Source organism: Pseudoalteromonas sp. SR43-2 (assembly GCF_014163885.1).
In the GTDB taxonomy this organism is placed as follows: domain Bacteria; phylum Pseudomonadota; class Gammaproteobacteria; order Enterobacterales; family Alteromonadaceae; genus Pseudoalteromonas; species Pseudoalteromonas distincta.
Map to the genome: position 1 here is coordinate 57,672 of NZ_JACJED010000016.1, position 57,671 is coordinate 115,342.

Sequence of the window (57,671 nt, forward strand, 5' to 3'; positions counted from 1 at the left end):
AACCGACAATAAACCCGCCTATATAAATTTCACCCTAGAGACGCTATCAAAGGGCTATCCAACACTATTGGGCAAAGATACTGTAGTTGTAGAAATCCTTGAAACTGTGCAACCTGGGAAGCGATTATTAGCCATAGTGAAAGATCTAAAAGATAAAGGTTACACTATTGCTCTTGATGACTATATTCATCAGCCTGTTTGGCGCCACTTTTATCCATTTATTGATATTATTAAAATAGACTTTTTAGCATCTGATATAGATACAATAAAAACGGTTCTTAATGATTTAAAACTGCACTCGCATATTAAGTTACTTGCCGAAAAAGTAGAAACCTATGAAATTTACCAACAAGCTCTAGAGCTTGGTTTTGATTATTTCCAAGGATTTTTCTTCTCAAAACCTGAAATGGTACAAAGTAAGGCTCTACCGCCTTCAGAAATGGCATTAGCTGAATTACTTTACGAAACATCAAGCGTTGATATGGATCTTAAAAAAATCACTGATGTGTTTGAGCGTGATGTAAACCTATCTTACAAATTACTTAGGTATTCAAATTCTGCTGCCTTTGCAAGGCGTGCTGAAATAAGTACCATTAAGCAAGCCCTTATAGTGCTTGGTGCTAACGAAATTAAAAAACTATTATCATTATTATTTGCAGCGCAAGTATCAGCAGATAAACCTGTAGAGCTAATTAGGCTATCGCTTACGCGCGCTCGTTTTGGTGAGTTACTCGCTATATCCCATGGACAATTTAAAGATACCGGCATGGCATTTTTAACCGGTATGATGTCTCTTATGGATGCTATTTTAGATGAGAGTATGCAAAGCGTTATGAAAAAGCTTCCACTTTCGAATGACATAAAAGCAGCCTTATTAAACGATGAAGGCTTGCTGGCAAAATATTTAAACTTAGTTAAGTATTATGAACAAGCTAACTGGTCAGCCGCAAACGAATTAACGAAAGAGCTAAACCTAGGTGAAAAAGTTCCTGATGCCTATCATGAAGCACTCACTTGGGTTAATGAGCAAATGCAGTTAATAGTTAACGAAAAATAAGTAACCCGAACTCTGGTTAAGGTATTTACTAATATATTGAATCATAATGATACTTAAGTTTATTTTTCTCTAGCCAAAGTTCAGATTATATATAAACAGTCAATAAAAACGCCAGCATTTAGCTGGCGTTTTTATCATTGGCTTCAATTATAAACTTTCTAAAAAGTCTTCATCAAAATCAGCTGGCTCTTCTTTTATAGGTGGGTTGCCATCGTACAGCTCATAAATTTGACGCTGGAAGTAAATATCTTTTACAAATAAGTACGGATCAAGTGAATCATTTAATAGCCCTTCTTGTGGGATTAATGATGCACGCGCCTCAACTGCTTTTAAAACAAATACTAAAATAGTTTGTGGAGTCGTTAGCGCAACTTCAGGTAATACAAAGTTATCGACTACATCACCGGTCAGGTTACGTGCTGTTTTTGGCCCCATACCTGGTAGCATTAAATAGGCGCCATCACCTACGCCCCATACACCCAACGTTTGTCCAAAGTCTTCATCGACTATTTCAAGACCTAGTGAGCTTGCAACGTCAAAGATACCAAACAGACCGACAGTAGAGTTAACTAAAAAGCGTGCTAAGCTCACACTTGCATTACCCGGTTTACCTTGCAAACCCGCATTGATCATATCTACAGGTGCGGTGATATTACCTGTAAAATTAACAATACCGTTTCTTACCGGTACAGGCGTTACTTCAACATAACCTACAGCAACTGGGCGCAATAAATAAGCATCCAGTACATCCATATTAAAGTCATATAATGGACGATTAATACTTTGCAGCGGATCTCTGTCATCTACTTTGCTTTGAGGTACTTGAGCACAGCCGGCTAGTATCAATAAACATAAAAAAGTAAAACTGTGTTTTAACATCTAACGTCCTTAAGGTATTAATGTATCAATTTGAAGTTGGTAGTCACTTACACTTTCACGCTTTAACGCCTGTGAATGACCTTCTAGCTCACCAGAGCTTGGCATAACAGAGTCATCGATAGAAATACGTGCCGAAATAATAATATTTTCTGCACTAGATAAGTTAAGCCCTGCAACCATTGCACTACTATCACTCAACTCAACTGTAATTGGAAATGAATATTTAGTCAGCTTAACAGCAGCCAATGGCATAGGTGAGCCAGTTGCAGCTTTTGCAAATATAAACAAAATACCGTCTTTTGGCTGTTTATCAATAAGCTCTTTTGCAATGTCGACTGTAACTGCAATAGCACCCGTTGTAGTAGTAACTGGCATAACTGAGCCTTCACTTTGCATTTGCTGCTCAATATCAGCAATACGTTCTGAGATCATGTTATAACGTGAATCATTTTTTTCCATGCTCGCCAATAAAACTTCAAATGCAGTTTTAGCTTGCGGCCAATCTTTACGCTCATACGCTATCAGCGCTAGTAACGAAATAGCATCTAAATTAGTAGGCTCAACGTTTAGCACTTTTGAAAGCATACCTGCCGCGCGAGTCATATTAGCTTCGCTACCTTCAAGTAATAAAACCTGACTGTAACTAATAAGAACCTGCATATTATCAGGGTTCATACGTAGTGCTTTATCAAATGACTGCTGCGCCATGTCAAATTCATTAAGCGACATAGCCACTCGACCAAGTAGCATCCAAGCAACTTCATCATCGCCAGAGCGGCTAAGTTTAGTACGAAGCGCCAATGCAAAAGCCTGCAGCTCATTTTGACTAAGCGGCTCACCTTTTTGCATTACAGCACGCTCGCCATAATCAGCTAAATTATCCATTGCGTCATGCCAAGCCGAAATTTGCTGCTGACTGCCTGTAAAACTATAAAAAATCCCTGTAAGTGCAAGAACAAATGCACCGCCTGTTAAAGCAAAAATACGGTTATTACCTTTGCTGTTAAGTGATTTCTCTGGTGATAGCTCGTTCAATAAGCGACGTTTTAATTCAACAATTGATTCTGCGTGATTTACGCTATCAATGCGTTGATTATCTAAATCAGTTTGCAAATCGACTAAACGCTGCTCATAAATACTAATTAATTCAGCATTGGCGTTATGAGTAATCGTTTGAACACGCTCTTTTTTTAAAAAAGGTATCATAACAAAGCTAAGAGCAACCAGTGTGAGTAAGGCAAAACACGCCCACATTAAAATCATTTAGCTTTGCTCCTGACGTTTATTTTCATCAATTAGCTTCGCTAGCAGCATTTCATCGTCGCTGCTCCATGTTTGTTTTACTGATGCTTTTCGTTGGCGAATAACAATAAAACCAAAGCCAACAATTACAATTAATACCGGTAGTACCCACAGCACTAAAGTCGCTAGTGTAACAGGTGGGTCGTAATGAACAAAATAACCAAAGCGGTCAATCATATAATCAATCACTTCGTCTTTGCTTTTACCTTCTTTAACCAATACGAGCACTTTATCGCGCAAGTCTTTAGCAACAACAGCGTCGGAGTCCGCAATGTTTTGATTTTGACACTTAGGGCAACGTAGTTCTTTGGTTAACTCTTCAAACAATATTGCTTGTTTGTTGTTATCAAATTGATAGCGATCTTGCTGTGCAAACGCACCCATGCTTACAAAAAGGCTAAGCGTAAGTAGTAACCACTTCATTATTTAAGCTCCTGCATAATTGGCGCAAATTTAGCTCGCCATACTCGCGGATTTATATCACCGGTGTGATGCAACAAAATAGTGCCTTTTTTATCGACTAAAAAAGTTTCTGGCGCACCCGACACGCCTAAATCCAACGACAAAGTACGGTGTAAATCTAAAATATTAAATTGGTAAGGGTCACCTGCACGTTGCAGCATATCAGTGACTTCGCTGCGAAGTGATTGCATATCAAACGGGCCATCAAAATCAGCGTCGTAACCTTGTACGTAATATAGTCCAATAATTTTAACGCCTTGCTCACGTAACTTAGTTAAATAACCAAGTTCGACTAAACATGTTGGGCACCACGTACCCCATACATTTAATAAGTAAACTTCACCTTTTAACGACTCGTTAGTCCACTGCTTATTGTCTTGCATTAAATCAGGTAAATTAAATGCTGGCATTTCTTGACCTAACCGCCCTGTTTGAATTTCACGAGGGTTGGCAAAAAGACCTTGGTATAAAAATACACACACAAAAGCAAACACTAAAAGCGGCGCAATAGCTAAAATTTTACGGTTCATAAAACACTCTCCGGAACATCTTTACGGGCTGTTTTAGCTGATGTACGGTAACGTTTATCAAACAAAATCATGAAACCTGCTAATGACATAAGCACGCCACCAATCCATATCCAGCGTACAAATGGTTTATGATAAATGCGAAGTGACCATGCATCACCACTTAATTGCTCACCTAATGCTAGGTATAAATCACGTTTAAAACCGGCATCTATTGCCGCCTCAGTCATAAACTGCATACCAATGTCATATTTACGTTTTTCGGCGTGTAAACGTGTTACTAGCTCATTATTTTTAAGCACAGATACAACGCCCGCATGACCGCTGTAGTTTGGCCCACGAATAGTTTTAACGCCATCAAAGCGATATTCATACTCATTAAGCTGTGCTATCTCACCCGGTTTCATCGATACATCACGCTCTACTGAATAAGCCGAGGTAAGTGTTACGCCCGCAATAATAAATGCAATACCAATATGCCCAAGTACCATAGCCCAGTAACTTACAGTAAAGCGTTTTAAGCCTTCTTTTAAGCTCCCGTGCACAGCTGCTTTGGTGTAAATATCAATCCCTGTTGATATTGCAATCCAAACCGCCAGTGTTGTCGCTAATAACGTAAGTGGTTTTACTAAATCGTAACTCGAGAATAACCAAGCGCAGGTAATCACAACACTTGCTAATACGCCCATTAATATTTTGTTTTGCAAAAAAGCCCACTTGTTTTGCTTCCAACGTAAAAGTGGTCCGATCCCCATCAAAATAGCAAACGGTACTAAAATTATTGCAAACATCTTATTAAAAAACGGTTCGCCAATAGAAATGCTACCTAAGCCCATTTCTTTATGAACCATTGGCAACAATGTACCTAACATAACAATTAATGTAGCAACAACTAAAAATATATTATTGAGCCATAAGGCCACTTCGCGCGATACCAGCTTGTATCGTCCTTCACTGTGAACTTGTGACACACGCATTGCATATAACGCCAAGCCACCACCGACAACGATGCCTAAAAAGGCGAGTATAAATAAGCCTCTATCGGGGTCTGTAGCAAACGCATGTACCGATACAATAATACCCGAGCGTACAATAAACGTACCTAGCAAACTTAAAGAGAATGCTGCAATTGCGAGTAATACGGTCCATGATTTAAATATACCGCGCTTTTCTGTCACACTTAATGAATGCAGTAATGCGGTTGCAACAAGCCAAGGCATAAGCGCTGCGTTTTCTACTGGATCCCAAAACCACCAGCCGCCCCAGCCTAGTTCTGAATACGCCCACCAGCTACCAATAGTAAGACCTAAACCTAAGAACCCCCATGCTGTCATCGTCCACGGGCGTGACCACTTAGCCCATGTGTTATCAAGTTTACCTGTTAACAATGCAGCTATAGCAAAAGAGAAAGCAACCGACAGCCCCACATAACCCATGTACAGTAATGGTGGATGAATAATCATACCTGGATCTTGAAGCAGCGGATTCAAATCACGCCCTTCTACCGGAAAATAAGGAAGCAGACGCTCAAACGGGCTTGAAAGCAGTAAGGTGTACATCATAAAACCTACACCTAAAAAACCAAGTACACCCAGTACGCGAGCACGTAATACCCAAGGTAATGATTTAGAACGCGCTGCTACAGCAGCAGTCCAACCCGCTTGCATTACTAACCATAATAAAATAGCACCTTCATGACCGCCCCACGTAGAGGTGATTTTATAGTACCAAGGCAGCGTACTACTTGAATGATACGCTACGTAAGATACGGTAAAGTCGTCTGTTAAACTTGCATAAATAAGTGCAGCAAAAGAGATTAGTACAAAAGCAAACTGGCCTATTGCTAAAGATGGAGCCGCACGCATTAATCGAAGATTACCAGTATGCGCGCCCCAAAGAGGAAAAATACACAGTAAAACGCTTAGCACCATGGCAAGCGTTAAAGAAAAATAACCAATTTCTGGGATCATAGCTAATTACCACTATCTAAGTTGTATTTTGGTTTTTCGTGCTTAATACCTTTAACTGCCTCTGCAACTTCTGCTGGCATATATTCTTCGTCATGCTTTGCTAGCACTTCAAATGCTTCAATAACATTAGGCTCGACTAATACGCCCTGCGCTACAATGCCTTGCCCCTCACGAAACAAGTCTGGCAATATGCCTTGATAACGCACAGTCACTAATGGACCTGTATCTATTAGCTTAAAGCTTACTTGTAAGCTTTGTTCATTACGCTCAACCGTGCCTGGCACAACCATACCGCCAATACGTAACTTTTGACCTATATGTGGTTTTTCTTTGTTAGGGCCTTTGCCATCAATTAATTCGCTTGGCGTATAAAAAAGATTAATATTTTCTTGCAGTGCATAAAGCACTAAACCAATTGACCCACCAATACCAAACAGTACGGCAATGATTACCAATAGGCGCTTTTTACGTCTTGGATTCATGAGATTTGTTCCTGCTTAGCTTTTTTAATTCGCGCTTCACGTATTATTTGTTGCTCCACTGAAGCCATAATACGTTTGGTGTCTCTCAAAGAGTTCACTAAAATACCGAGTAAAATAAGTGCGCATGTACCAAAAGAAAGCCAGACATAAAATCCATAACCTCCCATTGCAATAAAATCAGAAAAAGAGTCAAACTGCATAATTACCCCTTATTTAACAACGAGCGCACCCACGGTCGATGCTTTTCACGTTGCAAAATTTCATTTTTAAGACGAATTAAAGTCACTGTTCCAACAAAAGCAGCAAAGGCTAAAATATTAACCATAAGAGGCCAAAACATACTTGGATCTATTGCTTTTGTGTCTAGCTTTGTAATGCTTGCACCTTGATGTAACGTATTCCACCACTCAACAGAGTAATGAATAATAGGTAAATTAATTACGCCAACAATTGCTAAAATAGAAGCCGCACGCCCTGCTGACTTCTTATCTTCAAATGCATGGTAAAGCGAAAGCACGCCAAGATATAAAAATAATAAAATAAGCTCAGACGTTAAACGTGCATCCCATACCCACCAAGCACCCCACATAGGTTTACCCCATGCAGCGCCAGTAATAAGCGCTATAGCAGTAATACATGCACCAACAGGCGCAATAGCAATAACAGCAAGCTCGGCATTTCGTAGTTGCCATACAAGTGCAACAACAGCTGCAATAGCCATTGATGAGTAAGCGCCCATAGATAAAATGGCAGAAGGCACATGAATAAAAATGATACGGTAGCTATCTTTTTGTTGGTAATCGGCAGGTGCAATACCAAGCCCCCATACCCATCCAACAATCATACTAACTACGGTAACTACGGCAAAATATGGCAGTAACGTATTGCATAACTGGTATGCACGCTCTGCTTTAGCATAGGGATGTAACCACTTCCACATTAACTTACACTCACTTTTAAAGCTGACGATATGGCAATTGGTGCGCTAATAATAGCAATAAGTAACATTGCACCAAGGATGGCAAGCTGCCCACTATAATCCAGTGACATTGTACTGGTATCGATAGCCGACGTTGCAAAAATCAAAACAGGAATATACAAAGGCAGTACGAGTAAACTCATCAAAATACCCCCTTTCTGTAATCCTACAGTAAGCCCTGCGCCTATTGCGCCAATAAAGCTCAATAGTGGAGTGCCTAATAATAATGTTAAAACAGTCGCTGTTAACGCCGTACTTTCTAGGTTTAACAACAATGCAAATAGCGGGGTCATTAATGCAAGCGGTAAACCTGTTACCACCCAATGAGCAGCCACTTTAGCAAGTACGGTTAGCGATAATGGATAAGAGGATGCAATTAACTGCTCCAACGAGCCATCGTTAAAATCATCCCTAAACAACTTATCTAAGCCCAACATGGTAGAGAGTAATGCGGCAACCCAAATAATACCTGGCGCCATTCTCGCAAGTAGACCGGGCTCAGGCCCTATTGCTAACGGAAATAATGAAATTACAATTAAGAAGAATAAAATAGGATTTACAATTTCGGCGCGCTGGCGAAACGCAAGTTTTACATCTTTGGTAAATACCGCACTAAATAGCAACCAATAAGAGTGTTGACGAGTCATTAGTGGCGATACTCCAGTGTAACCGTTTGTAAGTTACTAAAGTGGGTCGTTAAGTCTTGGTGAGTCGTTAATAAAATAGCACCACCGCTTTGTAAGTGTTCAGTAAATCGCTGCTGTAAAAAGGCGACCCCGCTTTTATCAAGCGCGGTAAACGGCTCATCAAGTACCCATAATTTAGCATCACTTAACCAAAGCCTAACAAGCGCTACACGTCTTTGTTGTCCAGCAGATAACATTCTAACGGGTACGTCTTCAAGTCCAACAAGGCCAAGTTGCGCTAAAATAGGATATAAATCAGGCTCATTTATGTAGCCATTAATTTGTAACCAGTGGCGAACATTTTCAACTGCACTAAGCTGAGTACTTACACCTGTTTTATGCCCTATAAAAAGCAGCTCTCTGGCATACTCTTCATAGTACTTAGATATAGGTTGATCTTGGAACAAAACAGACCCTTCATCAGGCACAGAAAAGCCAGCAATAATACGCAATAGCGATGTTTTACCAGCCCCATTAGGACCCGCTAATTGCATGATTTGACCGCTATTAAGGCTAAAATTAAGATCCGCAAACAAACAACGATCTTGCTTGATGCAGGTGACGGACTTAATGTGTAACAAGATGACGATTCTCTCTGCCAAAAATTAGGCGTTAGTCTACCATAATGATAGGGTAATACGAATATTGCTTTATAATCGATTAACAAAAACTTGATTTAAAATAATGAATACACCAACGCAAATAACATTATCTAACTCATTGGTTATCAATCAATCTGCTCACAGCCAGACCAATGAGTTACCACAGTTACCTAGTGAGGTACTTGCGGCTAAAAACATCCAATTTTCGAAAGACTCGATTACGCTTGATGTATTTATTGATAAGCATTGGCAAACATTAAGGCTTGGCACTTCAAGCGCACCACAAAACCTGCAAAAAATAGTCAGTGCTAACATACAAATCAGCCCTGATGGTAAGCAGCTCAACATCTCGCCAAACAGTACAACCCTTACTTTAAATCAGCCAGTACAATTACAGCGCTTGTTAAATTATGTAAGCACGGGCACTGAGGTACAAAGCCAACCAATGGATGTACAAGTTGCTGTATCCCCTTCTCCCAAGTTAGTTATTGATAAACTCAACGCAAATATTGCCATAAATAAAGACGTAGCCCAGTTACTTACAACTGAACAGCCTTTAAAAGTAGTTGTTAGTACGACTAATAAAGGCGCACAGATTAATGTTATTAACCGCTTTGCTGATACGGTTCACTCGCAACCACTTAGCCAAACTAAACTTACTAATTTACTCGCGGCCTTATTACCCAGTGCGCAGCTTCAAGTAACACCAAAACTGGCTATTTTAACTCATCCTCAAAAGTCAGGTTCATTTACAACACCTATTACTAATCAACAACTTGCCGAGCTACCTAATACACCTATTAAAGTAAATTTAGTGAACCAGGCAGATAAGTTATTTATTAAAACCGATACAAACAATATAAAAGTAACGCTTAACAACTCATTCTCAAAACCATTTAACGAGTTACTTTTGGCGCAAAAAAGCAATGCACCTGAAGTAGCCGTTTCTGCGAGTAATATTAAAGTAAATCCATTATTGACCCTAAATAGCCCAATAAAATCGTGGCTACAAAATAGTTTTAGTGATTTAAAAACGCGAATTAATGATGCGGTTAAATATTTTGAAAATAAACCTTTTGCTACAACAAGTAAATCTGAGCTAACGCAGCTATCAACTTCGCCCACGCAACAAAAAACGCCTTTAGCTATACAGCTGAGTGAATCACCGCTAAATAGAGTTAACATTACTCAAAGTGTAAGTAATGCGTTAAATAACAATACGAGCAATATTTTGCCAGAGCACTTTTCAAGGCTCCCGCCGATTGTACAATTAACGCAACTAATAAAAGGAAGTGTTAGTATTTGGCAAACACCTGCAAACACATCAACAACCTACACGCCAATAACAAATAATACTACCCCAGGTGAAGTGGCGAGCGCTAAGCCAAGTGATTTAAAAGCAAGCCAACCAAAACCCCTTATTACTAGTGAAAGCAGTAAATCAAACACCTTGCTTAACCCTACCAATGAAGTAGCCACTAAGGGACTTACCACCTCCTCAGCACAGCTTGCAATAAACGATAATAATCAAAACAACACTAGCACAGTGAACACTAAAAGCATTACCTTGTTAACTGAGCCGTTATCTAATGCGCCCTCTCGTAGTCAAATGCTACAACCAATAGAAGCAAAACTATTAAGTACATTATTAAAGCTTCCTGATGCCACAACCCCTACAGATAGGCTGGCTTACAATAAACAACTTTTAAGCAGTCAAATTACTGATATTACAGATAAGGCAATAAAAGACACCCCTGATTTAACTCGCTTAATTAATCAGGCATTTAACCGTATGGTTTCAAGTAATAACATAAACCCTGCAACCATACAGCGTGAGATACTTGCAACTTTACAGCCCACTCAACTAGCGGGTGATATGCTGCAAAGTAGTTTCACTAAAGGGCTTGAACAGGTGGCTGTGAGTATTTTAGCTGCGCCTCTGATTAGCCAATCAGTAACGCCTATCAGTTTTAATAATCAAACTGGCTTAGATGCTCTCTTACAAGTACTTATACCTACTTTTAAAATGGGTAACACGGGAGCAAAAATGCTTGAACAGCTTCAACAAGCTCAAGTACAAACTTTGGCCAGCGAAATCGTACACGTTAAAAACACACTTACCCAAGTAAGTGTCTCGACGCCAAATCAACAGCCAGACACAAACCCGCTTGCACAATTTTTATTACCGATGAGATTACCTCCAGAAGCAGCCCAAACAGAAATAACACTTGGACAGTATAAAAAGCCAAGCGCCGGTAAATTAGAAGATAAAAATGTATGGTTTGTCAGATTAAACTTTGATTATGCCCAACTTGGGCAGCTACAAATTACTGCAGAGTTAATGGATAAAGCACTCGATTGCCAGCTATTAGCCTCGAGCCAAGAAGTAAGTGCAATTGCTCACCCTCACTTAGATAATTTAAGATCAAAACTAGCTAAACATGGCTTACAAGTTGGCGAGCTCAATTTAAGGCGAGGCGATGCCAACAATCAGGCATTCTATAAATCTCACGCAATTATTAATATTAAGGTTTAGCTATGAGTGAAACACCGATTAATAAGTCAGCCATTGGGCTTTTGTACGAAGCTGGTAACACACCCACTGTAAGTGTTAAGGGGTTTGGTGAATTAGCTGATGAAATAATAGCAGCGGCTAAACTAAAAGGAATTATGATCCACGAAGATGCAGCACTTGCTAAAACGTTGTCGCATTTAAGCTTAGGGGAAGAAATTCCTAAAGAGCTTTATTATGTTATTGCAGAGCTTATTGCGTTTTCGTATGTATTAAGGGGTCAATTTCCGCCAGGTTGGCAGGATTTTCAAGGTAAATTAAATATTAAGGCTTGAGCCAATTTATTCGCACATAAACTAAAGGCGCTAAGCACCTTTTTGTTTATGTAGTGAAAATAGTAATTCGGCTTCTGCTCGCGGTAATTCGCACTCGCGTATTACTTCATCAAGGTCTGCACCTAACTCAACCATTTTTACAGCACGAGAGTAAATTTTAGCATCAGGGTCATCGTATTTTTGCGCCGCTTGCTGTTGCATTAAATCTTGGTTTTGTTGTTCAACTTCAAGCACTCGCTTACCAATACTTAAGAGCCCGGTTCTAATCTCCGAAATTTCACTGCGCAAAATATGAGTCTGCTCAGAGCTATCTTTAAGCTGCTGCGATACAGCATTAATTTCATTCGCGTGTTTATTTTTTAATGCAATAATTAACGCCAGCGATATAAGTCCTACCGCTAACGCTGATATAGCTATACTAAGTAACACCATAATTTATTTGGTAAAGCTTATATATCGCTTAACTCATCCCATTCGTCATCACTGAGTAACTTATTTAAATCAACCAAAATCAGTAATTCATTATCGCGGTTACAAACACCTTGAATAAACTTAGCGCTTTCTTCAGTACCAACATTTGGCGCACTGTCGATTTCAGAGCTGCGCAAGTAAACCACTTCCGATACGCTGTCGGCTAAAATACCAATAACTTGCTCTTCTGCTTCAATAATTAAGATGCGAGAGTTGTCAGTTGCATCAGCAGCTAGCAAACCAAAACGTGCACGAGTATCAATAACGGTAACAACGTTGCCGCGTAAGTTAATAATACCAATCACATATGAAGGTGCACCTGGTACAGGAGCTATCTCTGTATAACGAAGTATTTCTTGTACTTGCATTACATTTACGCCGTAGGTTTCTTCCTCTAGCTTAAACGTAACCCACTGTAAAATTTCATCGTTATTATCTGCGTTTTTATTTGCTGACAGTAATTTATCTTGATTCATGCTATTACCCCGTAATGGTCATTACTACTGACGGCTATCTAAGCCTTTCTCTAATAATATATTTAAATTATCTACGTCTATCAAAGCACACATTTTTTCTTTTATAACGCCAGCAAGCCATGGGCGCTTGCTTTTATTTGTACGCCATTTTACATCTTCTTTACTCAATGTAATGTTATTTATCAACTTTTCAGCTAATAAACCCCACTGGCTATCACCTAGTGTAATCAAATATTGATAATCTAAAGATGCCTCTAATTTATCATCATATTTTTCTGGCATAACCCAACGCGCAGTATCAACAACATTGAGCTTTTCTTCTCTGTTGAGCATAACGCCTTTAAACCATTTCGGCTTACCAAACAAATGATTTACTTCACCTAATTGATGTATTCCACCAAGTGCTTTTAATGGCACAGCCAAGGTCAAGCCAGCAACTTCAAAAAACAGTGCCTGAAATTCACCATCAAAATAGTCTGATTGGCTAGTAGTTACAATCTCCAGCTCTGGCTTTTCTATAGTAGCAATTGCAGGTGCTATTACTTCCTCGTCAACCACTTCATTAACTTTTTCAGTTTCAAACGCTGGCTCAGCTATTGGCTCAATTTCAACATTGAGCAAGTCATTATCAAATGTACTCTCTGCTGCTTTTAATTGTTCTTTAGGTTTTGAATGAATATGCTGTTGTGAATCATCTGGGATTTGCTCAAGTAATTTTGCAACTGGCTCAAGGTTATCTACAGGCTCATCTTCACATAACAAAGCCCCGAGGTATTGTTTCATTACTTTTTCATTAGCAAACAATTGCTTACTCATTCATTAACCTTGTTCAATTAAATATTCTAGCAATGCTTTATATGCGTATACACCGCGCGAGCGAGGACAATACTCTACAGGTACTTTTTGTGCAAAGCTTGCATCTCTAAATTTGGTATCCACCGGTATCACACCTGGCCAAACTTTATCACCATATGTACTTTGCAATGTTTTGTATGCTTCTAACGATGCTTTGGTACGTTTGTCGTACATGGTAGGAATTATAGTATATTGATAATCTTTTGCTTGAGAGGATTGCATCAAATCCATAGTACGCATCATTCTATCAAGCCCTTTGAGTGCTAAAAACTCCGTTTGCACTGGCACTAAAATTCGCTCACTTGCTGCAAGCGCATTGACCATTAACACCCCTAAAACTGGAGGGCAATCTAAAATGGCATAATCGTAATGTTCGCTAATTTTTGCAAGCGCTTTTTTTAGTATTAACCCCATCCCTGTTTTATTACCCATACTTCGATCAAGTGTAGCTATTGCCATAGTCGCAGGTAAAATATCCAGGTTTTGAAGTGTTGATGGACACAAAGCTTGGAGTATCTCTTCACTTTGCATACTTGTACCACGGGCAAAAATATCGTACACACTGACTTCTAAATCCTCTGAGTCAATGCCAAAGTAATAAGTGAGTGACGCATGAGGGTCTGTATCTATAAGCAACACACGTTTACCTTGTAATGCCAAAATACCGGCAAGGCTCACAGCGGTTGTTGTTTTACCAACCCCTCCTTTTTGATTAGCGACAGTCCAAATCTTCACATTACATCCTAATTACTGTTCATTGCGCGTTGTTATGCGAATACCACCATGAGGCAAACGAATTATTTTTATTGTATCGTCATCTGAAGGAAGTTCAATTTCAGGTTCAATCACTGCAGGCTCATCAGCTTGCCCGTCACTTTTAACCTCTTGTTTTGGCGGTAATCCATACTTAGAAAGTGCGATAACAACTTTACGATTTTCTGCGCGCCCTTGTTCTGTATCGTTACTTGCAAAAGGTGAATATTGGCCATAACCTTCTATCGCCATTCTAGCTGAATTAATGCCTAATGCTTCCAGCTCTACTAAAATTGACGTGGCTCTAGCTACCGACAGTTCCCAATTTGAGCGAAATATTTCATTGCGAATACTTTCATCATCAGTATAACCTCGTACTCTTACATAGTTGTCTACTGGTGCAATAATATCTTTAACAATCTTGACGACCTGTTTTGCTCGAGAGTGTGCAACTGAACTACCACTTGAAAATAACATACCTGAGCTTAGCTCTATAATCAGCCAATCTTGGTTAAGCTCTAAACTGGCTTCTCCATCACGGATTTCATCAATAAGCGCTGACTGTAATTTAATTAATAAACTATCAAGAGGTTTGCCTAAATACTTTTGCTGGATGTTGCTTGTATCACTTTGGCCGTCGAGTAGCTCAGGACCTTGCTCTTCTTTTAATATACTTTCGCCATAAAGAACTTCTTGTTCAGGTGTCACTCTATCTGTCAATATTCCATTACCGTTGACACCTTCACCTTGCTGGGAGTATTGGCGAGCTGACTTATCAAAAACCTGTTCAAGGGAATCTGACAATATTTGGAATTGTTCTTCTTTATTAATCGCTATCGCATACAGAACCACAAAAAAAGCAAACATAATAGTCATGTAATCGGCATACGATACAAGCCAACGTTCGGTATGTTGACTTTTAGCAGCAGAGTGACGAAGTCGTCGGCGTAACATGTTATTCGTCCACTAAATTAGGGCGCTCTACACGATAGGCTTCAAGCTTTAATTCTATATTTACTGGGCTTTCACCTATGCTTATTGCAATAACGCCTTCAGCAAGCATTTCATGGTAAAGCATTTTTTGCTCTACACGCTGTTTTAACTTATTTGCCATAGGTAAAAACAATAAATTAGCTAAACCAACACCATAAATGGTCGCAATAAATGCCGTTGCAACGCCGGCGCCAAGCATTTGTGGATCGGTAATAAACGACATTGCCTGTATTAAGCCAAGCACCGCACCTAAAATACCAATGGTAGGGCTGTAACCCCCCATTGCTTCATAAACACGCGCGGCTTCAAGCAAACGATCGCGCTCTAGCAGTAAATCAATTTCAAGCGTGTCACGTAGTTTTTGCTCTGAGCAGCCATCGACAAGTAAGCTTAAACCTTTTGCTGCATACGCATCTGGGTGAGCTAAGGCTTCATTCTCAAGCGCTAAGTAACCTTCTTGACGTGCTTTATGAGACCATCGTTTAACTTGCTCTATTGCGTCTTCAATATCGTATTGTGGTGCAAAAAAAACCCACGAGCTCATATTTAGCATCTTTTTGAATGTGCTAGCAGAGGTTTGCAACATAACAGCGCCAAGCGTGCCACCTAGTACAATAATAAGCGCAGGGCCATTAAATAAAGCTGAAACAACACCGCCTTCTAAAGAATAACCTAGACCTATTGCACTAAGTGCTACCAATAGTCCAAATATTGAGAGTTTATCCACAACCTACCTCTCTCATTATACGCGCTGCAACATCGCTCAATGCTAAGCTTTCACTTGAAAGCCCCGCATTAGCAATTGCTTGAGGCATTCCATAAACGACACAGCTTTTCTCATCCTGTGCCCAAATAGTTGCCCCCGTTTGTTTTAACATTCTTGCACCATCACGACCATCAGCGCCCATACCTGTTAAAACAATAGCAAGTACATCACCTTGGTACGTTTTAGCTGCACTAGCAAACGTTACATCTACGCTTGGTTTATAACTTATTCTCTCGCTATGATCTTCAAATACGCGCAGCGTTCTATTTGCTCCACGCCCCTCTACCATCATCTGCTGCCCGCCAGGCGCTAAATAAGCAGTTCCTGGTTGTAAGCGATCGCCTTGTTGTGCTTCTTTCACTTTTATTTGGCACAAACCGTTTAAGCGCGCTGCAAACGCAGGTGTAAATGCAGCGGGCATGTGCTGAATAAGTAAAATAGGGTGAGGAAAATTAGCAGGCAATTGAGTCAATATAGTTTGCAGAGCAACAGGACCACCTGTAGAAGTACCAATAGCTAAAAGTTGATATTGTTTTCCACTTGCTCGCATTGAGGCAACATTTGAACTTGTCGATGCAGCAGGCGCAGCTCTTTGAAAGCTTCTATCAGGCTGCTTGATTTGAGTTGTTGACGTGCTTGCTCTTTGCGAAAGTGAACTTGTTGGTTTAGTTGAAATGACTGGTTTAGCTGGTGTTGCCGCTCTAAATGTTCGCGGTAAACGTCTTCGCCCTATATCTTTTACTTTACTTTGCAAAAGCTTAATTGCATCTTCATTATTGCGCGCAATATCTTCAAATTTTTTCGGTAAAAAATCCATTGCGCCAGCATCTAACGCATCAAACGTTGCTGTTGCACCATCACGTGTAAGTGATGAAAACATTAAGATAGGAGTTGGGTTACTCGCCATTATCTCTTTAACTGCGCTAATACCATCAAGCACAGGCATTTCGACATCCATGGTGATCATATCAGGACGCAATTGAGCTGCTTTCTCAACAGCCTCTCTGCCATTAACAGCAAAGCCTATAACTTGTATATCGCTATCTTGCTCAAGGATTTCGCTTACTCTACGGCGAAAAAAGCTTGAATCATCAACAACTAAAACTTTAACGGCCATTTAGCTCTCTTATTAAATTTATGCGTAGGTATATATTAAATATATACCTACTTTATTATTAGCCTGCGTAATGTTTTAACATGTTTGGAACGTCTAAAATCAGTGCAATGCCGCCATCCGAAGTTATTGTAGCGCCTGCCATACCTGGCGTTCCTTGAAGTAACGCATCAAGCGGCTTAATCACTACTTCTTCTTGGCCAATTAATGAATCAACAACAAAACCAATTTGTTGCGTACCAATTTGTACAATAACGACGTGACCTTTAGATTTTCGCTGAGAACGATCTGAGCCTTTTACTAACCAATGCTCAAGGTAAAATAACGGTATCGCCTTTTTACGCACAATAATTGTTAATTGCCCATCAACTACATTCGTCTTCGTTAAATCTAAATTGAATATCTCACTAACACCAGCCAGTGGTAACGCAAATGTTTGTGCGCCAACAATGACCATTAATGTCGGTAATATAGCCAAGGTAAGTGGTACTTTTATTTCTAAAATAGTACCGACACCAAGTTCAGACTGAATGCTTACTGAGCCATTAAGTTGCGTGATCTTAGTTTTAACTACGTCCATCCCTACACCACGGCCTGAAATATCAGATATTTCTTCTTTTGTAGAAAAGCCAGGTGCAAAAATCAGGTTATATGCTTCGGTGTCAGAAAGTCGACTCGCCTGGTCATGATCGAGTACGCCTTTACTAATTGCAATTTTTTTCAGTTTTTCAGCATCCATACCTGCACCATCATCTTTGATGGTTAGCAAAATATGGTCGCCCTCTTGAGACGCTGATAAAGTAACATTACCTGTTCTAGACTTACCTGCAGCTTCACGGACAGCGGGCATTTCAATACCATGGTCAACTGAGTTTCTAACTAAATGCACAAGCGGATCGGCAAGTGCTTCAACTAAGTTTTTATCTAGATCGGTTTCTTCACCAATAAGCTTTAAATCAATATCTTTATTTAAGCTACGTGCTAAGTCGCGTACAACGCGAGGGAAGCGACCAAATACTTTCTTAATTGGTTGCATTCGCGTTTGCATAACCGCACCTTGAATATCCGCAGTCACTACATCTAAGTTAGAGATTGCTTTACCCATCGCTTCACTGTCTGAGTTAGTCGCTAAACTAACCAAACGATTTCGTACAAGAACTAACTCACCAACCATATTCATAATTTGATCGAGTCGTTTTGTATCTACGCGAACGGTGGTTTCTGCAGCTGGTGGCGCTGATTTTTTTGGAGCTGCTGCTGGTGGTGCTTTAGCTGCTGGCTTCTCTGGCGCTTTTTCAACTGGTTTTGGAGTAGGAGCTTTAGCTGGCGCAGCTTTTTTTACTGGTTCACTCACTTGTTTAACTGGCGGTGAAACAGGTTCAGGTTGTTTTGCAGCTGGCGCACTTTCTATCGATTTAGGAGCAGTGCCTTTACCATGAAGTTCATCAAGAAGCGCTTCAAATTCGTCATCACTAATTTCATCATCTGATGAATTAACTGTATTTACAGCTGGTATAGCAGATTCTACAGGTGTTTTATTGGCATCATTTTGTTCAGGTTTGCTCGTAACTTCACCAAAACTGCCAACACCATGTAACTCGTCTAATAAGCTGTCAAATTCATCATCAGTAATATCACCACTAAAATCACTACTACTTGCTACTGGTTTTTCAACTGCAGGACCTTGTCCTTTACCGTGCAGCTCATCAAGTAAGCTTTCAAATTCGTCTTCAGTGATTTCATCTATTTCAGCATCGCTAACCGAAGGCGCTCCGCTAAATAGTTCATCAAATGCAAACGGATCTTCATCATCAGCTACCGGTGTATCCACCACTTCATTATGAGGTTGTTCAACCTCTGTTTGTGAAGAGGCTTCATTGGCTTCGGCTTCTGTTGGAGGTAGACCTAAGATATGAAGAGTATGAAGTAATTCAGGATCTGCAGGTTCAGGCTTGTCTCTGTTTTGGATAGTCGCAAACATCTCATTAATGGTGTCTAGTGCTTGTAAAATAACATCCATTAACTCTGAGTTGACTGTTCGCACGCCTTGACGTAGTAAATCAAATACGTTTTCAGCACCGTGACAAGCATCAACAAGCTCTGTCATAGCTAAAAAGCCTGCACCACCTTTTACAGTGTGAAAACCTCTAAATATAGCGTTTAGTAACTCGGTATCTTCTGGATTATTTTCCAGCTCAACTAACTGTTCAGATAAAAGCTCTAGGATTTCTCCAGCCTCTACAAGAAAGTCTTGTAAAATATCTTCATCGACTTCAAACATGCAGTTACTCTCCTCTTAGAAGCCCAAACTTGATAAAAGATCATCAACTTCATCTTGATCAGATACAACATCATTACGCGATTCTTTATCAATAATAGGGCCTTCAGGACCTGCTAAAGTTTGTGTGGCAACTGGTTCTTTTATTTTTTGTTGTTCTACTTTATTCGCGGTGCTGTTACTGTCGTCTTGTTCAGCAAACGCAGTTAAAAGATGCAGTAAACTTTCTTCTACTTCCCTAACAAGTTCAATAACACGGCGAATAACTTGACCTGTTAAGTCTTGATAGTCTTGAGCCATTAATACATTTGTCATTAAGTTTTGAAGCTCATCAGTCTTATGATGAGAGTTGTTCATAAACTTATCGATGCTATGGCAAAGTTGCTTAAACTCACCAAGCTCAATCTCGCGGCTCATTAAACGATCCCATGTCGGTTTGATATGAGATATTTCGTCCGCTAACTGTTGGGCTATGGGAAGACTCGCTTCCACTGCATCCATTGTTTTATTAGCCGCATTTTCTGTCATTTCTATAACATAATTAAGCCGCTTTTTAGCATCTGGAATCGCATCTGTCGTTATATCAGTTAAGCGAGTATCAAGCTCAAAACTTTTAAGGGCTTCGTGCAGTTGACGAGTCAACTTTCCAACTTCAGCAAATAATTCAGATTGCTCTTTAGAAGCAGCCTCTAAAATCAACTGATTTGCTTTGTCTTGCTCATCATTTTCTAAAAAAACAACGAGCTGACGAGCTTGTTCTAACGTTATTTGAGGCGCAGCTGGTACTGGCATAAGCCTCTCCCCCATCATTAGCCTAAGCGTTCAAATACTTTTTCTAATTTAGTTTTTAATGTTCCAGCCGTAAATGGCTTAACAATATAACCATTCACGCCAGCTTGCGCCGCAGCTATTATTTGTTCTTTTTTAGCTTCTGCAGTTACCATTAATACAGGGATATGTTTTAACTTCTCGTCTGCACGTATTGCTCTTAAAAGATCAATACCCTGCATTCCAGGCATATTCCAATCCGTAACTACAAAATCAAACACTTGATTTTGCAACATAGGCAAAGCTGTAGACCCATCATCAGCTTCTTGAACGTTAGTGAAACCTAAGTCACGTAACAGGTTTTTTATAATGCGTCTCATCGTTGAAAAATCATCAACTACAAGAATTTTCATGTTTTTATCCAAAACATCCCCCAGTGAGGTATTAACCTTTGTTTACTTACTACTAATTTATCCAGTCATTGATTTTAGCTTTAAGCTTAATCATCGCCTGACCATGTATCTGACTTACACGCGATTCACTTACATCGAGTATATGTCCTATTTCTTTTAAATTCATTTCATCGTTGTAGTACAAAGAAAGCACCATTGCATCACGCTCTGGTAATGACTTAATTGCACTTAGCAAAGACTCATTAAACCTATCATTTTTAACATTATTAAAAGGTTTATCTTGTGCTAAATCTTGGCCTACAGGAGTAATAACATCCTCATCTACACCAAGGTCTTCAATGCCTAATATTTTACTCGTATTCGCATCATTTAAAATATGATGGTACTCATTGAGCGAAATTTCAAGTTTTTCAGCAACTTCTATGTCCGTTGGTTCGCGGTTCAGACTACTTTCGAGCTCAGTAATTGCTTCTGCAACTTGCCTGTTTTTACGGTGAACTGAACGAGGAGCCCAATCACCACGGCGCATTTCATCAAGCATAGCACCGCGAATACGAATACCTGCAAAAGTTTCAAAGCTTGCGCCTTTTGTTGCATCAAAGTTTTTCGAAGCTTCTATTAAGCCTATCATTCCTGATTGAATTAAATCATCAAGTTGAACGCTAGGTGGTAATCGAGCAATTAGATGACATGCCACTTTTTTAACAAGTGATGCATGCTTCTCAACAATCACATTTAAATTTTGTGTTGATTGATATCCCATAGCTCTATTCACCAGTGTTGTCATAATTAACCGTTTACTAGTTTCTCAATGAAAAACTCTAAATGCCCAGATGGTTGGTTGGGTATTGGCCATTTAACTGCTTTTGTTGCCAGCGTTTTAAACGCAAGAGCGGCTGGCGAATTTGGAAAGAGCTCTACTATTACTTTTTGACGACGTGTTGCTTTGCGCATATTTTCATCATAAGGAACCGTTGCTACTAGCTCCATTGATACATCTAAAAAGCGGTCGGTAACTTTAGATAGCTTTGCAAACAATTCAGTGCCTTCACGCATACTGCGCACCATATTGGCAACAATTTTAAATTTATAAACGCCGTGCTCACGACTTAATACTTTAATAAGTGCGTAAGCGTCGGTTATTGATGTCGGCTCATCGCATACAACAACCATTACATCTTGCGCTGCACGCGAGAAGCTCAGTACCATGTCTGAAATACCAGCAGCTGTATCTACAATTAAAATATCAAATTCGGTATTCAATTCGCTAAACGCACGAATTAGCCCAGCATGCTCAGATGGTGATAATTCAACCATACTTTGCGAACCCGATGTAGCGGGTACAATTTTAATTCCTGCAGGGCCTTCAACTAAAATTTCATCAAGCTCACATTCACCAGATAAGACATGTGACAAGTTACGCTCTACACGTAAACCAAGCATCACATCACAGTTTGCTAAACCCAAGTCAGCATCCAGCACTAATACTCGATTACCTTGCTGCCCAAGCGCAATAGCTGTATTTAGAGAAACATTTGTTTTCCCTACTCCACCTTTACCACCGGTTACAGCGATAACTTTTACGCCGTTGTTATTGTTTTGACTCATTTTGCGCAGGCCGCTTGCTTGATCTAATACTGTGTTAATCATACATCCCTACTGTGCTTGGCGCCACTGCTTGGTGCCTTGAATGTTGTTCTTTTGTTCTTTTTAAATATAATTGCTCAGCCTTTTTAACTAGTTTCTCAGCATTTGCAACACGAATATCCTCTGGTACTCGTTGACCATTAGTAAGATACCCTATTGGAAGGCGATTTTGAATCGCAATACTAAGAATCTCACCCAAACTTAATGATTCGTCTAACTTAGTGAAAATACAGCCACTTAACTGTACTTTTTTAAAGTGACGTACAGTTTCTTGCAATACATTAATTTGTGCTGTCGCGCTAAGTACTAAGTAGCTGCGAATATCTACACGTTGGTTACGCATTAACGTGTTTAATTGCTCAGTTAAACGTAAATCTCGCTGGCTCATACCTGCTGTGTCAATTAATACTAGACGTTTATTTCGTAAATGATATAAAACTTCAGCTAATTCATTAGCATCTTTAACTTGCTTAACACCACAACCAATAATACGACCATATGTTGCAAGTTGTTCATAAGCACCAATTCTGTATGTATCAGTGGTTATTAACGCCACTTTATCGGCACCATATTTTTGTGCGCCTAGAGCTGCAAGCTTAGCAACAGTCGTTGTTTTACCCACACCTGTTGGACCCACTAACGCATATACACCACCTTGGCGAAGTATTTCATTATTGGTTGTTTGCATTTGATCTTCGACCATAGTTAACAATGCTTTCCAACCTTGCTTACGAGACACATCATCAGGTACAAAACATGCCATTTGCTGTGCTACTTCTTTATCGATACCCATACCGACTAAACGGTCAACCATACAAGCGCGTGTTGGATCGCGACGCGCCATATCTTGCTGCATCAAGCCTGATACTTGGTGCTCAAGTAATTGACGAATTGCGTTCATTTCTTCACGCATTGTTGTCATTTCTTCGCTTTCATTATTAGGTGCTTGTTGGCGAGTGGTTACTGGGCTATCTAAATCATCAAAGTCGCGGTCTAAATCATCAAAACCTAAGCTATCCGCTTGAGTTTGTGGACGAACTGGCGCAGAAGCTTCAGGGGCAAACATATTTTTAGTACGCTGCCCCATATTAGGTTCTTGATAGTTATCAGTAGTATCAATACCCGATTGTGAAAACATTGATGCAAGCTCAGGAGAACGAGGACGCGGTGATTGACGCTCTAATAATGCTTGTAGGCTGTCAGCAACTTTTGCTTGAGGCTCAGGCTTGGCACGCTGTGGCTCTGGTTTTACAAAATTATGCATGCTTTGTTGTGGCGCCTGAGTACGCGGCTCTGCAGGGCGTTGTGGTTGCGCTGCTACTTTAGGGGCTGCTTTGTCATAATCAACTGCCGCTACAATTTCTACACCGTTAGCCAGTTTTTTATTTGACATAATAACCGCATCAACACCTAACTCATCTTTAACTTCTTTAAGTGCTGTGCGCATATCTTTAGCAAAAAAACGTTTAATTTTCATGATTCAACCCCTGTTAAAATCTTATTGTTGGCCTACCGAGCTTACAATTTTGATCTGTCTTTCATCTGGTACCTCTTGATAAGACATCACTCTCAATCCTGGAATGGTGTACTTAACAAAACGAGATAACACAGTGCGTAACATTCCTGACGTTAGCAATATAGAAGGTTCGCCGGCCATTTCTTGATTTTGATGCGCTTGTGTCAATGACACTTGAAGTCGCTCTGCAAGTCCTGGCTCAATACCGGCACCTTCATCGCCTGCATTTTGTAATGACTGATGCAACATCTGTTCCAACTCAGGCGCCAAGGTTATGACAGGGATTTCTGATGACATTCCCACCGCATCTTGAACAATTAATCTACGCAGTGAAATACGCACTGCAGCCGTTAATACATCAGGGTCTTGACTACGTGGGCCATACTCAACAAGGGTTTGAACAATTGAGCGCATGTCGCGAATAGCCACGCCTTCATTTAATAAATTTTGTAGTACTTTTACAATAGCAGTTAATGGCAATACATCAGGTACTAGTCCTTCCACTAAGCGAGGATGGCTTTTAGCAAGCATATCAAGTAGGTTTTGAACTTCTTCATGCCCTAGTAATAACGCTGCACTGTTAGTTAATAACTGGCTAATATGAGTGGCAACTACCGTGGCTGAATCTACAACGGTATAACCTAGTGATTGTGCTTCATCTTTTTGATCAGGCTTGATCCATACGGCATCAAGGCCAAACGCAGGATCTTTTGTTTCAACCCCTTTAATTGGACCAAATACTTGTCCTGGGTTAATCGCTAGCTCGTCGCCATGCTTAAGCTCGCTTTCACCGGTTGAAACCCCCATTAATGTTATTCTGTAAGCGTTAGGGTCAAGCTCTAAATTGTCGCGTATATGTACCGGCGGTACTAAAAAACCAAGCTCTTGAGAAAGCTTTTTACGCACCCCCTTAATACGATTAAGTAGCTCACCACCTTGTGATTGGTCTACTAACGGAATTAATCTATAACCGACTTCTAAGCCAATTACATCAACCTGCTGAACATCATCCCAGCCTAGTTCTTTTTGTTCTTGTTTATTAGCAACACCCGTTGCAACGCTTCCGCCATTAGCGGCCTCTTCAGCTTCTGCCGCAGCAGCTTTTAATTTACATTGCTGTGTGTAGTAAGCTAAGTAACCCAGTAACGCACCTAAACTTAAAAAAGCAATATGCGGCATACCAGGCACTAAGCCCATGATGATCAAAATACCAGATGCAATAAAGAGTGACTTTTCGTTGCCTAGTTGTTTCTTAAATTGGTCCCCCATATTGAGCGACTCATTTTGGCGTGTTACAACAATCGCGGTACCAATTGAAAGCAGTAAAGAAGGGAGTTGAGCAACTAAGCCATCGCCAATGGTAAGTAATGTATATACTTCCATTGCATTGCCAAAACTCAAATTGTGCTGGATCATACCTACAAATAAACCACCAACAATATTGATGATTAGTATAACAATACCTGCAATCGCATCACCTTTTACAAATTTACTCGCACCATCCATTGAGCCGTAAAAATCAGCTTCGCGAGTTACTTCCTCACGGCGGTCACGCGCTTGTTCTGCGCTGATAAAGCCTGCGTTCAAATCGGCGTCAATTGCCATTTGTTTACCCGGCATTGCATCAAGGGTGAAACGCGCAGATACCTCAGAAATACGACCAGCACCTTTAGTAATTACTACAAAGTTAATAATGATCAGGATTAAAAATACAACCAAACCAACAGCGTAGTTACCACCAATAACAACTGAGCCAAACGCTTCAATTACTTTACCGGCAGAATCACCACCATTATGGCCTTCAAGTAATACAACTCGAGTACTGGCAACGTTAAGTGCTAAGCGCATAATTGTAGCGATTAGTAATACAGAGGGGAAAATACCAAATTCAACTGGCTTCATCGTGTAAACAGTTACAAGTAAAACCACTAATGCTAGAGCAATATTAAACGAGAAAAGGATATCGAGTAAAAATGGCGGTAGTGGTAAAATCACCATTCCCAAGGCAGCAAGCACAAGCAAAGGTGTACCTACCCCTTTGGCATAGTCTTTTTTGTCTCTGTTAAGTTGTTGTAATACCGCTTTAAAACTCATAATTCTACAATTTCAAAAAATTGACACTACGTAGAATTTGCAATAACTATTCCAAGTTACTCAGTTAACGGTTTAATACTTGTAGGCATCGGGGATTGGCAGCTTTTTATTGAGCTTAGTTGGACGTTTACCGCGCCCTTTATTAAAGCGCTTAAGCTGAAATACATACGCTAAAACTTGCGCTACTGCGGTAAATAGCTGATCGGGTATTTGCTCCCCTACTTCAGCCGTATGATAAAGCGCTCGGGTCAACATGGGGGATTCTAATATAGGTACTTCATTCCCTATTGCTACTTTTCGAATTTGCATCGCCATTTCATCAATGCCTTTAGCAAGCACTATAGGCGCACCTGCGCGCTCCGTGTCGTATTTTAATGCTACAGAGTAGTGAGTTGGGTTGGTAACAATAACATCAGCGTCAGGAACATCTTGCATCATGCGGTTTTGCGACATTTGCCTTTGTGTTTGCCTAATGCGCGCTTTTATTTGTGGGTCACCTTCAGAGTTTTTATACTCATCTTTAATTTCTTGCATTGTCATTTTAAGTTGTTTGTTATGGTTGTAACTTTGAAATGGTGCATCAATGGCGGCAATAACAATTAAAGTGCACGAAAGACCTAAAAACATCCACCCTAAAATCTCTAAGGCATGAATAATATTACCCGGCGCACTTTCTAAACTTAAATGCAGTATTTCATCAAAATAAGTATTAATTAAAAACACTGCAAAACTTGCAACTAAACCAAATTTTAAAAGTGACTTTACAAGCTCAATAGCCGCTTGTGGGCCAAACATCCGCTTAAAGCCCTTCATTGGCGACATTTTACTTGCTTTAGGTGCAGCAGCTTCCCAGCTAAAGTTAAAACCACCGAGTAACGTATTACCAATAAATGCTGCCAAAACGATAATTAATACAAACATAGCCATAGGAAACATTAACGCGTCTGCAACCTCTCCCCACACGGCAAACATTTTAGTGGTATCAAAGGCTTCGTTGCGGTTTAAGCTAAGGGTTCGGCCCATTACATTGTATAAACCTTTACCAATTTCTGGCCCATACATCAAAAGCGATATAGCCGAAAAAATAAGTACAAACATGGTACCTAACTCTTTTGAGCGTGCTATTTGGCCTTTCTTTTTAGATTCTTCAAGCTTTTTGGATGTGGGTTCTTCTGTTTTTTCTTGTCCTGAGTCTTCAGACATGACTTTCTCCTAAGGTGAGCAACCAACTAAAGTACACATTAGCTCAACCATTTTTAACCATTGAAACTCAAACTGAGTAACAAAGTTACCTAGTGTCGCCCAAATAATAATAAGTCCCGCTACCAAGGTAAACGGAAAACCAATAGAGAAAATATTTAATTGCGGCGCTGCACGCGTCATAATCCCAAACGACATATTAATAACGAGCATTGCGGTAAGCGGTGCAAGTGAGAGTACCAGTGCTGTAGTAAACATCCAGCCGCCCCAAGTCACTATGTCCCAGTAATGATCTACAGACCACCATGTGCCATCAATGGGTAGCACTTGAAAGCTATGTACCACCATTTGAATCATCATTAAATGACCGTTAAAAGCAAAAAATAGCAAGGTGGCCAAAATAAGGAAAAACTGGCCAACCGCTGGGACGCTTGCGCCATTAGAGGGGTCAATAACCGAAGCAAAACCTAAACCGGTTTGCATCGCAAGTATTTGCCCTGCTAACACAAAAGTATTTAATAAAAGTATAGATGCAAAACCAATAGCAACACCAATCAGCATTTGTTGAATAACGACTAAAATCATCTCAAACGAAAATAAATTAGTGAATGTAGCGGGCGGCAGAACAGGAACAACAAGAAAAGTTACAACAACTGATAACCCCATTTTTATACGCGTAGGGACATTTTTAGCACCTAAACCAGCCATAATCATAATCATTGAGCTAATGCGTACCAGGGGCAGCAAAAAATCGCTCAACCATTGAATAACAACTGCAAAGGGGTATTCCACGTTTAACCTGCAATTTCAGGAATAAGTAATACTAGGCGAGTAAAAAAATCCATCAGTTCTTGAGTAAGCCAGTGCCCACCTACAATTAGCGCACTAATGGTAATTAATAAACGAGGTAAAAAGCTCAACGTTTGTTCATTGATTGATGTTGCCGCCTGAAATACAGCAACCACTAAACCAATAATTAGGCCTGGGACTACAATTGCAGACACCAATTTAATAACTAAAAACAGCGCGTCACTTAGAATATCAACAAAAATTTCCGGTTCCATGTTGTACTCCTATCGTTGGGTCATGTTAATGCTTTGCATACTAAGTCCCTAAACCAAAGCTTTTAGCTAGAGTCCCCATCACTAAGCTCCAACCATCAACAAGTACAAACAGCATAATTTTAAACGGTAAGGACACTATCATGGGAGAAAGCATCATCATACCCATCGCCATTAAGACCGAAGCGACCACTAAATCAACAATTAAAAATGGGATAAAAAACATAAACCCAATTATAAATGCCGTTTGCAGTTCGCTGGTTACAAAGGCCGGTATTAACACTATTAATGGCGTATCTTGTGGCGAATTTAACTGATCGTAACCAGCAATTTTAGCAAACGTTTCTAAATCTTTTAAACGCACCTGTGAAAGCATAAATGCTTTCATTGGCTCTTTAGCAAGCTCTAAAGCCTCTACTGATGTAACCTGCTCATTTAAGTAAGGCTCTATAGCTCGCTCGTTTACCTGCTGATAAATAGGCGCCATTATAAAAATACTTAAAAAAAGTGACATACCTAATAACACTTGGTTTGACGGTGTTTGCTGTAAGCCAATTGCTTGGCGCAAAATGGCGAGTACAACAATAATTCGTGTAAAAGAGGTCATCATAATTATGGCGGCCGGTATAAAACTCAGCGCCGTCATAATTGCTAAAACTTGTAACGTTACTGAGTAATCTTGTGTGCCATCAGCGTTTGTTGTAATGGTAAGGGCATCAATTCCTTCTGCACTTACATTTGGTACAAACACTATGGCAAAAATAATAAGCAGCCACTTTGTCATAGGTTTAATTCTTTTTATTTTGGTTTGATTGCGGGTTTAAAAGTTTACCAAATCGTTTAGCGAGTTCAGGCAGTTCTTTTTCACTTAATGGGGTTTCTAACTTGTGTAAATAATTAATACTGTGGGGAGTTACACCAAGTAAATGCTGAGCTTTATCTATCTCAACAACCATTAAACGCTCGCGAGAACCTAAAGGTAGACTTCTAACTACTTTAAACTCATCACTATTTGCTAAATTAGGGTTAAGCTTTTTAACAAAAAATGCCAGTACAATAATCAGCACTAGCACCATTACAAGCGACAGCACCATAGAGAGTATGTCCCCAGTTGGTGTTGCCACATCTGCTTTTGAAAAAACGGTAGTCGTTAAAGCAACTAATAAGCTCATCGTAATTTTTTGATCCGCTCTACTTGGCTTATCACGTCAGTTAAGCGAATACCAAATTTGTCGTTTACTACAACTACTTCACCATGAGCGATTAAAGTACCATTAACTAGCACGTCTAGCGGCTCACCCGCAACACGGTCAAGCTCAACAACAGAGCCTTGATTAAGTTGCAGTAAGTTACGAATGTTGATTTTAGAGCGCCCTACTTCCATTGAAATAGTAACGGGAATATCTAAAATAGTGTCGAGTTTTCGTTTTTCATCACCACTCATTTCGTGTTTTGAATCACTTAACTCATCAAGCTCTGCAACATGTGCTTCGCCACTATCATCTGGACCTTCGGCTTCTGCTAATGCTGCTGCCCATTCATCCATTGTGTCTTGATCATCGCTCATACTTTTAACCTTTTAATCAATTACCAGTCTAAGTCTACACCGTCAGAGAGGTGTAAATCATCTTCTAGTTCTGCTAATTCTGCATCTGAGTCAATTTTCTTGCCGCCTTTGGTAAATACATGCAGCTCAGATTTAACTGAATCAGGTCGTTTAATTTTTTCACTAATTTGAAGCGCAACATTATCGCGAGAGCGACCCATCTTGGCTCTAAATGTAGGGAGTTCCTCAACAAATACGGTTATATGCTCAGGCATTTCAACCGGAATAATATCACCTGCTTTTAATTCCATAATTTGCTTTAAGGTCAAATCAACTTCAAGTAACTGAGTCGACATATCAACCTCAACATCCATTATTTCATCGCGAAGTGCTTTGCTCCAACGTAAGTCGGTATCCTCTGTATCAGATTGAACACCCGCATCTAAAAGCTCTCGGATTGGCTCAAGCATCGAATACGGAAGTGCAATATGAAAATCGCCGCCACCGCCATCAAGCTCAATATGAAAAGAGCTAATAACCACAACTTCTGTTGGACTTACAATATTCGCCATAGCTGGGTTTACTTCTGAATCGAGATATTCAAACGATACATCCATAACCGGTGCCCATGCTTCTTTATAATCTTCAAAGATTATTTTAAGGAGCATTTGTACAATCCGGCGCTCTGTTGGGGTAAATTCTCGGCCCTCTATTTTTGCATGATAACGCCCGTCACCACCAAAAAAGTTATCTACCAAAATAAACACAAGTCGTGCTTCCATGGTAATCAGGCCAGTGCCTTTTAAAGGCCTAAAACGGACCATATTTAAACTGGTTGGGACAAATAAAGTATGAATATACTCGCCAAACTTAATCATTTGCACGCCGTTAATAGACACCTCTGCGGTGCGACGCATCATATTAAATAGGCTAATTCGCATATGACGAGCAAAGCGTTCGTTAACAATTTCCAGCGTCGGCATACGACCACGTACGATCCGATCTTGCGAAGAAAAATCGTACTGAAGCGTACTTCCCCCGCCATCTTCACCTTCGTGTATATCTTCCTCTTCAACGTCATCAACGCCATGTAATAGCGCATCAATTTCGTCTTGGGATAATAAATCGCTCACGCTAACCCCTTATTGCATCACAAAGCCGGTAAACAATACCCGCTCAATTACTTTGCTGCCTTCAACATCATTTAAAGCCGCTTGGACTTTTTCAAGTGCAGAAAAACGAAGTGTTTCTTTACCAGAGCTCGTACTTAATTCATCAGCTGTTGTAGTAGAAAACACACTCAATAGCGTCCCTTCTATTAGTGGAATATGTTTTTTGGCTGTTTCCTCGTTTACTTCACCACGCACTAATAACTGCACTTTAATTTGTACAATTCTATCGCGACTTGAACCTGGCACATTAAATACAAATGGGCGTGGCATAGCCACATATAAAGCACTACCAATTTCAGCTGAATCAGTAGGCTCAGCTGAAGCTGCATCTGTTGATATTGCAGTCTCTTCATCTAAGCTTTCAACTGGCGCATCCGAACCTGACATAAAAAAGTAACCCGCTGCACCACCTACAATAACTAGTACAGCTAATATGATTATTATTAGTTTCTTTTTACTTTTACCGGTTTCTTCGATTTCTAAACTTGCTTCTTCAGCCATCATGATTCCTTTAATCGCAAAGGTACTTGCTTGTTTTAACTATTATAATAGCAGTACTTAGGCATAGTAATCTATTGATGATGAAGTTTGTTGTCGAGAACTTTGTGCAGTGTTATTTGCTTGCTCGTCGTTTTCATCATTAACTGACTTATTATTAGCCAAATTACCTTGGGCTCCACTCTCACTTTGCTCAGCTGTTTCACCACCAGATTGCCCATAAGAAATTGTGCTTTCGCCAAGCTCTAGCCCTTGTTGCGCTAACATTTCACGTAAGCGCGGCATTGATTGCTCAAGTGCTTCTTTGGCTTGCTGGTTTTGTACAACAAAATTTATATGTGCTTGTTCTGCATCGCTACGAATACGTATTTGCATGCTACCCATTTCTGGAGGATCGAGGCGAATTTCTGCTTCTTTATTATTAATGCTCAACATTGAGCTAACGCGCTCTTGCAGTAATTTAGCTGCATCACTTTTAACAATATTAATTGCCTGCATTACACCTGGATCAATACTTACTTGCTTAACTTGTGATGTACTTTGTAATTGTTGAGTTTGTATTATTTGGGTATCAAGTAAGCTCTGCTCGTAACTTAATGAGTCGTATTGGCTTAATGTGCTCGTTTGCTGAGTATTTAAAGCGGCTGTAATTTGCGTAAATACTTGTGCTACGCGTGCAGGCGTTTGTTCTGCCGTTGTTTTTCTAAGCCCATCTTTTTGTAACTCTTCAAGTGATTTTAATAAATCATCACGTTTAGCTGAGGTTGCTACAGCTTTATTAATATCCGCGCCTTCGTTTGTAGATGCCTTTAAGCTTAACTTTTGTGGATCATATACTGCATTAGGAGTCTCTGAGGCCACAAACATTTTTGAGTCTGATTTAGCGGTATCAGCAAGCCCTATTTCAATAGAAGCTTTTAACTCATTAATTGTTTGCTTAAGCACTGACAACTGCTCGCCTTTAGGCTGCTCTGTTTTAATATATGCGTTTAATTGCGTTAATAAACTTTGTTTTTCAGTTGTATTAAGTGAATTTATCTCTGCGCTAAAAGAGTGTTTTGTTGCCGTGCTTTGTGCTTTTTCGTTATCAGTAATAAATTGTGCAAGCATTTGCTTAATATTTGAAGTGTTACTTGTTGAATCAGTATTTTCTAATACCTTAACTTGCGCGTTAAGTTGTGAGCGCTGCTCAGGCGTTAAACTAGCAATAACGCTATTAGCTTTAATTAAGCTCGCATCTTTAGTCATTAACGTATTTATTGCTGCATTATTATCACCTTCAGTTGTGGCTAAAGGAGACTGAGTAACGCTCGCTTTGTCGGCGGGTGTTGGCAAAACTGTATTATTTTTATCAGCAGACTTATTTTGTCCTAGCTGCTCTTTAGAACTCATTAATGCAAATTCAGGTTTTTCTAATGTAGAGCCAGGGCTGTCATCGGGCTTTTTATTTATAGAACTTAATGGCCCTTCAATAGCTTCAGCAACACCACTTTTCCGATGCTTGCCTTCATTTAATGGTAAAGAGTTCAAAGGTAGTGAGCTTAAGTTATCGCTTTTTGAATCAATTAATTTAGCCGTTTTAGAGTCTACATTAGTGGCAATTGGATTTTGTAATACACTCGCTGTATTCGCTTTTTCAGTCGATACTTCATCACTTGTATTAGCAGATAAAATTACTGAGGTGGTTTCTAACTCTGCATCTTCTAATTCTATACTTTTAGTTGCATCGAACGGCTTATTAATCGAGGTGCTCATTGCTTGTGCTGAATTAATTTGATCAAGCATCTCTACAGATACAAAAGTAACTTCTTCTGTTGTTATTTCATCTAGCTTTACGCTCAGATTTTCATTTTCTTCTGGCTGTTTATGCTCAGGTATGGCAATCGAGTTTTCGGCATCGGGATTTTTATTGCCTTTAAGCAATGGCCCCATAGAGTTATGCGCTTCGTTTAGCTGACTTAAAAATTCTTCGCCTAAATTTTCTTCGCCATTAGCTAAGCTATTGTCTTTAAAAGCTAACAGTGAATCTTTTTCAGAAGAAACTAAAAACGAAATGTTATTCATCGCCATAAATCACCTAATACCATTACGGCAATATGCCACCGCATACCGCCAAAAGTTAAATACCACTAAGTAACAAAGCAATTAGTGTGCCTGAATTACAAAGTTTTCCGACGTTGAAAAAACTGATTAGCTGAAAACTCATCTAACATTTTCTGCTCGTTTTTAGCCATTAACGCATTTGCTTTGAGTTTTTGATTCTCGATTAATTTGGCAACTGCTTTAGCTTTAATTTGCTGCTTAAGCCATAGCGTTTTACGTTGAGTAACAACTTGCTTAGCGGTATTTACTGTACTTGCTTGTTGGCGAATTGCCTCTTCAATTTTAGCTATAAAAGCATGGTACTGGCCAAATCCTGCACTAGATAAACCCGACTTACCTTTTAGGTGTAACTGCTGAGAGTATTCAAGTCTAAAGTTATTTAAACCTTGCAGCTTTTGTTGATTTGCTTGCAAATTTTGATTGGCTTGTAAGTAACTCATGCGCAAATTTTCTTCTTTATCATTTTCAATTTTGAGCAATAAATCGAGTTTATTTTTAGCCATTATGCTTGTCCTAGTAACTGAGCAAGACCTTGCAGACCATCATCGTAACTAATGACATCTCGCATACCTTGTTGTAAAAATGCATTTACTCTTGGCATCATATTTATGGCTTGGTCGAGCATTTGATCGGTCCCTTTTTGATAAGCACCTAAAGTAATCATATCTTTGTTTTGTTGATACATTGAATAAACTTGCTTAAGTACACGTGCTTGTTGCATGTGTGGTTCAGAAACGACTTGAGGCATAACACGCGAAATCGATTTTTCTATATCTATAGCGGGATAGTGCCCGCTGTCGGCTAAATCACGCGATAATACAATGTGGCCATCTAAAATAGCTCGCGCTGCATCAGCAATAGGGTCTTGCATATCATCACCTTCACTCAACACCGTAAAAAAGGCGGTAATTGAACCTTGCCCTTCACCGCCATTACCAGCACGTTCCACCAGCGCAGGTAATTTAGCAAACACCGAAGGCGGATAACCCTTTGTAGCAGGCGGCTCGCCTACAGCAAGTGCAATTTCACGTTGCGCCATTGCATAACGCGTTACCGAATCGAGTAACAATAATACGTTTAAACCCTGATCTCTAAAATACTCTGCAATAGTTACGGCGCTCTCACAGCCTTTTAAACGCATAAGCGGTGATGAATCAGCGGGCGCTGCGACAACAACTGAACGTTTGCGCCCCTCTACACCGAGTATTTCTTCAATAAATTCTTTTACTTCGCGACCACGCTCCCCCACTAAGCCAACAACAATTACATCGGCTTCGCTACCTCGGGTCATCATACCGAGAAGTACTGATTTACCCACACCAGAGCCTGCAAACAAGCCCATGCGCTGGCCTTGCCCTACTGTAATAACCGAGTTAATAGCACGCACACCTACATCCATAGGCTTAGTGATTGGTCTTCTTGAAAGCGGGTTTATAGTATTTTGTGCAAATTTTAAATGATGCTCAGCATTAATTTTACCAAGGCCATCTAGCGGTCGCCCTAAGCCATCCACCACGCGCCCTAGTAAACTCATCCCTACAGGTAAACCTAAGTTATTAACTTGAGGAATTACACGCGCACCAGGAAGTACACCAGAGATATGATCATTAGGCATTAAGTACAAAGTTTGATCGTTAAAACCGACTATTTCGGCGTCTACAAAGCCGTTCATAGTTTCTATTTTACATTGGCTACCAACGGGGGCACGTAAACCTCTAGCCTCAAGGGTAAGGCCAACAACACGCGTTAAAATACCTGCCACAGCAGGCGCTGGGGTTTTAATATGTTGTTGATATTGAGATAAGCGTTCGCTTAAAGGTGCACGTTGAGTTGACATAACACGCCAATAAAATAGTTAGATACCACTATTATGCAAAAAACTATCCAACGTTTCTTTGACACGTGTTTTAAGGGTCATATCGAGTGATGATTGCGCTGTTTTAACTTCACAGCCACCGCGCTCAAGAGTGGGCTCTGCCATTAATTGCCAGTTATTATCAATAATAGTTTGTTCGCCGTAACTCTCTTTTATGAGCTCTAAATCTTCGGGGTTTAAATGAATTCGTACTTTTTCTTGCTCGGCATTAAGAGAATCTATACTTTGCTTTAACGTATGTAAAATCACATCAGGCGATGTTTTTACTTCTTGATAAATAACAGCTTCCGCTAACATACTAGCAAGTTGTACTAATTGCTTTTCAGCTTGTTCATCTACTTTATCTAGCGGTGCAGTAAGTCCCTCTAAAATAGTTTTTAAACTTGTTAACTGCTCTTCAATTAATGGTTTTACGTCATCAAGGCCTTTTGTTTTACCTTGCTCTAAGCCATCTTTGTAGCCTGCCTCTTTGCCTTCGCCAACGCCTTTTTCAAAACCGTCTATGTAGCCTTGCTCATGACCTTGCTTGAGGCCTTCTTCGTAGGCGTCTTGCCTAATGCGTTCAAGCTCAACCATAGTAAGCGCAGGCAATTCTGGTTCTTGTGGCTCATCAATTGGCATTTCTTCAGCTAATTCTTTTTTATACAGATCACTAAGCGGTGTGCCGTAAGCTGTAGAGCGATTGCCAAAGCTGCTCTCATCTGGTGCTACATCTGGAATAGCCCAGTTTTTTAATAATTCATCTGCTTCATCAGCCCGAAGTGTGCGCCCTTTGAGTTTGCTCATGGCTTACAAGAACTCCTCGCCACCGCCGCCGCCCAGCTGAATTTCACCTGAGTCAGATAAACGACGCGCTGTTGATAAAATCTCTTTTTGCGCCGCTTCTACTTCACTTATACGAACAGGTGCCATAGCTTCTAAATCATCAGCAAGCATTTCGGCTGCACGCTTAGACATATTGCCCAGTATTTTATCTTTAAGGGCATCGTCGGTGCCTTTAATTGCTTTCATTAATACGTCTTGTTGTACTTCTCGCAGGATTGCTTGAATACCACGGTCTTCAACATCCATTAAGTTTTCAAACACAAACATTAAGTCTTGAATTTGCTGCGACATCTCTTCGTCATGCTCACGAATAGAGTCCATCAACTGCCCTTCTACATTGGTATCTAGGTAGTTCATAATATCTGCAGCTGCTTTTAAGCCACCCATTTTAGCTGCTTGTGCACCTGCTTGGCCGGCAAATTGTTTTTCCATAATTTCGTTTAGCTCTTGCAGTGCTGCTGGCTGAACTTCTTCAAGGTTTGCAATACGCATTGTTAAATCTAAACGCACTTTTTCAGGGAACTGAGCAATAATCTCAGCTGACTGTTCTGGCTCTAAATACGACAATACAATGGTTTGAATTTGCGGATGCTCATTACGAATAATGTTTGCTACCTGCTTAGAGTCCATCCATTTTAATGAATCCAAGCCTTTAGCACCTGAGCCCATAACAATTTGGTCAATAAGGCTAGCGGCTTTGTCTTCACCAAGTGCTGCTGTAAGCGCTTTTTTAATAAAGTCTTCTGACTGAAAACCAATGGTACTAAAGCTTTGAATTTGTTCTATAAACAAGTTGTGTACAGCGCTAATTTTAGCTTGAGATAAATCCTGTAGCCCAGCCATCGCCATACCCACTTTTTGCACCTGTTTAGGTTCTAAGTGTTTAAGGATTTGCGCGGCATCTTCTTCTGATAAACTCAAAAGTAATATAGCAGCTTTATCTACCCCATCTAGCTTATCAACATCAAAGGCTGGCGGGAGTTGTTTTTGTTCTTGATCAGTCATCTTCTGTTAACCACGCTTTCACTACTTGTGATGATAGTTCTGGTTCGTTAGCTACAAGGGCACGAATTGCTTTGAGTAAATCTTCGTCGCCATGTAAATCCGGTAACTGCAGTGTACCATCACTTGAGAAACCAACCGAAGCAGAATCAAAGTCTTTATTTAGCATATCAAGTGTATTGTCGCCAATATCTACGCCTGAACTTAATGCATCTTCGTCGTATTCTTCTAGTGTATCGTCTGGGTAAATTAAGCGCTTAAGCATTGGTTTTACTACTGCCATTATCAATACAATGATAACTAAGGCGCCTAGTACAAGGCGGGCTATTTTCATAAACCAGTCTTGTTCCCACAGTGGCACTTCTATTGCTAAATTTGTTGCTTCACGTACAAACGGTACTGTTACTACTTCAAGTGCATCACCACGTTGCATATCAAAACCTACACCACCTTGTAATAAGCGACGAATATTTGACAATGCCTCTACCGAGCGCGGGGCCATAGTTGTTTCGCCGTTTTCTCCCACTTTAGGGACGTAGTCAACAGCAACTGACACACTTATTCTGCGTATTACACCACTTTGCTGGCGCTTGTGAGAAATAGTTGTATCGAGTTCATAATTACGTGTTGCTTCTTTGTGGCTACGTGTTGGTGACGTAGCAGTACCTGCGCCACCTTGCCCCGCAACCTCAGGAATGTTTGAGTTTAGCGGTGGTTGATTTGTAAGCGCACCAGGAATACCAACAGCTAAACCACCAATGTTGTTTTCTTCAAATGTGGTTTCGCTTCTAACCGCTGGTAGGTCTGGGTTATAACGCTTTTGAGTTTCCTCAACTGAGCTAAAGTCCATGCTCAAATCAACTTGAGCTGTATAGTTTGCAAGCCCAACAACCGGTATTAAAATACTGTCTATTTTTTCAAGATACTCTTGTTCGCGCTTGCGTTCTAAATCGTATTCTTTACGAGAGCGTGCTGCTAATGAGCTTTGCGAACCTGAATTTAATAAGCGACCATTTTGGTCAGTAACCGTAACACGTGCAGGCTCTAGGCCTTGTACTGCTGAAGCAATCATATCAACAACAGAGTCTACTTCTTCACGGTCAAGTGAGCGGCCACGCTTAAGTGTTAATACAACAGTAGCAGATGGTTTTTTCTCTCTGCGGGCAAATACGTTTTCTTTAGGGATGGCTAACAATACTTTGGCGCGAGTAATGTTATTTAGCTCTTCAATGGTGCGTGCTAATTGCTGTTCACGACCATGCTTTAAGCGTTCACGCTCCAAGCGCTGGCTTACACCAAAGCCCATATCTTGCATAATTATGTCAGAGCCAGATGCAGGGCCTTGCTCTAACCCCTCGCGGGTCATTAGCAGTTTAATGTTTTGGTATTCGCTTTCATCAACCGATACAACATTGCCATCAAGTTGATATTCAATTTTTTGCGCATCTAAAAAGTCTAATGTTTGAATAAGCTCTTCTGTTTGCATTTTGCCTAACGGGCGCATATCTGGCTGACGAGCCCAAATAATAATAAAAATCGCGATAGCTAAACAAATAGCCAATGCTATAACCAATGTTACTTGGCGCAATACATCAACACCATTTAAAGCACTTAAGTAGCCTGACTTTTGTTCTTGTTGATCATCACCACCACTTTGGTCAATACCGCCACCAGCAAGTGCTAGGTCTGTAGATTGGTTAGATTGCGCCACAATAATTCTCCACTACCTAATTAAACAGGCATGTTCATGATTTCTTTATAAGCTTCAACAAGTTTATTACGAACCTGTACTGTAGCCTCAAAAGCAACTGATGATTTTTGAGAAGCAATCATCGCCTCAGCAAGAGATACACTTCGATCCCCCATCTCAACTGCTGTTACTTTTTGCGCGGCGTCTTGTTGTAATCCGTGCACTGAATTTATTGCATCACTTAGCATGTCGCCAAATTGTGCTGTAGAAGTAGACTGCACCTGAGTTGGCAGTTTATTAGTTTGATTATTACGGCCGGCTTCTAAAGCCATTGATTGCATTTCTTGAAATACAGCACTGTTTTGAATTTTCATAATTTATCTCTGACACGCAGTGAACTCTTATAAGTAATAAAGCACAAAGCATGCCAAATAATTAATTATTAAAATACAATGAGTTAACTTTAATTTGTGTGAGTCAGAGTTTTGACAACCCTAAGCTCGCAGCGCAAACTTAGGGTTTATAGGAGGTTATGCAGGAAGTGAAATACCTAAATCGCGCATTTGCGCTAGTTTATAACGTAAAGTTCGTGGGCTTATGCCCAACGTTTCGGCAACGTCTTTACGCTTACCTTGGCAACGTGCAAGGGTTTCTAAAATAATGCGATGCTCTTTGTCTTTAAGCTCATCTTTATAGCTACCGGTATCTGCCGCTAATAAACCTTGTTTAGGCTCATCCTCAGCATGCGATTTTTCATCATAATATGCAGAGCTTAACGTGCTTTTATCAACACCTTTGTCTGCGTGAGCTAATTCTGTTGGCGATACGGTTTGCGCAGGGGCCAATGAAGGCTCCATAACAAAGTTATTAGATACTAAGTTTTCGATAAAAATAGCATGCTCGTTTATTGTATTACCCGTGCGCAGTATAAGCGCACGCTGTATAACATTATCAAGCTCGCGCACATTACCAGGCCACGCGTGAGCCAGTAACTTTTGCTCAGCAGCTTTATCTAAATATGCCATGGGCTCTTTGCTTTTACTTATATGGCGCTCAATTAAATGCTTAGCCAATACAATAATATCGCCAGGGCGTTGGCACAATGGTCGCCACATAAGTGGAAAAACATTAAGCCTGTAATATAAATCTTCTCTAAACTGATTATCTACCACGGCTTCTTTTAAATCACGATTACTGGTTGCCAAAATACGTACATCGAGCTGGATTGTTTTACGACCCCCTAAACGCTCTACTTCACGCTCTTGCAGTACGCGTAAAAGTTTAGCTTGTAGCCCTAAGTCCATCTCAGTAATTTCATCAAGTAAAATAGTACCGCCTTGTGCTTGCTCAAACTTACCCGGACATGCTTGAATCGCCCCCGTAAAAGCCCCTTTTTCGTAACCAAATAACGTGGCTTCGAGCATATTTTCAGGAATAGCCGCGCAGTTAATCGCTACAAATGGCTCATTACATCGGCTCGACTTATCATGAATATAACGCGCAAGTACTTCCTTACCTGAACCACTTGGGCCAAGTACCATTACACTTGCATCAGAGCGTGCTACTTTACTTGCAAGCTCCAATAATTGAATACTAGTTGGATCAGCAACAACGGGGCCGTCGGTTTCTTTTGCTTTTTCAGGCAAATAACGGCTCACCATATTTAACAGCACTTCAGGTGCAAATGGTTTTGCCATGTAGTCAATTGCACCTAGGCGCATGGCCTCTACCGCATCGTCAATTGTGGCATACGCCGTCATCATCAATACAGGTAAATCAGGGTGGTTTAATTTAATACTGCGTAGTAAATCAAGTCCACTCATTGCGCCCATTTGCACGTCGCTTACAACAAGCGAAAATTGATCTTTTTTAAGCAGTAACATTGCTTGCTCAGCACTGCTCGCTGCAACACATTCAATACCCGACATTTCAAGGGTATCTATTAAGGCTTCACGAAGCCCTGCGTCATCTTCGACAACTAAAATAGTGTTACTCATAATGACCCCTCTAATTTAGATGTTGCCTTAATAGGCAGTAACAAGCTAAAGCAGGCACCACCATGCGTATTATTAGTCACATCAACACGGCCTTGGTGCGCACTAGCCACCGAACTCACTACAGCAAGCCCTAAACCTGTGCCCTGACTTTTTGTAGTAAAAAATGGTTCAAAAATTTTATCGCTTTGGCTTAAATCAACACCTGGGCCATTGTCGCTCACACTAATACGAACCATATCTAAATCTTTTAAATCTCTTTGTGCGCTAATTTTTACTTTTGCGCCGCCGCCAATAACTTGAATACTATTGTGCACTAGATTTTGAATAGCACTGGCCAATGCCGTTTTATTACCAACTATTTGTATATCTGGCTCTGGTAAGCTTACATCCAGTTCACTTTCATTAAGTGCGACCATCGCATCGGCACCTGCTTTAACTTCGGTTAAAAGCTGCTGCATTGAAACTTGCTCAACAACTTGCTGATCGCCACTTTTAGCAAATAACAGCATGTCGTTTACTTGAGTTTCTAAATCTTTTAAACGCGACATTAACTTTGTTTGAAAATTATCACGAGATGCTTCGGGTAAGCGCTTTGATCCTAAATTAGCTGCGTAAAGCATAGCGGCTGAAAGCGGCGTACGTACTTGATGCGCTAATGATGCAACCATTTTACCCAGCGCGCTTAATCGCTGCATATGTGCAACACGTTTTTGTAAGCGGCGAGTTTCGGTTAAATCCGTCATTAAAATAAGTTGCCCAGGCTCTGGTGCTAAAGCAGTAATATCAAGCTTTATTAGGCGTCCGTCTTTTAAAGACACTTCATGGCCATCATCTTGATGTGGCCTAAAAGAGCGCTGAATAACATTAAACCAGCGTTCGCCTTCAAGTGGCTCGCCAAGCATATCAATCGCTATTTGATTCGCTTTTGCAATCAACCCTTTGCCATCAAGTACAACCACACCTGCTGGCATGGTATCAACCAAGTGCGAAAGCCAACTTGCTTGCTTACGCAGATCGCTTAATTCACCAATGTACTCCTCTTGAAGTAAACATGGGTTATACTGATTTGCAGAAAAAAACTGTGGTTTTAGCACGCTAGCAAGGGCCATAATCAAATCTCGAATTGATGTAGATATATGTCCAAATGCACGATTTATACCAAAATTTATTTACATACTTATCATTAAGTTACATCAATAATTTGAGCGACATAAAAATGACGCACACAAAAAGGAATAATAATGAGTGAGCAAATAAAGTGCCGTTGCCCGTGGCTCGACACCACTAAACCCGACTACGTTATTTACCATGATGAAGAATGGGGCGTCCCTCTTTATGATGATATAAAGCTGTTTGAATTTATCACTCTTGAATCAGCGCAAGCCGGCTTAAGCTGGTACACAATTTTAAAAAAGCGTAGCGGTTACAAAAAAGCATTTGCTAATTTTGATGTAGATAAAGTGGCACAATTCACACAAGATGACGTTGAGAGACTAATGCTTGATGAAGGGATTGTGCGCAATCGCTTAAAAATTGCGGCAACTGTTAACAACGCAAAGTGCTTTATAGAAATACAAAAAGAATTTGGAAGTTTTAGTAACTACCAATGGCAGTTTGTCGATAATAAACCGATTATAAGTAATTTAAATAACGCTGAGGACTACCCAGCAATTACAGAGGCATCAACTGCATTTGCTAAAGATTTAAAAAAACGGGGTTTTAAGTTTTTAGGCCCTACAACGGTTTACGCTCATATGCAGGCCTGCGGTATGGTTAACGATCATAGTAATGATTGTTTTAGAAAAGAAGTAATTATTAAGGCTTCTAGTGAGTAAGTGATTAGTTCACAAAGAGGTTAAGAGACGCTGCGCTTTAGAGAAGTAAAGCGTAAGTTGACTATGGTTTCTCATTTACCTTCGTTTTTCTCTTTGTGAAATAACGTTTTATTTAAATGATTAAAAGCTACGCTTTTCATGCGAGCAAGCTCAGCGTATACCGCCAAGGTTTAAGTTTGTGTTTATCTTGTAGACGCCAAGCTTGCTTGCGTGACGGGCAAAGCCCGTAAAGTGATTGCTCACAAATGAATAATAAATAACGAAAAGTATTTCACCATTTTAGTACTTCTAATCTCGTGAAAGATTATACTTTTTCATTTTCTCAACGAGTGTGGTTCTGCGAACCCCTAATATCTCTGCAGCGCGAGCTACAACATAATCATAGCGCTCTAACGCTTGGGTAATTAAGCTAATTTCGAGCTCGGCTAAATAATCTTTAAGCTCAATACCATCATCAGGTAATAGCCCACTACCCGTTTGGCTAAACTCAGCGTCTGGCTCACTTTCGTAATCACTAAAGCCTGTACTAAATATGTCGTTAAAGGCGTCTTTTTCCATTAACTCTTCAGGGTATTCTGGCTCGTAGGCTTCAACTTCAATGTAACGATATTTGTTAGGTAAATCAGGAATATCGACCACTTTGTCAGGGAACATAATAACCATACGCTCCACCAAATTAGCAAGCTCACGAATATTACCAGGCCAAGCATGTTCTTTTAAGCTCTCAACTGCGCGCTCGGTAAACTTAGCGGTAGAACCTGTTTGGTCGTTAACACGGCGCATTAACTCTTTTAAAAGCAGCGGAATATCATCAGCACGTTCACTCAGCGATGGATTTTCGATAGGAAATACATTTAAGCGGTAATATAAATCTTCCCTAAAACTCCCCTCTTCAATCATTGTTTCAAGATTACGATGCGTGGCCGCAATAACGCGTACATCAGCCTGAATAGCCTTTGTGCCACCAACACGTTCGTAGCTGCGTTCTTGCAATACTCGCAGCAACTTAACTTGCATTTGCAGTGGCATATCGCCTATTTCATCTAAAAATAGCGTCCCGCCTTGAGCTAGTTCAAAGCGCCCTTTACGAGCCGATATAGCACCAGTAAACGCGCCTTTTTCGTGGCCAAATAGTTCACTTTCGAGCAGCTCTGCCGGAATAGCACCACAGTTTACAGGTACAAACGGTCCATTAATGCGCTTTGAAAGCAGGTGTACATTACGGGCAACCACTTCTTTACCAGTGCCTGATTCGCCTAAAATTAAAACATTAGCATCGGTTTTTGCCACTTGTTCAATTAAAAAGCGAACATCTTTTACGGCCTCTGTTTCACCAACAAGTCCGTCAAAAGTTTTATGTGGTTTAGAATGCTTATGCTCATTTGGCAACATGCGCTGATACTGCTGGCAATCGTGAAGTAACTGCGTTGTCACTTCGTGATTAAATGGCTCGCAAATAAGCCCCACCACATTAGCTATACTTAATAGTGGTTTTAGCGTTTCGCCAATTAATAAAAACGGTAATGTTGGATAGCGTTTAATTAAGCTTTCGTGGTCAAGTGATTGCAACGCTCCTAAAATAATCATGCATTCTTGCTGCTGATATTTTTTGCATTCTTGTTCAAAGCAGTCTTCGCTTAATAGTTGAGCAGCCTCACCAATAAAGCCAAGTGAAGCATTTAATCCTATTGCGCGGTTGTTATTATTATCTAAAATCAAGATCATATTTAGCGAGCCGTACTTTCACTAATTTGTATAATTAGTTAAATTGTAAGCCAGTTCAGCATGGATGCAAGTGATAGCGGCAGTTTTTTGACATAAACGCCAAAAAACAGACGCTTTTCGATTAATATATTAATTATCTATAGGTAAAGATTACTTCACCTACCAAAGTAAATTACAAATGGTAGACACTAGGTTAAATACACTTTAGTTTTTTAATTAAATACAGAGTTCAAAAAATTTGCATAGCCTGAGTTTAAATTTTTTATTTAAACCACTAACTAAGAATCACACTTTGGGTACAGGCCCCAAAAACTGTAACCAACTTTACAGAACTAAACTCTTAAAGTGGCGCTAACTAAATCTAGCAGTATAATTTTCTTTTATAGCTTCAAGATAATTGCAAACTATTTGCGCACTAGTGTAATAGTTATTTATTGCTAACTGTTCATCCTGGTCGCTATACAAAGAATTTATTAACATTGAGTGAGTGTGTAAAAGTGTACCGCGTAACAACTCATCAAAGTAGCTGATAGTGGTATTATGAAAGCTTGTAAGTCTATGAAGCTGCTCATCAAGTGTATCTAATACCGCTTTAATAGAGGTCGGTCGACTAGACAGTTGCTCAATGTATAAATCACATAGATCTATAAACAAAGTTACATCGTTTTGAAGTGCAATAAAGGCATCATCAGTGTAATTTTCTGAACTCTTGATATTTTGAACAATATGCGCAACAAGTGTTCTTTTATTCTCTATTGGACTACTAATCAAAGAGCTTGCCCGTGTAGCCACAGTACCTTCAATGTATGCACCATCACTGCAGTTTCTCACCTGTAAATGTTTATTTTGCGCTAAAGTTCTTTCGAGTACTGAGTGAGAATACTTAAAAATTTCATCTGTTTCAACGAAAATATCTGATTCAAAATTGCTTTTTAATTTGTGCTTTGCTTTGTGCGTATACAAACCTGAATCTTGTTCCCCATCATAATAAACACTATTTTTAGAATGGTGCTGTTCGGATTTGTAACCCATATCAACACCAAATAGAGTAATATCGGTAAAACCTATTTTTTCACAAAAAGCCAACGCACAATTACTTACTGTTGGATTACAATTTACGAGTAAAGCCGGTTTTTCTTGAGGCCCTAGACCTTGTACAAAGACTTTACTACTCGCTTCCCCCCACTTCACGCCTTGCACTTTATCTTCAAACATGGCAAATACAGAAGGTAAAACAGTGTTTAAAGCTAAAAGGGTAATACCACTAAAAAACTCTTTATCGTAAAAAGAAGCTAATACATCATGTGTTACTTGGCAGCGCTCCATCTCACAATGTAAGTCTGGTTTTAATCCATATTGATGCAAAGCACTGAGTGCTGTGCCACAGCTTATAATAATTGCGTTATCTTGATGCTCTATAAGCCATTTTATATCTGCATCTAGCGATGGCCCATTTGCAATCAAATATACAGGGATATTCTTTAACTCATCTAAACCTTCAGCTTTAAGAAAAGGCACATTAAAATTTCTGGAAAAATTATCTATACTTAGTATTGAATCATCGTAGAACCCGAATCCTAATACATTACCAACAAATTGTTGCGATAGCTGTTTTGCAACACGATCAAGGTAATTGTCATGGTAGTGTTTATATAAAAAACTGTACCCTGAAAAAAAGCGGCCAAATCGTTGAAATACTGACTCTACCTCTTTTGTAATACCCAGTTCAGTATCAAACTCACCGACGCTAAAATGCAATTCAGTGTTATTCACATTAAGCTGCTCAAAAATGTGCGACCAATCAGTTAAGAATAAGCTTAAATAAAGAAGATCAATATGAGGCTCATAAATATAGAGCTTTTTCACTATATGGTCACTTAAAATAGAGTGAATATGATAACCGCAACCTATTCCCATTAGCATTAAAGTTGGCAAAACCTTAGGTAGTCGATTACTTTTCTTTTGCTCGTTCTGCTGTTTTAGATTAATAGCAAGCTCATTTAAAAAATGACTATGAATAAATCCATCACTGATTTTTTCGCGGACAGAAAACTTATTAGTTAGAACAACTGGGTTATCTTGAAAGCTTAAATACTGTACATATGAATCTTGATAAATATCATGTTTATATAGGTTTATGTTTTCTTTAGTGTCATAAACATTAACTTTTCCATCTTCCATATGCAACTCAAAGCGGGAGAGCTGATAATTTAAAAAAGTATTGTAAATATCAGGATAAATAGCCTCAAAAGCTAACATATTAGATTGAAACATTTTTTCTAAATCAAAATCAGGCCTTATAAAATCTTTTAATTTAGCCTCATATTTTTTTCTATTTTCAATCTGTGTCTGTAAGAATAATTGATAGCGCTCAAGTTCATCTAACTTTTCATTTATAGCCAATGTTAGGTCATTCATAATTACTCGCTTCCTTAACTATTGAGTAAGCTTTTAGCTGTTTTTTCTTTTTTTGCATTGAGATAAGTAACATATGCAGCCTTACTTTTTCATCACCTAACAAGTCATAATTCTTTTGAGTTTCTGCTTGGTATTGCGTCATAAACTTACTGACAAACGCCTTACTTTCTGGTTCCAGACTACTGGATAGCTCAAGTAATTCGGCTAACAAGTTGTTTTTCTTTTCAATAATCTCAGCTAAACCGCTATAGTCTTCAGCCTTTGTCTTAGAGCGCTCATCTTTAAGTAAGTTTTCTAGGCACTCACTAAGCTGCATCGCCTTATGATTGAGAGACTTATCCACTTACGAACCACTTTGCTCTAAAAGTGCAAAACCTTTTTGTTTGTCTTCCTCTGTAATACCATCCCAAGCTTCTTTTATAGGCGAAAAAAGCTCCTTTATCTCATCTAAAATATCTATCGAATTTTGTGTATTCGCTTCTGATAATCTAATAACTAAATAATCATAAAGAGCATTTAAATTATCAGCTATATCACCACCTTGCTTTAAATTTAATCCTCCCTTTAATCCACCTATAATACCAATTGCTTTTTTTATACTATTATTTCTAGACTCGATATCTGAACGCTGAATAAAAACTTTAGCCTGATATACTTGAGTTAAAAACTCTCTCATCAAAATTTGAATAACTTGATGAGGATTGGCTTCTGAAAGAGAAAGTTCTTTTTGAGCTTTTTTATAGGTGTTTACACGTAAGTTCATATTATTCCTATTAATTATCACTTGATACACTTGTTAATATACTTGCTATGTAAGAGCTAGAAGTTTGGTATTGTGCAATTATGCTATCTAAAGACGCATACTGGCTTCGTAGTGATGCTTCAAGGTTTACAAGTCTTTCACTCAACGTTTCTCTGTCTGTTTCAACTTTTTCTAAAGAAACATTAAGACTTTCTTCTCTTTTTAATAAAGATCCACCACTACCGGTGTAAAGTTCAATTAAGCTATCGACCTTATTTACTAGACCATCGTCACTGCTAAAAAAGCTTTGTAATGAGCTATACCTATCAGAGATCGTACTATTTAGTAACTCTTCACCACTTTGTAATGTGCCAATACCTAATGTTGATATTTCCATCTCACCTTCACGGTTAAAGTTAATACCTATTTCTAATAATGACTGTATCTCTGTAGTACCACCTAGATCATTAGTAAACATTCTTTGCAATTGTTGTTCCACAGTTCTAACGGTACTGTCTGATGCCAAAGACCCAGATGAAGCATTTGATACTGTATCTAACTGTCCTTTAAGAACATTATAAGCATCAACAAACTCTTGCAAACCCTCTTTTACAACTCCTTCATCTACAGAAACACTAAACTCTTGGGGTTGAGTAGTTACTGATTTAAGAGTTATGGTAGTACCTTGTATTTTATCACTTAATTGATTAGTGGAGCTACTTACAGTCTGGTCGTTAATTAATGCCTTCGCATCCTGTGATTGTTGTTGAATAATCATGCCGGAGCTACCACTAGGAGAGCTCGTTGCTATAGCAGCAAGTGAGTCATCATCTGATGTAACTGTAAGTGTATTACCGTCACCTGAAATGGAAGAGCTAAATGTTAAAACTGCGCCAGAGTCACTATTTACTATATTCGCACTAACACCAAAGTTTTCACTTTCTTTATTTATTTTATTTCTTATATCTTCGAGGGTATCTGCGCTTTCTATATTTACTGTAAATTCAGATCCACCAGCATTAAACGTTAAGTTGCCAGTGCCAATAGTGCTATTGGAAGCACCTAATGCTAAAGATTGTAATTTAGAGCCCTTTGCTAATTGCAACACTTCGACAGAAAAGTCTCCAGATTGCATAGAACTGCCTACTTCTACTTCAAATGCTTGCTCTGACTCCTCTAAACCATTATCAAATGATACAAGCCTAGAATTGTACGTTTCATCATCACCAAGTTTAGCAAGTGCATCATTAAATGTATCGAGGGCCGCTTTAAAAGTTCCAACACCTGATAGCTCTGTTGTGTAATTTATTTCACGAGCGTTGAGTTGATTTGTCTTAACTGCGCTTTCAGCTTGAATAGTTACTTCAATTATAGACTCAAGATCTAAACCTGAACCTACCCCTGCAGATGTAATACTAGCCATAATTTAGCCCCTAAATTTCTTGGTCAAAAAGTAAACCTAGCGAAGTTCCAAAAATTTCTTCCTGTAATTTGTCTATTTTGCTTGCTAGCTCCAGCACTTCTTCACTTGGTATTTGACGTATAATTTCATTCGTCTCAGAGTCTGTCACTACAACAAATGATTTTTTAGATTCTTCATGAATGTTAAACTCAAACTGTTTAGATTGAAGTTGAGATAGTGATTCTATTTTTAAAACTGACTCATGCAAACTTTGTACCGAGACAAGTTCACCAGAACTAACTTGAACCTCTTGCTCTACTTTTTCATCACTGGCATTTAAAGTGAGTTGCCGCCCTTCACTTAAAACAGGAGTTAAATTTATATTTAAGTTCTGTTTGTTTAAATCAGCGCTATTTGACTCCATTTAATTTCTCCCAAAAAAAAAGCTTTGTCTACCAGAGTCTCCAGTATACAAAGCTTTTCTTGAATAAGCTTTTTTTATAAAAGAGACAAAGCAATCTGTGGCTGTTGGTTAGCTTGCGCTAACATAGAGCTTGATGCCTGCTGTAAAACTTGGTTTCGAGCAAGACTGGCACTTTCCGCGGCAAAATCAGCATCCATAATACGAGAGCGTGACGCAGAAACATTCTCAGATACATTAGACAAATTACGAATTGTAGAACTGAAACGATTCTGTTTCGCACCCAAGTCTGCACGTATATCGTTTACTGTTTTCAAAGACGCATCTAAAGCAGTGATTGCTTCTTGAGCTTGCGAAGCTGTACTAATTACAAGTGAAGTAGTTTCTAAGCCCGCAGCATCCATATCAGTACTAATTTTTATTTCAATTACTTGATCAGCATCAGCTCCAACTTGGAAATCAGCAGTGAACGTACCGTTTAATACATTTACACCACCAAACGTTGTAGTATCTGCAACTCGAGTAATCTCTTCATTTAATTGAGTAAACTCTTTTTGAAGAGCTGCTCTATCATCAGCGCTATTAGAGCCGTTAGCTGATTGAATTGATAAAACACGCATACGTTGTAGCATATTTGTTGTTTCTTCCAATGCCCCCTCAGCAGTCTGAGCTATTGAAATACCATCATTTGCATTACGCGCCGCTTGGTCTAACCCTTTCATTTGAGACTCTAAGCGAGAACCTATTTGTAAACCAGCTGCATCATCAGCTGAGCTGTTCACACGTAAACCAGAAGATAGACGTTGGAATGACGTAGATAATTCGTTTGTAGAGTTTGATAAGTTACGTTGTGAGTTTAATGACATTACATTTGTATTTACGCTTAAAGCCATGATAGCCTCCTAATAATTTAACTAGATGGGAATCAAGCCTAACGTTAAACGTATTTTGCTCTGTGATTCCTGATTCAATTAAGTTATCGGCGCTAGATTTATTTACTTTAATGTTTTTTTGCTTTATTTTTCATTTTTATTTTCTAAAGCTTTAAAGCTAGGTGAAACCTAGCTTTAACTAGAAGATAATGGTTACTGTAATAATGATAATGCAATCTGAGGCTGCTGATTTGCCTGAGCAAGTATAGTACTTGATGCTTGTTGCAATACTTGATTTCGAGCCAAGCTAGCACTTTCCGCAGCAAAGTCGGCATCCATAATCCGCGATCTAGAAGCTGATACATTTTCTGCAACATTACTTAAATTTCGAATTGTAGAGCTAAACCTATTTTGTTTGGCACCTAAATCAGCCCTAACATCATTAACAATTTTTAATGCGTCATCAAGACTATCAATCGCTGTTTGCGCTCCGGCAGCTGTCGAAATAGTATCTGTTATAACTCCCAGCCCTGTAGCCCCCATACTTGTAGCAATTGAAACTGAAATAGTTTGGTTCGCATCAGCACCAACCTGAAATTCAGCAGAGTAGGTACCATTTAGAACATTTACCCCACCGAATGTCGTTGTTTCAGCTATTCTGTCTATTTCTTCTTGTAATTGAACGAACTCTTTTTGCAGCGCAGCTCTATCATCATCGCTATTAGAACCGTTAGCTGATTGAATTGATAAAACACGCATACGTTGGAGCATACTAGTTGTTTCATCTAGAGCTCCTTCAGCCGTTTGTGATATTGATATACCATCGTTTGCATTTCTAGCAGCCTGATTTAAGCCATTTACCTGAGTAGTTAAACGAGAACCAATTTGCAAACCTGCGGCATCATCTTTTGCGCTGTTTACACGCAAACCTGATGATAATCTTTCAAATGAAGTACTAAGGTCATTCGTCGAGTTTGCTAAATTTCTTTGAGAGTTTATCGAAGCAATATTTGAGTTTACTGTTAAGGCCATTTTACCATCTCCTAGTGTTAAGGTGCGGTTCTATATGCTTTAAGCAGGAACCACTATTTGTAGTTTATCTTTGTTAGTTTAAATGCATGAGTCATGCCAACTAATAAAGAAAATTAAGTGCTTGTTTTTAATTGATTTATCCGGAAAGGCAGTAGAATGTATTTGAATTAACATACTTTTATAAGAGAGTTATTAGTAAGTGACATATTTTTGCCGCTCACTTTTACTTGTTTTTATATGCGAGGAGGCAAGTTATTACCTTTAGTAAGCTAATAACTCTAATAACGGAATTTACAAATAATCAAACAATGAAAGGTTGGATAAACGCCCAAAAGTTGCCTGCGATGCTTGCAATGCAGTTTCTTGCTTGGTCAATTCGCTAATTGCTTCAACCATATCAACTTCTACTAAGTTAGAGCGATTACTTTTATTTTGTATGTCAATCGACAAGTTTGAAGCTGTAATTCTATCGACTACATTTAGCCGCCCGCCTAAATTTGCTTGGGTAAATACAACTTGTTCACCAGCATTCTGCAGTTGTACAACTCCATCAGCAAGTACTTGTTGAAAGTCATCACCTTCAAGTGTGCCATCGTTAAGGCCTGCAATAAGTGCTTGTAGTGTATTAAGTACATTTTCTTTGCCTGGTTTTTCAAGGTTAAAATCTAGTTGTCCAGGCGCACTGCCTTCTAATTCAATCGTCATACCTGCGTATTCAATTGTATCATCGTTAACTTCGCCAGTTACTGCGGGGGTTAGTGCTGCGCCGTCTCGGTATATTTCGTAGGTTTGTGGATCTGCCGCTGTAGCACCTGGGCTTACTAATACACTATATGTATTTGCTGTTGCTGAAGCTGTTGGGTCTGCGTTGTAATTTGCTTGATGAAATTTATCAAACTCAGCTTGGCCGTCAACATATACGCTTGCCGCTGTAATAGAGCCTGAAACACTTGCCGTGTTAGATTTTACGTTTAACCGCGCATCAATTTTTTCAAACGTATCAAAGCCGTTATCGCTTGATTTAATTGATACACCTTCAGCTATAGTTATTTGGTGCTGACCTTGGTCGCCATTATAAGTGTATTTTTCTGCAACTGAGTCAAACTGATATGGTTGCGTATTGTCTTGGTAACCTGAAAATATAAATTTCCCATCTTCTAAACGGGTATTCATTAGGTCAAGTATACTACTTTGTATCCCTTCTAATTCTGAAGCTATAGAACTTAAATCAGACTTACTTAATGCTCCGTTACCTGCTTGAATTGTTAATGTTTGTGCTTTTTGTATAGCATAGTTAATACTTTCTAATATAGTTTCTTCACTATTTAATCTATTACTAAGCTGATCGATATTTTTAGTGTATTGCTCATTCGTTTGTATTTTATTTGAATACAGCATAGCTTGCGAAATAGCAGCTGGTGCTTCTGAGGTGGTTAAATACTTTTCACCTGTTGTTACTCGCTCTTGAGCATTTGCAACACCTTGTTGGTTGTCGAGTATTTTATTTATGTTGTTTTGGTACATTAAATTATTTGATAAACGCATAATTACCTCGCCGCATTTAATAAGGTGTCAAAAATTTCTTGAGCTGCTGCTAAAACTTGTGCTGATGCTGAATATGATTGTTGAAAACGCAGTAAATTTGCGGCCTCTTCATCTAGGTTTACACCCGATAACGACTCGTACCATGCCTCAGATTGCTGTGCTAGAGCATCAAATGCAGCCCCACTTGTGATTGCTTGGCCAGTTATAACACCTATATCACTCACTAATCCTGAATAAGCTTGGTTGAACGTTTTATGGTTGTCGGCCGTTGCTGTTGTTTCTACATTTAAACGGACTAACTCACCATTTTGTAAATCTGCTAATTTTAAACCATTACGGTTATCGTCAAAGCCGCCTTCGTTAAACTCAAGTGTAAAGGTGTCGCCTGTTGCTGGTGTACCTTCTATATCAAAATCGAATCCGTAGGTATCGAATGGGGCACCCGCTTGCGATAACATTCCTTTTGCAGGAGGCGTAATAGTAAAAGTATTCGTTCCGCTATTATCAGTAATTTGATATTCGTTAGCATTACCTGTTTTAACAAGCGTTATTTCACCGTTTGTTAAGCTTGGTGTTGAAGTAAATCCACCGGAGGTAACACTTGTTACTTCTCCCGCTGAAATAGTAGCGGTACCTATATTATTTAAATCGTTAGCAGTACGGATTGGCGATGCTAGTGCTAAATCTTCTGCGCGCCCTGTTGCAAGTGTAATACTTGAAGCGGCATCTGAATTAAGCTTTATTTGAAATTGATCTCCCTCAACACCTGCCCCAGATACATTTACTTGAAGACCAAATGATTCTCCGGTAGTAATAGTCGATGAATCAATAACACCTGTCGATATATCAGCAAGTGAAGGCTGACCTAACGGGTCGCCTTTGTTATCTATAGGCTGAATACTTACTTCGTTGGGATTAGCTGTATAAGTAATAATAAAGTCACTGGCAGGAAGTTCATTGCCCTTACCTGGCTCTACCGTTGCAGTCATACCGGCAGTACCTGTGTTAGCTTGATACGCATAAGCACCAACGGTAGGAATATTAAAAATATTACCACCTAACTGACCTGTTGCATCCATACCGAGTTTGTTTTGTTCGTTAAATGCATCAGCTATCGCTAAGCCCATTTGGCCGATTTGGTTTTGCGCGGGGACTAATATGTCATCTCTAAAAGCAAGTAAGCCGCCAATTTTGCCTTTAAGCTTACTTACATCAACTTCAAGCGGCACAGCTTTGCCACCATTAACGTCAAGCGTGAATTCTTTAAAATTAGGATCAGGATCGCCCTTCATCGAAAATAAGTTAAATGCGCCATTTTGCATAACAACTGCTTCGCCTGTGCCCATAAAAACGAGTTTTTCGCCATTTGGACCATCAAGCGTTTCTATGTCTATTAGCTCTGATAAGTCGCGTATTGCTTTATCGCGTTCGTTATAGGTAGAGCTGGCATCTGCGGCGTTATTAGTGCCATTAACGGCTGCAATATTTTGATTTAGCGTACTAATGCTTTGAATGAGTGAGTTTGCTTCATCTGAAAATATTTCGAGCTGCTCGTTTACTATACTTTTTTGATCAAGCACGATGCCCGAAAGCCTATCCATTTGATCAATTAAGCTTTGCGCATCTGTCATTACTAATGAGCGGGCAACAGTAGATGAGGGCTGATTTAGCGCTTCTTGCACATTATTAAATAAAGAGTTAATACCAGTCGAAAGGTTGTTCGACTCTTCAGAAAAAATAGTATCAACTCGATTAGCCTCAGTAATAAACTGATCGAAAAACGATTTATTAGAGGTGTCACGATTTAGCTGTGACTGAGCAAACTCGTTTAGTAATCGGTATGTTTCGCCTCGCCCTACTTGGTTGTCAACCATAGTAGTAAACTCTGTACGCTCACGCACATAGCCTTCGGTATTTACATTGGCGATATTTTTACTTGTCGTTTGCAGTAGCTCCGAGCTTGCTCTAACCCCAGAACTGGCAATGTTTAATAAATTAAACGACATGTTACTCTACTCCTTGGCGGATCACGTTTGCCGCAATGTCTTTTAGCTGACTGCTATTGAGCACTTGTTTTATTTTGTTGGCATAATTTGGATCGGTTGCATAACCTGCTTTTTGTAATGAATCTAAAAAGTCGTTTGGTTTAGCTGTATTTTGTAATGCTTCTTTGTAGCGTGGGTTTTGCGTTAAAAAATCAACGAAGTCGTTCACGCTGTCTTTAATTGAATCGTAGGCTCTAAAGCTGGCTTGTTTTTTAACGGGTGTGCCTTGCTCAAACTCAAGCGTTATTTTGCTTGCTTTATCGCCTTCCCAGCTTTTATCTGACTTAATATTAAATAAGTTATTTGAGCTGCCACCGTCATTTTTATTAATAATGTGCTTACCCCAACCGGTTTCAAGTGCCGCTTGTGCAACCATTACCGCAGGATTTAAACCAATTTTTTGCGCTGCAGTTTTAGCGTGTTCCCACACTGAACTTACAAACTCTTCTGCATTTTTAAATGTTGGGCTATCAGCTTTAGTCTCTGTAGTATCAACTTTAGGCTCAGCAATATCGGCTTTAGTACTCTTAACGATAAGATCGGGTTGCTTATTTTTTTGCTCATGTGGAAGAGCAGAACCGACTTGCGTATCGCTAAAAATATCGTTGGTTTTTCTAAGCACCGAGCCTGGCATAAAGTTTTTAGACTCAGGCGATAACTGCTGAACTATTAAATCGGCAAGGCCTAACGAGCCATTTGATGAAAGCTCTGTTGAAAGTTGCTGATCGTGCATTTCTTCAAAAAACTTTACGCCACTTGAATTAAATGGGCTGTCTTTGTCTTCAAATGCTTCGTTAGCTTTGCGCATTCCTTTGAGCAACATTTGCGTAAAAATAGCTTCAAATTGTGCGGCCGCTTTTTTGAGCGCAGCTTTAGAGGCATCAGTTGATGCATCGCCGCTCGTTAAGGCTTCTTTACGAAGTGAATCTAAGTTGCCTAAATCAAAAAAGTTTTGTTTATCGAGGTGATTAGTTTCCATCGGCTTTTTGACACAAAATGAATAATGCAGTTAAAAATGCAAAAATTGAGCCACTACCGATAAAACGAGGAAGATAAAAATAATAAACTTAAGTTGCTGTAAATAAAAAGCCCTAATTTCAAAAATATAGGGCTTAAGTAATACGTTATTTATTGGCCTGAGTTATTTATATAACAACCAACTGTCCGTTAATTGCGCCAGCTTCTTTTAGTGCTTCTAAAATAGCCATTAAGTCACCAGGCGCTGCGCCTACTTCGTTAATTGCGCGAACTAAATCGTCAAGGCTTACACCAGGGTTAAATACAAAGGCGCGCGAGTCATCTTGGTCTACATCAATAATACTTTGCTGCGTGACAACTGTATCACCGTTTGCTAGCGGATTTGGTTGTGACACGTTTTGTTGTTCTGCAATTGTTACTGTTAAGCCACCATGAGTTATAGCCGCAGGCTGAAGCTTAACGTTCTTGCCAATGACAATTGTACCGGTGCGCGAGTTAACTATAATTTTAGCGGCCATGTCAGCTGGTTTAAATTCTAAGTTTTCGAGTGTTGATAAGTACGATACACGCTGGGATGCATCGCGCGGTGCTATAACACGAATAGAAACAGAATCAATTGCTTGTGCGCTATTTGGGCCAACTAAGTCATTAATTGTTTTTTCTAGGCGTTTTGCCGTTGTAAAGTCTGGGCGGTTTAAATTAAAAGTAATGTAATCGCCTTGCATAAATGGGCTTTCTACTGTGCGTTCAACTGTTGCACCATTTGGAATACGACCAACTGTAGGGGTGTTAATTACAACCTTACTACCATCAAGACCTTGTGCACCTAAGCCACCAACAATTAAACTACCTTGTGCAATTGCATACACGTTACCGTCTACACCCTTTAAAAAAGTTTGTAGTAAAGTACCTCCACGTAAACTGCCTGCACTACCAATAGAAGAAACCGTAATATCTATTGTTTGCCCGGGTTTTCTAAATGCAGGTAATTCTGCATGTACAGCAACAGCAGCAACATTTTTAATTTTAGGACTTTGAGTTGAAGGTAGCGTAATACCAAAGCTGTTCAACATGCCTCTAAAACTTTGTTGTGTGTATGAGTTTTGCTCGCCAGTGCCCGGTAAACCAACCACTAAGCCATAACCGACTAATTGGTTAGAGCGTACGCCTTCAACCATAGACACATCTTTTATGCGCTCAGCACTGGCAGTAAACTGCCAACCTAATAACACAACTAAGCATAAAGCTTTAAGGCTATTCATGTTGTTACCCTCTAAAATGGAAACAGCGAACTGCTAAAGAAACGTGTAAGCCAACCAGGACTTTGCGCCTCTTGCGTTTGCCCTTTACCTGAGTATTGAATACGTGCATTAGCAATGCGGTTTGATTCAACCGTATTATCGGCGCTTACGTCTTGAGGGCGTACTAGCCCTTCTAAACGAATAAACTCTTCGCCGGTATTAAGCGTTAGCCATTTTTCGCCGCGTATAACTAAATTACCGTTAGGTAAAACACGCATAACATTTACCGAAATATCGCCTACTAAGCTGTTTGACTGGTTTGATTTTGAATCGCCCGTAAACGACGAATCACTACCAATACCAAACTGAATACTATCGCCACCTATATTTACAGGTAGACCACCTAAGCCAATCACTGGGTCTAAGCTTGCGTCAGTTTCTTTGTCTGTTTCTGTTTTAGCGGCTTTTGTTGCTTGAGTAGACTCTTGCAATTTAACCGTAATTATAT

Annotated in this window: 58 protein-coding genes (2 of these 58 cut by a window edge); 4 read left to right on the forward strand and 54 right to left on the reverse strand. The window is 39.6% G+C overall.

What is annotated here, in order from left to right:
• Positions 1-1,057, forward strand: partial view of an EAL and HDOD domain-containing protein gene (locus H5120_RS13930; protein ID WP_182675076.1) — the 3' portion only. Its footprint begins 170 nt before the window's first position; only the last 1,057 of its 1,227 coding nucleotides appear in the window; its start codon lies beyond the left edge, outside the window; its stop codon occupies positions 1,055-1,057.
• Between the two features lie 147 nt (positions 1,058-1,204).
• On the opposite strand, the gene H5120_RS13935 is transcribed toward H5120_RS13930, so the two are convergent.
• The 10 genes from H5120_RS13935 to ccmA are packed head-to-tail and all read right to left on the reverse strand — an operon-like array spanning position 1,205 to position 8,925.
• Entirely contained in the window at positions 1,205-1,936 is a 732-nt protein-coding gene (locus tag H5120_RS13935; protein WP_182675078.1) for a VacJ family lipoprotein, read from the reverse strand.
• A gap of 9 nt (positions 1,937-1,945) precedes the next feature.
• Positions 1,946-3,199 (reverse strand): c-type cytochrome biogenesis protein CcmI, encoded by a 1,254-nt coding sequence (gene ccmI / locus H5120_RS13940; protein ID WP_024595353.1) that lies wholly within the window; start codon positions 3,197-3,199, stop codon positions 1,946-1,948.
• Entirely contained in the window at positions 3,200-3,661 is a 462-nt protein-coding gene (locus H5120_RS13945) for a cytochrome c-type biogenesis protein (RefSeq protein WP_182675080.1), read from the reverse strand.
• Complete coding sequence (locus tag H5120_RS13950) at positions 3,661-4,230, reverse strand: redoxin family protein (RefSeq protein WP_138488719.1); 570 nt, start codon at positions 4,228-4,230, stop codon at positions 3,661-3,663. Before H5120_RS13950 ends, H5120_RS13945 begins: the two co-directional genes overlap by 1 nt.
• Entirely contained in the window at positions 4,227-6,197 is a 1,971-nt protein-coding gene (locus H5120_RS13955) for a heme lyase CcmF/NrfE family subunit (RefSeq protein ID WP_182672316.1), read from the reverse strand. The genes H5120_RS13950 and H5120_RS13955 overlap by 4 nt, the downstream gene beginning before the upstream one ends.
• Before the next feature lie 2 nt (positions 6,198-6,199).
• The gene (gene ccmE, locus H5120_RS13960; protein ID WP_002959283.1) at positions 6,200-6,679 is read right to left on the reverse strand and encodes a cytochrome c maturation protein CcmE; all 480 of its coding nucleotides are present in this window, start codon (positions 6,677-6,679) and stop codon (positions 6,200-6,202) included.
• Entirely contained in the window at positions 6,676-6,879 is a 204-nt protein-coding gene (gene ccmD / locus H5120_RS13965; protein WP_002959284.1) for a heme exporter protein CcmD, read from the reverse strand. Before ccmD ends, ccmE begins: the two co-directional genes overlap by 4 nt.
• 2 nt (positions 6,880-6,881) lie before the next feature.
• The gene (locus H5120_RS13970; protein ID WP_182675082.1) at positions 6,882-7,619 is read right to left on the reverse strand and encodes a heme ABC transporter permease; all 738 of its coding nucleotides are present in this window, start codon (positions 7,617-7,619) and stop codon (positions 6,882-6,884) included.
• Positions 7,619-8,305 carry a heme exporter protein CcmB gene (gene ccmB, locus H5120_RS13975; protein ID WP_182675084.1) on the reverse strand — a complete coding sequence of 229 codons (687 nt, stop codon included), beginning with the start codon at positions 8,303-8,305 and terminating at the stop codon, positions 7,619-7,621. Before ccmB ends, H5120_RS13970 begins: the two co-directional genes overlap by 1 nt.
• The gene (gene ccmA / locus H5120_RS13980) at positions 8,305-8,925 is read right to left on the reverse strand and encodes a cytochrome c biogenesis heme-transporting ATPase CcmA (RefSeq protein WP_152609331.1); all 621 of its coding nucleotides are present in this window, start codon (positions 8,923-8,925) and stop codon (positions 8,305-8,307) included. Before ccmA ends, ccmB begins: the two co-directional genes overlap by 1 nt.
• 103 nt (positions 8,926-9,028) lie before the next feature.
• Here ccmA and H5120_RS13985 point away from each other — a divergent pair, with 103 nt between their 5' ends.
• Together H5120_RS13985 and H5120_RS13990 are read left to right on the forward strand one after the other, a co-directional pair.
• Positions 9,029-11,482, forward strand: a complete 2,454-nt coding sequence (locus H5120_RS13985) for a flagellar hook-length control protein FliK (protein ID WP_182675086.1) — start codon at positions 9,029-9,031, stop codon at positions 11,480-11,482.
• A gap of 2 nt (positions 11,483-11,484) precedes the next feature.
• Positions 11,485-11,793, forward strand: coding sequence for an EscU/YscU/HrcU family type III secretion system export apparatus switch protein (locus H5120_RS13990; protein WP_182675089.1), 309 nt, complete (start codon positions 11,485-11,487; stop codon positions 11,791-11,793).
• 30 nt (positions 11,794-11,823) lie between these two features.
• Here H5120_RS13990 and H5120_RS13995 read toward each other — a convergent pair whose 3' ends face one another.
• The 31 genes from H5120_RS13995 to H5120_RS14145 form a co-directional block, all read right to left on the reverse strand.
• The gene (locus tag H5120_RS13995) at positions 11,824-12,225 is read right to left on the reverse strand and encodes a DUF2802 domain-containing protein (protein ID WP_024595394.1); all 402 of its coding nucleotides are present in this window, start codon (positions 12,223-12,225) and stop codon (positions 11,824-11,826) included.
• Positions 12,226-12,242: 17 nt separating this feature from the next.
• The gene (locus H5120_RS14000) at positions 12,243-12,740 is read right to left on the reverse strand and encodes a chemotaxis protein CheW (RefSeq protein ID WP_002959294.1); all 498 of its coding nucleotides are present in this window, start codon (positions 12,738-12,740) and stop codon (positions 12,243-12,245) included.
• Between the two features lie 24 nt (positions 12,741-12,764).
• Positions 12,765-13,556: a chemotaxis protein CheW gene (locus H5120_RS14005; protein WP_182675091.1), complete on the reverse strand. Its 792-nt coding sequence runs from the start codon at positions 13,554-13,556 to the stop codon at positions 12,765-12,767.
• 3 nt (positions 13,557-13,559) lie between these two features.
• Positions 13,560-14,330 (reverse strand): ParA family protein, encoded by a 771-nt coding sequence (locus H5120_RS14010; protein ID WP_002959298.1) that lies wholly within the window; start codon positions 14,328-14,330, stop codon positions 13,560-13,562.
• 12 nt (positions 14,331-14,342) lie between these two features.
• The gene (locus H5120_RS14015) at positions 14,343-15,302 is read right to left on the reverse strand and encodes a flagellar motor protein MotB (protein ID WP_024595392.1); all 960 of its coding nucleotides are present in this window, start codon (positions 15,300-15,302) and stop codon (positions 14,343-14,345) included.
• Between the two features lies 1 nt (position 15,303).
• Positions 15,304-16,068, reverse strand: coding sequence for a flagellar motor protein (locus H5120_RS14020; protein ID WP_182675093.1), 765 nt, complete (start codon positions 16,066-16,068; stop codon positions 15,304-15,306).
• Positions 16,061-17,224, reverse strand: a complete 1,164-nt coding sequence (locus H5120_RS14025; protein WP_182672311.1) for a chemotaxis response regulator protein-glutamate methylesterase — start codon at positions 17,222-17,224, stop codon at positions 16,061-16,063. Before H5120_RS14025 ends, H5120_RS14020 begins: the two co-directional genes overlap by 8 nt.
• A gap of 58 nt (positions 17,225-17,282) precedes the next feature.
• Positions 17,283-19,502, reverse strand: a complete 2,220-nt coding sequence (locus tag H5120_RS14030; RefSeq protein WP_182675095.1) for a chemotaxis protein CheA — start codon at positions 19,500-19,502, stop codon at positions 17,283-17,285.
• A 15-nt stretch (positions 19,503-19,517) separates the two neighbouring features.
• Positions 19,518-20,291: a protein phosphatase CheZ gene (locus H5120_RS14035; RefSeq protein WP_182675097.1), complete on the reverse strand. Its 774-nt coding sequence runs from the start codon at positions 20,289-20,291 to the stop codon at positions 19,518-19,520.
• Positions 20,292-20,308: 17 nt separating this feature from the next.
• Positions 20,309-20,692, reverse strand: a complete 384-nt coding sequence (cheY, locus tag H5120_RS14040; protein WP_004588308.1) for a chemotaxis response regulator CheY — start codon at positions 20,690-20,692, stop codon at positions 20,309-20,311.
• Between the two features lie 40 nt (positions 20,693-20,732).
• Positions 20,733-21,443 (reverse strand): RNA polymerase sigma factor FliA, encoded by a 711-nt coding sequence (locus H5120_RS14045; protein WP_002959310.1) that lies wholly within the window; start codon positions 21,441-21,443, stop codon positions 20,733-20,735.
• A 26-nt stretch (positions 21,444-21,469) separates the two neighbouring features.
• Positions 21,470-22,330 carry a MinD/ParA family protein gene (locus H5120_RS14050; RefSeq protein ID WP_002959312.1) on the reverse strand — a complete coding sequence of 287 codons (861 nt, stop codon included), beginning with the start codon at positions 22,328-22,330 and terminating at the stop codon, positions 21,470-21,472.
• On the reverse strand, positions 22,323-23,804 hold the full coding sequence (gene flhF, locus H5120_RS14055; protein WP_182675099.1) for a flagellar biosynthesis protein FlhF: 1,482 nt from the start codon (positions 23,802-23,804) through the stop codon (positions 22,323-22,325). The genes H5120_RS14050 and flhF overlap by 8 nt, the downstream gene beginning before the upstream one ends.
• 21 nt (positions 23,805-23,825) lie before the next feature.
• A complete protein-coding gene (gene flhA, locus H5120_RS14060; RefSeq protein WP_182675101.1) occupies positions 23,826-25,937 on the reverse strand; it encodes a flagellar biosynthesis protein FlhA in 2,112 nt (703 codons plus the stop codon).
• A 72-nt stretch (positions 25,938-26,009) separates the two neighbouring features.
• Entirely contained in the window at positions 26,010-27,140 is a 1,131-nt protein-coding gene (flhB, locus tag H5120_RS14065; RefSeq protein WP_024596365.1) for a flagellar biosynthesis protein FlhB, read from the reverse strand.
• A 9-nt stretch (positions 27,141-27,149) separates the two neighbouring features.
• Positions 27,150-27,929, reverse strand: a complete 780-nt coding sequence (gene fliR / locus H5120_RS14070; protein ID WP_024596364.1) for a flagellar biosynthetic protein FliR — start codon at positions 27,927-27,929, stop codon at positions 27,150-27,152.
• Positions 27,930-27,931: 2 nt separating this feature from the next.
• Positions 27,932-28,201, reverse strand: a complete 270-nt coding sequence (fliQ, locus tag H5120_RS14075) for a flagellar biosynthesis protein FliQ (RefSeq protein ID WP_002959325.1) — start codon at positions 28,199-28,201, stop codon at positions 27,932-27,934.
• 40 nt (positions 28,202-28,241) lie between these two features.
• Positions 28,242-28,982: a flagellar type III secretion system pore protein FliP gene (fliP, locus tag H5120_RS14080; protein WP_182672308.1), complete on the reverse strand. Its 741-nt coding sequence runs from the start codon at positions 28,980-28,982 to the stop codon at positions 28,242-28,244.
• Between the two features lie 4 nt (positions 28,983-28,986).
• Positions 28,987-29,370, reverse strand: a complete 384-nt coding sequence (gene fliO, locus H5120_RS14085; RefSeq protein ID WP_182675103.1) for a flagellar biosynthetic protein FliO — start codon at positions 29,368-29,370, stop codon at positions 28,987-28,989.
• On the reverse strand, positions 29,367-29,765 hold the full coding sequence (fliN, locus tag H5120_RS14090) for a flagellar motor switch protein FliN (protein WP_002959332.1): 399 nt from the start codon (positions 29,763-29,765) through the stop codon (positions 29,367-29,369). Before fliN ends, fliO begins: the two co-directional genes overlap by 4 nt.
• 20 nt (positions 29,766-29,785) lie before the next feature.
• Positions 29,786-30,877 carry a flagellar motor switch protein FliM gene (fliM, locus tag H5120_RS14095; RefSeq protein ID WP_002959334.1) on the reverse strand — a complete coding sequence of 364 codons (1,092 nt, stop codon included), beginning with the start codon at positions 30,875-30,877 and terminating at the stop codon, positions 29,786-29,788.
• 9 nt (positions 30,878-30,886) lie between these two features.
• On the reverse strand, positions 30,887-31,417 hold the full coding sequence (gene fliL, locus H5120_RS14100; protein WP_182675139.1) for a flagellar basal body-associated protein FliL: 531 nt from the start codon (positions 31,415-31,417) through the stop codon (positions 30,887-30,889).
• Positions 31,418-31,474: 57 nt separating this feature from the next.
• On the reverse strand, positions 31,475-33,484 hold the full coding sequence (locus H5120_RS14105) for a flagellar hook-length control protein FliK (RefSeq protein WP_182675105.1): 2,010 nt from the start codon (positions 33,482-33,484) through the stop codon (positions 31,475-31,477).
• Between the two features lie 89 nt (positions 33,485-33,573).
• A complete protein-coding gene (gene fliJ, locus H5120_RS14110; protein ID WP_182675107.1) occupies positions 33,574-34,020 on the reverse strand; it encodes a flagellar export protein FliJ in 447 nt (148 codons plus the stop codon).
• Positions 34,020-35,354 (reverse strand): flagellar protein export ATPase FliI, encoded by a 1,335-nt coding sequence (gene fliI, locus H5120_RS14115; RefSeq protein ID WP_002959338.1) that lies wholly within the window; start codon positions 35,352-35,354, stop codon positions 34,020-34,022. Before fliI ends, fliJ begins: the two co-directional genes overlap by 1 nt.
• A gap of 18 nt (positions 35,355-35,372) precedes the next feature.
• The gene (fliH, locus tag H5120_RS14120; protein ID WP_182675109.1) at positions 35,373-36,179 is read right to left on the reverse strand and encodes a flagellar assembly protein FliH; all 807 of its coding nucleotides are present in this window, start codon (positions 36,177-36,179) and stop codon (positions 35,373-35,375) included.
• Positions 36,180-36,182: 3 nt separating this feature from the next.
• Entirely contained in the window at positions 36,183-37,223 is a 1,041-nt protein-coding gene (gene fliG, locus H5120_RS14125; protein ID WP_007581881.1) for a flagellar motor switch protein FliG, read from the reverse strand.
• Positions 37,216-38,931 carry a flagellar basal-body MS-ring/collar protein FliF gene (fliF, locus tag H5120_RS14130; RefSeq protein WP_039484629.1) on the reverse strand — a complete coding sequence of 572 codons (1,716 nt, stop codon included), beginning with the start codon at positions 38,929-38,931 and terminating at the stop codon, positions 37,216-37,218. Before fliF ends, fliG begins: the two co-directional genes overlap by 8 nt.
• Positions 38,932-38,951: 20 nt before the next feature.
• Positions 38,952-39,284: a flagellar hook-basal body complex protein FliE gene (fliE, locus tag H5120_RS14135; protein ID WP_039484631.1), complete on the reverse strand. Its 333-nt coding sequence runs from the start codon at positions 39,282-39,284 to the stop codon at positions 38,952-38,954.
• Positions 39,285-39,440: 156 nt separating this feature from the next.
• Positions 39,441-40,907: a sigma-54 dependent transcriptional regulator gene (locus tag H5120_RS14140; protein WP_182675111.1), complete on the reverse strand. Its 1,467-nt coding sequence runs from the start codon at positions 40,905-40,907 to the stop codon at positions 39,441-39,443.
• Positions 40,904-42,016: a PAS domain-containing sensor histidine kinase gene (locus tag H5120_RS14145; protein WP_008168789.1), complete on the reverse strand. Its 1,113-nt coding sequence runs from the start codon at positions 42,014-42,016 to the stop codon at positions 40,904-40,906. The genes H5120_RS14140 and H5120_RS14145 overlap by 4 nt, the downstream gene beginning before the upstream one ends.
• Before the next feature lie 132 nt (positions 42,017-42,148).
• On the opposite strand from H5120_RS14145, the gene H5120_RS14150 reads away from it, so the two are divergent.
• Complete coding sequence (locus tag H5120_RS14150; protein WP_182675113.1) at positions 42,149-42,742, forward strand: DNA-3-methyladenine glycosylase I; 594 nt, start codon at positions 42,149-42,151, stop codon at positions 42,740-42,742.
• 288 nt (positions 42,743-43,030) lie between these two features.
• Here H5120_RS14150 and H5120_RS14155 read toward each other — a convergent pair whose 3' ends face one another.
• The 13 genes from H5120_RS14155 to flgH all read right to left on the reverse strand — a co-directional run.
• Positions 43,031-44,467, reverse strand: a complete 1,437-nt coding sequence (locus H5120_RS14155) for a sigma-54-dependent Fis family transcriptional regulator (RefSeq protein ID WP_182675115.1) — start codon at positions 44,465-44,467, stop codon at positions 43,031-43,033.
• Between the two features lie 351 nt (positions 44,468-44,818).
• Positions 44,819-46,885 carry a 6-hydroxymethylpterin diphosphokinase MptE-like protein gene (locus H5120_RS14160; protein WP_182675117.1) on the reverse strand — a complete coding sequence of 689 codons (2,067 nt, stop codon included), beginning with the start codon at positions 46,883-46,885 and terminating at the stop codon, positions 44,819-44,821.
• Positions 46,878-47,228 (reverse strand): hypothetical protein, encoded by a 351-nt coding sequence (locus tag H5120_RS14165; RefSeq protein WP_182675119.1) that lies wholly within the window; start codon positions 47,226-47,228, stop codon positions 46,878-46,880. Before H5120_RS14165 ends, H5120_RS14160 begins: the two co-directional genes overlap by 8 nt.
• Positions 47,229-47,648, reverse strand: a complete 420-nt coding sequence (gene fliS, locus H5120_RS14170; protein ID WP_182675120.1) for a flagellar export chaperone FliS — start codon at positions 47,646-47,648, stop codon at positions 47,229-47,231. It abuts the gene before it with no gap.
• A gap of 10 nt (positions 47,649-47,658) precedes the next feature.
• Complete coding sequence (fliD, locus tag H5120_RS14175) at positions 47,659-49,050, reverse strand: flagellar filament capping protein FliD (RefSeq protein ID WP_182675122.1); 1,392 nt, start codon at positions 49,048-49,050, stop codon at positions 47,659-47,661.
• Between the two features lie 10 nt (positions 49,051-49,060).
• Positions 49,061-49,453 carry a flagellar protein FlaG gene (locus tag H5120_RS14180; RefSeq protein ID WP_182675124.1) on the reverse strand — a complete coding sequence of 131 codons (393 nt, stop codon included), beginning with the start codon at positions 49,451-49,453 and terminating at the stop codon, positions 49,061-49,063.
• Positions 49,454-49,527: 74 nt separating this feature from the next.
• Complete coding sequence (locus tag H5120_RS14185; RefSeq protein WP_182675126.1) at positions 49,528-50,343, reverse strand: flagellin; 816 nt, start codon at positions 50,341-50,343, stop codon at positions 49,528-49,530.
• Positions 50,344-50,535: 192 nt separating this feature from the next.
• Positions 50,536-51,354: a flagellin gene (locus H5120_RS14190; protein ID WP_182675128.1), complete on the reverse strand. Its 819-nt coding sequence runs from the start codon at positions 51,352-51,354 to the stop codon at positions 50,536-50,538.
• Positions 51,355-51,645: 291 nt separating this feature from the next.
• Positions 51,646-52,899, reverse strand: a complete 1,254-nt coding sequence (gene flgL / locus H5120_RS14195; RefSeq protein WP_182675129.1) for a flagellar hook-associated protein FlgL — start codon at positions 52,897-52,899, stop codon at positions 51,646-51,648.
• A 2-nt stretch (positions 52,900-52,901) separates the two neighbouring features.
• Positions 52,902-54,905 (reverse strand): flagellar hook-associated protein FlgK, encoded by a 2,004-nt coding sequence (gene flgK / locus H5120_RS14200; protein WP_182675131.1) that lies wholly within the window; start codon positions 54,903-54,905, stop codon positions 52,902-52,904.
• A gap of 1 nt (position 54,906) precedes the next feature.
• Complete coding sequence (gene flgJ / locus H5120_RS14205) at positions 54,907-55,923, reverse strand: flagellar assembly peptidoglycan hydrolase FlgJ (protein WP_182675133.1); 1,017 nt, start codon at positions 55,921-55,923, stop codon at positions 54,907-54,909.
• Between the two features lie 166 nt (positions 55,924-56,089).
• Positions 56,090-57,184 (reverse strand): flagellar basal body P-ring protein FlgI, encoded by a 1,095-nt coding sequence (locus H5120_RS14210; protein ID WP_182675135.1) that lies wholly within the window; start codon positions 57,182-57,184, stop codon positions 56,090-56,092.
• 11 nt (positions 57,185-57,195) lie between these two features.
• On the reverse strand, positions 57,196-57,671 hold the 3' portion of the coding sequence (gene flgH, locus H5120_RS14215; RefSeq protein ID WP_002959418.1) for a flagellar basal body L-ring protein FlgH. 208 nt of this gene lie beyond the right edge of the window; the window shows 476 of its 684 coding nt (coding positions 209-684); its start codon lies off the right edge, out of view; it ends in the stop codon at positions 57,196-57,198.

Bases quoted from the DNA above. Each gene is read 5' to 3' on its own strand.
- fliP (WP_182672308.1), bottom strand. From the start codon at position 28,982: ATGACAAAGTGGCTGCTTATTATTTTTGCCATAGTGTTTGTACCAAAT.
- H5120_RS13950 (WP_138488719.1), bottom strand. From the start codon at position 4,230: ATGAACCGTAAAATTTTAGCTATTGCGCCGCTTTTAGTGTTTGCTTTT.
- flgK (WP_182675131.1), bottom strand. From the start codon at position 54,905: ATGTCGTTTAATTTATTAAACATTGCCAGTTCTGGGGTTAGAGCAAGC.
- fliG (WP_007581881.1), bottom strand. From the start codon at position 37,223: ATGACTGATCAAGAACAAAAACAACTCCCGCCAGCCTTTGATGTTGAT.
- flhF (WP_182675099.1), bottom strand. From the start codon at position 23,804: ATGAAAATTAAACGTTTTTTTGCTAAAGATATGCGCACAGCACTTAAA.
- H5120_RS14000 (WP_002959294.1), bottom strand. From the start codon at position 12,740: ATGAATCAAGATAAATTACTGTCAGCAAATAAAAACGCAGATAATAAC.
- H5120_RS14140 (WP_182675111.1), bottom strand. From the start codon at position 40,907: ATGAGTAACACTATTTTAGTTGTCGAAGATGACGCAGGGCTTCGTGAA.
- H5120_RS14105 (WP_182675105.1), bottom strand. From the start codon at position 33,484: ATGGCGATGAATAACATTTCGTTTTTAGTTTCTTCTGAAAAAGATTCA.
- H5120_RS14180 (WP_182675124.1), bottom strand. From the start codon at position 49,453: ATGGAGTCAAATAGCGCTGATTTAAACAAACAGAACTTAAATATAAAT.
- H5120_RS14005 (WP_182675091.1), bottom strand. From the start codon at position 13,556: ATGAGTAAGCAATTGTTTGCTAATGAAAAAGTAATGAAACAATACCTC.
- fliN (WP_002959332.1), bottom strand. From the start codon at position 29,765: ATGAGCGATGATCAAGACACAATGGATGAATGGGCAGCAGCATTAGCA.
- ccmE (WP_002959283.1), bottom strand. From the start codon at position 6,679: ATGAATCCAAGACGTAAAAAGCGCCTATTGGTAATCATTGCCGTACTG.
- fliO (WP_182675103.1), bottom strand. From the start codon at position 29,370: ATGAGCTTATTAGTTGCTTTAACGACTACCGTTTTTTCAAAAGCAGAT.
- H5120_RS14155 (WP_182675115.1), bottom strand. From the start codon at position 44,467: ATGATCTTGATTTTAGATAATAATAACAACCGCGCAATAGGATTAAAT.
- fliH (WP_182675109.1), bottom strand. From the start codon at position 36,179: ATGAGCAAACTCAAAGGGCGCACACTTCGGGCTGATGAAGCAGATGAA.
- flgL (WP_182675129.1), bottom strand. From the start codon at position 52,899: ATGCGTTTATCAAATAATTTAATGTACCAAAACAACATAAATAAAATA.
- fliI (WP_002959338.1), bottom strand. From the start codon at position 35,354: ATGTCAACTCAACGTGCACCTTTAAGCGAACGCTTATCTCAATATCAA.
- H5120_RS14150 (WP_182675113.1), top strand. From the start codon at position 42,149: ATGAGTGAGCAAATAAAGTGCCGTTGCCCGTGGCTCGACACCACTAAA.
- H5120_RS13985 (WP_182675086.1), top strand. From the start codon at position 9,029: ATGAATACACCAACGCAAATAACATTATCTAACTCATTGGTTATCAAT.
- H5120_RS13995 (WP_024595394.1), bottom strand. From the start codon at position 12,225: ATGGTGTTACTTAGTATAGCTATATCAGCGTTAGCGGTAGGACTTATA.
- fliQ (WP_002959325.1), bottom strand. From the start codon at position 28,201: ATGGAACCGGAAATTTTTGTTGATATTCTAAGTGACGCGCTGTTTTTA.
- H5120_RS14050 (WP_002959312.1), bottom strand. From the start codon at position 22,330: ATGATTAACACAGTATTAGATCAAGCAAGCGGCCTGCGCAAAATGAGT.
- ccmI (WP_024595353.1), bottom strand. From the start codon at position 3,199: ATGATTTTAATGTGGGCGTGTTTTGCCTTACTCACACTGGTTGCTCTT.
- flhB (WP_024596365.1), bottom strand. From the start codon at position 27,140: ATGTCTGAAGACTCAGGACAAGAAAAAACAGAAGAACCCACATCCAAA.
- H5120_RS14145 (WP_008168789.1), bottom strand. From the start codon at position 42,016: ATGGCCCTTGCTAGCGTGCTAAAACCACAGTTTTTTTCTGCAAATCAG.
- fliL (WP_182675139.1), bottom strand. From the start codon at position 31,417: ATGGCTGAAGAAGCAAGTTTAGAAATCGAAGAAACCGGTAAAAGTAAA.
- H5120_RS14210 (WP_182675135.1), bottom strand. From the start codon at position 57,184: ATGAATAGCCTTAAAGCTTTATGCTTAGTTGTGTTATTAGGTTGGCAG.
- H5120_RS14045 (WP_002959310.1), bottom strand. From the start codon at position 21,443: ATGGGATATCAATCAACACAAAATTTAAATGTGATTGTTGAGAAGCAT.
- H5120_RS13990 (WP_182675089.1), top strand. From the start codon at position 11,485: ATGAGTGAAACACCGATTAATAAGTCAGCCATTGGGCTTTTGTACGAA.
- H5120_RS14185 (WP_182675126.1), bottom strand. From the start codon at position 50,343: ATGGCTTTAAGCGTAAATACAAATGTAATGTCATTAAACTCACAACGT.
- flhA (WP_182675101.1), bottom strand. From the start codon at position 25,937: ATGAGTTTTAAAGCGGTATTACAACAACTTAACAGAGACAAAAAAGAC.
- flgJ (WP_182675133.1), bottom strand. From the start codon at position 55,923: ATGGAAACTAATCACCTCGATAAACAAAACTTTTTTGATTTAGGCAAC.
- H5120_RS13945 (WP_182675080.1), bottom strand. From the start codon at position 3,661: ATGAAGTGGTTACTACTTACGCTTAGCCTTTTTGTAAGCATGGGTGCG.
- ccmD (WP_002959284.1), bottom strand. From the start codon at position 6,879: ATGCAGTTTGACTCTTTTTCTGATTTTATTGCAATGGGAGGTTATGGA.
- H5120_RS14025 (WP_182672311.1), bottom strand. From the start codon at position 17,224: ATGGCCGTTAAAGTTTTAGTTGTTGATGATTCAAGCTTTTTTCGCCGT.
- H5120_RS13970 (WP_182675082.1), bottom strand. From the start codon at position 7,619: ATGTGGAAGTGGTTACATCCCTATGCTAAAGCAGAGCGTGCATACCAG.
- H5120_RS13935 (WP_182675078.1), bottom strand. From the start codon at position 1,936: ATGTTAAAACACAGTTTTACTTTTTTATGTTTATTGATACTAGCCGGC.
- H5120_RS14190 (WP_182675128.1), bottom strand. From the start codon at position 51,354: ATGGCCTTAACAGTAAACTCAAATATTGCTTCGATAAACTCTCAAAGA.
- H5120_RS14030 (WP_182675095.1), bottom strand. From the start codon at position 19,502: ATGTTTGAAGTCGATGAAGATATTTTACAAGACTTTCTTGTAGAGGCT.
- fliD (WP_182675122.1), bottom strand. From the start codon at position 49,050: ATGGCTAGTATTACATCTGCAGGGGTAGGTTCAGGTTTAGATCTTGAG.
- H5120_RS13955 (WP_182672316.1), bottom strand. From the start codon at position 6,197: ATGATCCCAGAAATTGGTTATTTTTCTTTAACGCTTGCCATGGTGCTA.
- fliE (WP_039484631.1), bottom strand. From the start codon at position 39,284: ATGAAAATTCAAAACAGTGCTGTATTTCAAGAAATGCAATCAATGGCT.
- fliJ (WP_182675107.1), bottom strand. From the start codon at position 34,020: ATGGCTAAAAATAAACTCGATTTATTGCTCAAAATTGAAAATGATAAA.
- H5120_RS14160 (WP_182675117.1), bottom strand. From the start codon at position 46,885: ATGAATGACCTAACATTGGCTATAAATGAAAAGTTAGATGAACTTGAG.
- ccmB (WP_182675084.1), bottom strand. From the start codon at position 8,305: ATGACTCGTCAACACTCTTATTGGTTGCTATTTAGTGCGGTATTTACC.
- fliS (WP_182675120.1), bottom strand. From the start codon at position 47,648: ATGAACTTACGTGTAAACACCTATAAAAAAGCTCAAAAAGAACTTTCT.
- H5120_RS14035 (WP_182675097.1), bottom strand. From the start codon at position 20,291: ATGCCAGTACCAGCTGCGCCTCAAATAACGTTAGAACAAGCTCGTCAG.
- H5120_RS14015 (WP_024595392.1), bottom strand. From the start codon at position 15,302: ATGTTACGCCGACGACTTCGTCACTCTGCTGCTAAAAGTCAACATACC.